This is a genomic window from Novosphingobium sp. LASN5T, assembly GCF_003856955.1.
GTDB lineage: Bacteria > Pseudomonadota > Alphaproteobacteria > Sphingomonadales > Sphingomonadaceae > Novosphingobium.
This window is the reverse complement of sequence record NZ_RQSI01000027.1, coordinates 1-54,639: the sequence shown is the minus strand read 5'-3', so window position 1 is coordinate 54,639 and position 54,639 is coordinate 1. Positions and strand designations below refer to the sequence as shown.

58 protein-coding genes (1 of these 58 only partly in view) are annotated in these 54,639 nt (G+C 67.3%); 27 read left to right on the top strand and 31 right to left on the bottom strand.

Annotation, left to right across the window (positions count from 1 at the left end; genetic code table 11):
- Together EH199_RS16665 and EH199_RS16660 are read left to right on the top strand one after the other, a co-directional pair.
- A protein-coding gene (locus EH199_RS16665) for a CarD family transcriptional regulator (protein WP_124810388.1) crosses the window boundary here: on the top strand, nt 1-516 show its 3' portion. Its footprint begins 9 nt before the window's first position; the window shows 516 of its 525 coding nt (coding positions 10-525); its start codon lies beyond the left edge, outside the window; its stop codon occupies nt 514-516.
- A gap of 199 nt (nt 517-715) precedes the next feature.
- Entirely contained in the window at nt 716-1,459 is a 744-nt protein-coding gene (locus tag EH199_RS16660) for a head GIN domain-containing protein (RefSeq protein ID WP_190287308.1), read from the top strand.
- Between the two features lie 21 nt (nt 1,460-1,480).
- On the opposite strand, the gene EH199_RS16655 is transcribed toward EH199_RS16660, so the two are convergent.
- Nucleotides 1,481-2,449, bottom strand: a complete 969-nt coding sequence (locus EH199_RS16655) for an L-threonylcarbamoyladenylate synthase (protein ID WP_124810386.1) — start codon at nt 2,447-2,449, stop codon at nt 1,481-1,483.
- 60 nt (nt 2,450-2,509) lie between these two features.
- Here EH199_RS16655 and EH199_RS16650 point away from each other — a divergent pair, with 60 nt between their 5' ends.
- A complete protein-coding gene (locus EH199_RS16650; RefSeq protein ID WP_124810385.1) occupies nt 2,510-4,228 on the top strand; it encodes an acyl-CoA dehydrogenase in 1,719 nt (572 codons plus the stop codon).
- Nucleotides 4,225-5,046 (top strand): DUF815 domain-containing protein, encoded by an 822-nt coding sequence (locus EH199_RS16645; protein ID WP_124810384.1) that lies wholly within the window; start codon nt 4,225-4,227, stop codon nt 5,044-5,046. The genes EH199_RS16650 and EH199_RS16645 overlap by 4 nt, the downstream gene beginning before the upstream one ends.
- 28 nt (nt 5,047-5,074) lie before the next feature.
- Here the strand turns inward: EH199_RS16645 and EH199_RS16640 are convergent, their stop codons facing one another.
- Nucleotides 5,075-6,538, bottom strand: coding sequence for a sorbosone dehydrogenase family protein (locus EH199_RS16640; RefSeq protein ID WP_124810383.1), 1,464 nt, complete (start codon nt 6,536-6,538; stop codon nt 5,075-5,077).
- An 87-nt stretch (nt 6,539-6,625) separates the two neighbouring features.
- On the opposite strand from EH199_RS16640, the gene EH199_RS16635 reads away from it, so the two are divergent.
- Both EH199_RS16635 and EH199_RS16630 read left to right on the top strand, forming a co-directional pair.
- Nucleotides 6,626-7,108, top strand: coding sequence for a GAF domain-containing protein (locus EH199_RS16635; RefSeq protein WP_124810382.1), 483 nt, complete (start codon nt 6,626-6,628; stop codon nt 7,106-7,108).
- 141 nt (nt 7,109-7,249) lie between these two features.
- Nucleotides 7,250-7,936: a glycine zipper 2TM domain-containing protein gene (locus EH199_RS16630; protein ID WP_223806734.1), complete on the top strand. Its 687-nt coding sequence runs from the start codon at nt 7,250-7,252 to the stop codon at nt 7,934-7,936.
- A gap of 154 nt (nt 7,937-8,090) precedes the next feature.
- Here EH199_RS16630 and EH199_RS16625 read toward each other — a convergent pair whose 3' ends face one another.
- The 7 genes from EH199_RS16625 to EH199_RS16595 all read right to left on the bottom strand — a co-directional run bounded on the left by EH199_RS16625 (nt 8,091) and on the right by EH199_RS16595 (nt 15,340).
- A complete protein-coding gene (locus EH199_RS16625) occupies nt 8,091-9,245 on the bottom strand; it encodes an acyl-CoA dehydrogenase family protein (RefSeq protein WP_124810381.1) in 1,155 nt (384 codons plus the stop codon).
- Nucleotides 9,246-9,365: 120 nt separating this feature from the next.
- Entirely contained in the window at nt 9,366-10,328 is a 963-nt protein-coding gene (locus EH199_RS16620) for a ParB/RepB/Spo0J family partition protein (RefSeq protein WP_370449694.1), read from the bottom strand.
- Complete coding sequence (locus EH199_RS16615; RefSeq protein WP_124810380.1) at nt 10,325-11,104, bottom strand: ParA family protein; 780 nt, start codon at nt 11,102-11,104, stop codon at nt 10,325-10,327. Before EH199_RS16615 ends, EH199_RS16620 begins: the two co-directional genes overlap by 4 nt.
- Nucleotides 11,101-11,784: a 16S rRNA (guanine(527)-N(7))-methyltransferase RsmG gene (gene rsmG, locus EH199_RS16610; protein ID WP_124810379.1), complete on the bottom strand. Its 684-nt coding sequence runs from the start codon at nt 11,782-11,784 to the stop codon at nt 11,101-11,103. The genes EH199_RS16615 and rsmG overlap by 4 nt, the downstream gene beginning before the upstream one ends.
- Nucleotides 11,781-13,625 carry a tRNA uridine-5-carboxymethylaminomethyl(34) synthesis enzyme MnmG gene (gene mnmG, locus EH199_RS16605; RefSeq protein WP_124810378.1) on the bottom strand — a complete coding sequence of 615 codons (1,845 nt, stop codon included), beginning with the start codon at nt 13,623-13,625 and terminating at the stop codon, nt 11,781-11,783. Before mnmG ends, rsmG begins: the two co-directional genes overlap by 4 nt.
- 69 nt (nt 13,626-13,694) lie before the next feature.
- Nucleotides 13,695-14,984 (bottom strand): tRNA uridine-5-carboxymethylaminomethyl(34) synthesis GTPase MnmE, encoded by a 1,290-nt coding sequence (gene mnmE / locus EH199_RS16600; protein WP_124810377.1) that lies wholly within the window; start codon nt 14,982-14,984, stop codon nt 13,695-13,697.
- A 77-nt stretch (nt 14,985-15,061) separates the two neighbouring features.
- Nucleotides 15,062-15,340, bottom strand: coding sequence for a DUF6489 family protein (locus tag EH199_RS16595; protein ID WP_124810376.1), 279 nt, complete (start codon nt 15,338-15,340; stop codon nt 15,062-15,064).
- A gap of 128 nt (nt 15,341-15,468) precedes the next feature.
- Here EH199_RS16595 and EH199_RS16590 point away from each other — a divergent pair, with 128 nt between their 5' ends.
- Together EH199_RS16590 and EH199_RS16585 are read left to right on the top strand one after the other, a co-directional pair.
- Nucleotides 15,469-16,167 carry a dienelactone hydrolase family protein gene (locus EH199_RS16590; RefSeq protein WP_124810375.1) on the top strand — a complete coding sequence of 233 codons (699 nt, stop codon included), beginning with the start codon at nt 15,469-15,471 and terminating at the stop codon, nt 16,165-16,167.
- Nucleotides 16,168-16,255: 88 nt separating this feature from the next.
- A complete protein-coding gene (locus EH199_RS16585) occupies nt 16,256-16,639 on the top strand; it encodes a nuclear transport factor 2 family protein (protein ID WP_124810374.1) in 384 nt (127 codons plus the stop codon).
- Nucleotides 16,640-16,705: 66 nt separating this feature from the next.
- On the opposite strand, the gene rho is transcribed toward EH199_RS16585, so the two are convergent.
- From rho to hemE, 4 genes are all read right to left on the bottom strand, one after another.
- Nucleotides 16,706-17,962: a transcription termination factor Rho gene (gene rho / locus EH199_RS16580; RefSeq protein ID WP_124810373.1), complete on the bottom strand. Its 1,257-nt coding sequence runs from the start codon at nt 17,960-17,962 to the stop codon at nt 16,706-16,708.
- Nucleotides 17,963-18,125: 163 nt separating this feature from the next.
- Nucleotides 18,126-18,569, bottom strand: a complete 444-nt coding sequence (locus EH199_RS16575) for a CopD family protein (protein ID WP_124810372.1) — start codon at nt 18,567-18,569, stop codon at nt 18,126-18,128.
- Between the two features lie 132 nt (nt 18,570-18,701).
- On the bottom strand, nt 18,702-19,028 hold the full coding sequence (locus EH199_RS16570; protein WP_124810371.1) for a YnfA family protein: 327 nt from the start codon (nt 19,026-19,028) through the stop codon (nt 18,702-18,704).
- A 34-nt stretch (nt 19,029-19,062) separates the two neighbouring features.
- On the bottom strand, nt 19,063-20,100 hold the full coding sequence (gene hemE / locus EH199_RS16565; protein ID WP_124810370.1) for a uroporphyrinogen decarboxylase: 1,038 nt from the start codon (nt 20,098-20,100) through the stop codon (nt 19,063-19,065).
- 341 nt (nt 20,101-20,441) lie between these two features.
- Between hemE and EH199_RS16560 the strand changes: the two genes are divergently transcribed.
- The 10 genes from EH199_RS16560 (at nt 20,442) to EH199_RS16515 (ending at nt 27,036) form a co-directional block, all read left to right on the top strand.
- On the top strand, nt 20,442-21,287 hold the full coding sequence (locus tag EH199_RS16560; RefSeq protein WP_124810369.1) for a pyruvate, water dikinase regulatory protein: 846 nt from the start codon (nt 20,442-20,444) through the stop codon (nt 21,285-21,287).
- Nucleotides 21,288-21,335: 48 nt separating this feature from the next.
- Complete coding sequence (locus EH199_RS16555; protein ID WP_124810368.1) at nt 21,336-21,920, top strand: nucleoside triphosphate pyrophosphatase; 585 nt, start codon at nt 21,336-21,338, stop codon at nt 21,918-21,920.
- A 20-nt stretch (nt 21,921-21,940) separates the two neighbouring features.
- Nucleotides 21,941-22,795, top strand: coding sequence for a shikimate dehydrogenase (locus tag EH199_RS16550; RefSeq protein WP_124810394.1), 855 nt, complete (start codon nt 21,941-21,943; stop codon nt 22,793-22,795).
- On the top strand, nt 22,792-23,406 hold the full coding sequence (gene coaE / locus EH199_RS16545) for a dephospho-CoA kinase (protein WP_124810367.1): 615 nt from the start codon (nt 22,792-22,794) through the stop codon (nt 23,404-23,406). Before EH199_RS16550 ends, coaE begins: the two co-directional genes overlap by 4 nt.
- Before the next feature lie 40 nt (nt 23,407-23,446).
- Entirely contained in the window at nt 23,447-24,133 is a 687-nt protein-coding gene (gene dnaQ, locus EH199_RS16540; protein ID WP_124810366.1) for a DNA polymerase III subunit epsilon, read from the top strand.
- 40 nt (nt 24,134-24,173) lie between these two features.
- Nucleotides 24,174-24,743 carry a ribosome hibernation-promoting factor, HPF/YfiA family gene (hpf, locus tag EH199_RS16535; protein ID WP_124810365.1) on the top strand — a complete coding sequence of 190 codons (570 nt, stop codon included), beginning with the start codon at nt 24,174-24,176 and terminating at the stop codon, nt 24,741-24,743.
- A gap of 132 nt (nt 24,744-24,875) precedes the next feature.
- On the top strand, nt 24,876-25,337 hold the full coding sequence (locus EH199_RS16530) for a PTS sugar transporter subunit IIA (protein ID WP_124810364.1): 462 nt from the start codon (nt 24,876-24,878) through the stop codon (nt 25,335-25,337).
- Complete coding sequence (locus EH199_RS16525) at nt 25,327-25,824, top strand: PaaI family thioesterase (RefSeq protein WP_124810363.1); 498 nt, start codon at nt 25,327-25,329, stop codon at nt 25,822-25,824. Before EH199_RS16530 ends, EH199_RS16525 begins: the two co-directional genes overlap by 11 nt.
- A 20-nt stretch (nt 25,825-25,844) precedes the next feature.
- The gene (locus EH199_RS16520) at nt 25,845-26,171 is read left to right on the top strand and encodes a DUF1491 family protein (protein WP_124810362.1); all 327 of its coding nucleotides are present in this window, start codon (nt 25,845-25,847) and stop codon (nt 26,169-26,171) included.
- A gap of 208 nt (nt 26,172-26,379) precedes the next feature.
- The gene (locus EH199_RS16515; protein WP_124810361.1) at nt 26,380-27,036 is read left to right on the top strand and encodes a cell wall hydrolase; all 657 of its coding nucleotides are present in this window, start codon (nt 26,380-26,382) and stop codon (nt 27,034-27,036) included.
- Between the two features lie 81 nt (nt 27,037-27,117).
- Here EH199_RS16515 and EH199_RS16510 read toward each other — a convergent pair whose 3' ends face one another.
- From EH199_RS16510 to rpe, 4 genes are all read right to left on the bottom strand, one after another.
- On the bottom strand, nt 27,118-27,963 hold the full coding sequence (locus EH199_RS16510) for an acyl-CoA thioesterase domain-containing protein (protein WP_190287307.1): 846 nt from the start codon (nt 27,961-27,963) through the stop codon (nt 27,118-27,120).
- Between the two features lie 98 nt (nt 27,964-28,061).
- Nucleotides 28,062-29,651, bottom strand: coding sequence for a bifunctional phosphoribosylaminoimidazolecarboxamide formyltransferase/IMP cyclohydrolase (purH, locus tag EH199_RS16505; RefSeq protein WP_124810359.1), 1,590 nt, complete (start codon nt 29,649-29,651; stop codon nt 28,062-28,064).
- Between the two features lie 9 nt (nt 29,652-29,660).
- On the bottom strand, nt 29,661-31,520 hold the full coding sequence (locus EH199_RS16500; RefSeq protein ID WP_124810393.1) for a heparinase II/III family protein: 1,860 nt from the start codon (nt 31,518-31,520) through the stop codon (nt 29,661-29,663).
- Nucleotides 31,521-31,725: 205 nt separating this feature from the next.
- A complete protein-coding gene (gene rpe, locus EH199_RS16495) occupies nt 31,726-32,388 on the bottom strand; it encodes a ribulose-phosphate 3-epimerase (RefSeq protein WP_124810358.1) in 663 nt (220 codons plus the stop codon).
- A gap of 374 nt (nt 32,389-32,762) precedes the next feature.
- Here rpe and EH199_RS16490 point away from each other — a divergent pair, with 374 nt between their 5' ends.
- Nucleotides 32,763-33,251, top strand: coding sequence for a DUF2141 domain-containing protein (locus EH199_RS16490; RefSeq protein ID WP_124810357.1), 489 nt, complete (start codon nt 32,763-32,765; stop codon nt 33,249-33,251).
- A gap of 52 nt (nt 33,252-33,303) precedes the next feature.
- Here EH199_RS16490 and EH199_RS16485 read toward each other — a convergent pair whose 3' ends face one another.
- The 3 genes from EH199_RS16485 to EH199_RS16475 form a co-directional block, all read right to left on the bottom strand.
- Complete coding sequence (locus tag EH199_RS16485; RefSeq protein ID WP_124810356.1) at nt 33,304-34,050, bottom strand: NTP transferase domain-containing protein; 747 nt, start codon at nt 34,048-34,050, stop codon at nt 33,304-33,306.
- Nucleotides 34,051-34,144: 94 nt separating this feature from the next.
- The gene (locus tag EH199_RS16480; RefSeq protein ID WP_124810355.1) at nt 34,145-35,245 is read right to left on the bottom strand and encodes an inositol-3-phosphate synthase; all 1,101 of its coding nucleotides are present in this window, start codon (nt 35,243-35,245) and stop codon (nt 34,145-34,147) included.
- A gap of 96 nt (nt 35,246-35,341) precedes the next feature.
- Nucleotides 35,342-36,469 carry a CDP-alcohol phosphatidyltransferase family protein gene (locus tag EH199_RS16475; protein WP_124810354.1) on the bottom strand — a complete coding sequence of 376 codons (1,128 nt, stop codon included), beginning with the start codon at nt 36,467-36,469 and terminating at the stop codon, nt 35,342-35,344.
- A gap of 165 nt (nt 36,470-36,634) precedes the next feature.
- Here EH199_RS16475 and EH199_RS16470 point away from each other — a divergent pair, with 165 nt between their 5' ends.
- Entirely contained in the window at nt 36,635-37,504 is an 870-nt protein-coding gene (locus tag EH199_RS16470) for a CDP-alcohol phosphatidyltransferase family protein (RefSeq protein ID WP_223806732.1), read from the top strand.
- Between the two features lie 14 nt (nt 37,505-37,518).
- Here EH199_RS16470 and EH199_RS16465 read toward each other — a convergent pair whose 3' ends face one another.
- Nucleotides 37,519-39,021, bottom strand: a complete 1,503-nt coding sequence (locus EH199_RS16465) for a lipopolysaccharide biosynthesis protein (protein ID WP_124810352.1) — start codon at nt 39,019-39,021, stop codon at nt 37,519-37,521.
- A 60-nt stretch (nt 39,022-39,081) separates the two neighbouring features.
- Nucleotides 39,082-40,419 carry an MFS transporter gene (locus EH199_RS16460; protein ID WP_223806731.1) on the bottom strand — a complete coding sequence of 446 codons (1,338 nt, stop codon included), beginning with the start codon at nt 40,417-40,419 and terminating at the stop codon, nt 39,082-39,084.
- A gap of 213 nt (nt 40,420-40,632) precedes the next feature.
- Between EH199_RS16460 and EH199_RS16455 the strand changes: the two genes are divergently transcribed.
- Nucleotides 40,633-41,259, top strand: coding sequence for a class I SAM-dependent methyltransferase (locus tag EH199_RS16455; protein ID WP_124810351.1), 627 nt, complete (start codon nt 40,633-40,635; stop codon nt 41,257-41,259).
- Here the strand turns inward: EH199_RS16455 and EH199_RS16450 are convergent, their stop codons facing one another.
- On the bottom strand, nt 41,260-42,078 hold the full coding sequence (locus EH199_RS16450; protein WP_124810350.1) for a hypothetical protein: 819 nt from the start codon (nt 42,076-42,078) through the stop codon (nt 41,260-41,262).
- 149 nt (nt 42,079-42,227) lie between these two features.
- Here EH199_RS16450 and lipB point away from each other — a divergent pair, with 149 nt between their 5' ends.
- Both lipB and EH199_RS25030 read left to right on the top strand, forming a co-directional pair.
- Complete coding sequence (lipB, locus tag EH199_RS16445) at nt 42,228-42,914, top strand: lipoyl(octanoyl) transferase LipB (RefSeq protein WP_124810349.1); 687 nt, start codon at nt 42,228-42,230, stop codon at nt 42,912-42,914.
- On the top strand, nt 42,911-43,348 hold the full coding sequence (locus tag EH199_RS25030) for a hypothetical protein (protein ID WP_124810348.1): 438 nt from the start codon (nt 42,911-42,913) through the stop codon (nt 43,346-43,348). Before lipB ends, EH199_RS25030 begins: the two co-directional genes overlap by 4 nt.
- A 15-nt stretch (nt 43,349-43,363) precedes the next feature.
- On the opposite strand, the gene EH199_RS16435 is transcribed toward EH199_RS25030, so the two are convergent.
- Nucleotides 43,364-44,251, bottom strand: coding sequence for a CoA ester lyase (locus EH199_RS16435; RefSeq protein ID WP_124810347.1), 888 nt, complete (start codon nt 44,249-44,251; stop codon nt 43,364-43,366).
- Nucleotides 44,252-44,263: 12 nt separating this feature from the next.
- Nucleotides 44,264-45,373: an alkene reductase gene (locus tag EH199_RS16430; RefSeq protein ID WP_124810346.1), complete on the bottom strand. Its 1,110-nt coding sequence runs from the start codon at nt 45,371-45,373 to the stop codon at nt 44,264-44,266.
- A gap of 85 nt (nt 45,374-45,458) precedes the next feature.
- On the opposite strand from EH199_RS16430, the gene EH199_RS16425 reads away from it, so the two are divergent.
- Entirely contained in the window at nt 45,459-46,361 is a 903-nt protein-coding gene (locus EH199_RS16425) for a DMT family transporter (protein WP_124810345.1), read from the top strand.
- An 18-nt stretch (nt 46,362-46,379) separates the two neighbouring features.
- On the opposite strand, the gene nadA is transcribed toward EH199_RS16425, so the two are convergent.
- The 6 genes from nadA to EH199_RS16395 all read right to left on the bottom strand — a co-directional run bounded on the left by nadA (nt 46,380) and on the right by EH199_RS16395 (nt 50,751).
- Complete coding sequence (gene nadA / locus EH199_RS16420; protein ID WP_124810344.1) at nt 46,380-47,366, bottom strand: quinolinate synthase NadA; 987 nt, start codon at nt 47,364-47,366, stop codon at nt 46,380-46,382.
- Nucleotides 47,367-47,421: 55 nt separating this feature from the next.
- Nucleotides 47,422-48,171, bottom strand: coding sequence for an adenylate cyclase (locus EH199_RS16415; protein ID WP_124810343.1), 750 nt, complete (start codon nt 48,169-48,171; stop codon nt 47,422-47,424).
- 68 nt (nt 48,172-48,239) lie between these two features.
- Entirely contained in the window at nt 48,240-48,944 is a 705-nt protein-coding gene (locus EH199_RS16410) for a DUF4230 domain-containing protein (RefSeq protein WP_124810342.1), read from the bottom strand.
- On the bottom strand, nt 48,926-49,876 hold the full coding sequence (locus tag EH199_RS16405) for an MBL fold metallo-hydrolase (RefSeq protein WP_124810341.1): 951 nt from the start codon (nt 49,874-49,876) through the stop codon (nt 48,926-48,928). The genes EH199_RS16410 and EH199_RS16405 overlap by 19 nt, the downstream gene beginning before the upstream one ends.
- 50 nt (nt 49,877-49,926) lie before the next feature.
- Nucleotides 49,927-50,478 (bottom strand): DUF1465 family protein, encoded by a 552-nt coding sequence (locus EH199_RS16400; RefSeq protein WP_223806730.1) that lies wholly within the window; start codon nt 50,476-50,478, stop codon nt 49,927-49,929.
- Nucleotides 50,479-50,553: 75 nt separating this feature from the next.
- A complete protein-coding gene (locus tag EH199_RS16395; RefSeq protein WP_124810340.1) occupies nt 50,554-50,751 on the bottom strand; it encodes a YdcH family protein in 198 nt (65 codons plus the stop codon).
- Between the two features lie 245 nt (nt 50,752-50,996).
- On the opposite strand from EH199_RS16395, the gene EH199_RS16390 reads away from it, so the two are divergent.
- From EH199_RS16390 to EH199_RS16380, 3 genes are all read left to right on the top strand, one after another.
- Nucleotides 50,997-51,155 carry a YdcH family protein gene (locus tag EH199_RS16390; RefSeq protein WP_124810339.1) on the top strand — a complete coding sequence of 53 codons (159 nt, stop codon included), beginning with the start codon at nt 50,997-50,999 and terminating at the stop codon, nt 51,153-51,155.
- Between the two features lie 141 nt (nt 51,156-51,296).
- Nucleotides 51,297-53,576, top strand: coding sequence for a phosphoenolpyruvate--protein phosphotransferase (ptsP, locus tag EH199_RS16385; protein ID WP_124810338.1), 2,280 nt, complete (start codon nt 51,297-51,299; stop codon nt 53,574-53,576).
- 123 nt (nt 53,577-53,699) lie between these two features.
- Nucleotides 53,700-54,639, top strand: a 940-nt coding sequence (locus EH199_RS16380; RefSeq protein ID WP_223806729.1) for a helix-turn-helix domain-containing protein, incomplete at its 3' end; no start/stop codon positions are given.

Below are 54,639 nucleotides of genomic sequence, written 5' to 3'. Positions count from 1 at the left end.
AAGGCTCTTGCCTTCGATGTTGGGGATTACGTCGTCTATCCGAAGCACGGCGTCGGCCGGGTGGTCGAATTGCAGAACGAAGAAATCGCCGGAATGACGCTGGAGCTTTACGTGCTCCGTTTCGAGAAGGAACGCATGACGCTGCGCGTTCCTGTGAACAAGGTCGAAGCCATCGGCATGCGCAAGCTGTCTTCGGACAAGACGCTGCGCGAAGCGCTGGATACGCTGAAGGGCAAGCCCAAGGTCAAGCGCACCATGTGGTCGCGCCGCGCACAGGAATACGAAGCCAAGATCAATTCGGGCGACCTCGTTTCGATCGCGGAAGTCACGCGCGACCTGTTCCGCGCCGACGACCAGCCGGAACAGAGCTATTCCGAACGCCAGATCTTCGAAGCGGCCTCTTCACGCCTCGCCCGCGAACTGGCGGCGATGGAAAAGACCGACGAACCGGCCGCGCTCAAGAAGATCCTCGCGATCTTGAACGAATACGCGCCGAAGTACTACGAAACCGCCTGACGCCAAGGCCGGGCCAGACGGTCCGGCCGGGTTTCACGCCCGTTTCCACAAAAGGGGTCGCCGGGAAGCCGGCGGCCCCTTTTGCGTTGCCGCGCTCGCGTCGTCCAGATGCCGATGCGCGCCGACGAGCGACATGGCCCTGGGCGGCGAAGCTGTAGTATATGGGCAATACACATTCCCTCCCGGTGGAGACCATCGCATGTTCGCCAATCTTGCCCGTGCCCTGGCGGGCGTAGCCGCCGTCGGTCTCGGCGCCGCGCTGGCCGGCTGTTCGTCCGACGCGCACGTCACCATCGACGGTGTCAGCGGCGTGCCGCTGGCGCAGCTGGATACCTCGGGCAAGGCGCCGGACACGATCACCCTGCTCGGCCCCGATACCGTCCATGTTACCGGCGGGGACCGGCTGGCGATTACCGTCGATGGCGATCCGGCGATCAAGGACCAGCTCCGCTTCACCCTGAAGGACGGCAACCTCGGCATCACACGCGAAAAGCACGGGTTCGGCCAAGGCGGCACCGTGACCATCAACGTGGTCGTTCCGCCGTTGCAGGGGATCGTGCTGATGGGCTCGGGCACTGTCCACAGCGACGCGCTGCATGGAGAAGACGCCAGGGTGGTGATCGCCGGCTCCGGAAGCGTGGATAGCACCCGCGTCGATGTCGGCACGCTCAAGGTCGACGTACTGGGTCCGGGAACCGTGCGGGCCGCCGGCCATGCCAGGAACCTGGCGCTGACCATCGGCGGATCGGGCAATGCCGATCTTTCCGGCCTCTCGGTCGATGCGGCGAAGGCCGACGTCGCCGGGTCGGGCAGCGGCCGGTTCGCGTCGGACGGTACCGTGGATGCCTCGATCCTGGGCAGCGGCGACATCCACGTGCGCGGGCGCGCGACCTGCACGGTCAAGACGCTGGGCTCGGGCAAGCTGGTTTGCCAACCCGCCTGAAACTGGCCCGCCTAAAGCCGTTCAGGCGGCGGCGCGGCGCAACCTGTCGTTGATGGCGACGCCGATGCCCCGGTCCGGGATCGGCGCCACGGCGATCCGGGGCCGCGCATCGTCCGCCGCCAGATGCAGGCAGGCGTAGAGCCGGGCCGCCGCTTCCGCGAGATCGCCCGTGCGCGACAGCGAGACATCGCCGGCAACCGCGCCGAAGCCGATCAGGAATTCGTCCGGCTCCGCGTCCGGCGCGTCGAGGCGGACGGGCTTTCCCGGCGCATAGTGGCTGGCCAATTGCCCCGGCGCCTCGATCCCGCCGCGATCCTGCGCGCGGCCGGCGTGGGCTTCCCCCAGCACCGCGGCGATCCGCGCCTCCTCGATCGGGCCGGGCCGCAGGATCGCCCACGATCCATCCGCGCGCAGGCCGACGATGGTCGATTCGATCCCCTGCGCCGTCTCTCCCCCATCGAGAATCAGGCCGACCCTGTCGCCCAGCGACGCGCGCACGTGCGCGGCGCTGGTGGGGCTAATCGCGCCGCTGCGATTCGCCGAGGGCGCGGCCAGCGGCAGCCCGCTTTCGCGCAGCAGCGCCTGCATCACCGGATGCGCGGGGCAGCGCAGCGCCACCGTGGGCAGGCCCGCGCTGACCGCCATGGCAAGCGGCGCACCGGGCAGGCGCGGCAACACCATCGTCAGCGCGCCCGGCCAGAACGCGGTGGCGAGCGCCTCGGCCCGGTCGTCGAACGCGGCGAGCGCCCTTGCCGCTACGGCATCGGGAACATGGACGATCAGCGGATTGAAATCGGGGCGGCCCTTGGCACGGTAGATGCCCGCCACCGCGGCATCGTCGTCGGCCCGGGCAGCAAGGCCATAGACGGTTTCGGTGGGCACGGCGACCGTCCCCCCGGCGGCCAGCAGCCGCGCCGCCGCGGCAATGCCGGCGGCATCGGCGGCGCGCAGGTTGCCCGGTCCGCCGTGGGAAATCTTTGTACCGTCCATGCCTTGCCGCTATAGCGCGCGCCACGCTCTGCCAAGGAAAACCAAGCGAGGGGAACTGCGATGGATTTCACGCCACCAACCACCGACCAGGTGCTTGCCCTGCGCGTCAGCGCCGGGATCGACGAACTGGCGGCGCACGAACGCTTCGAGGCTGCCAGCCCCGATCTGGTGGAAGCCATCGTGGAAGGCATCGGAGCGCTGGCCGCCGGCGAATGGGCGCCGCTCAACCGGCTGGGCGATACCGAGGGCGCGAAATGGAGCGATGGCACGGTAACGCTGCCCGCCGGCTTCGCCGACGCCTACCGCGCGTTCGTCGAGCAGGGCTGGAACGCGATCGCCGGGCCGGTCGATCACGGCGGACAGGGTCTGCCCTTCGCGCTGGCGACGTGCGTGCTCGAGACGCTGGGCGCGGCCAACATGGGCTTCGCCCTGCTGCCGATGCTCACCGTCGGCGCGATCGAGGCGCTGGATCACCACGGCAGCGAAGCCCAGAAGGCGCTCTATCTTCCCAAGCTGGTCAGCGGCGAATGGTCGGGCACGATGAACCTGACCGAGCCGCAGGCCGGGTCCGACGTGGGCGCGCTGCGCAGCACCGCCGTGCCGATCACCGAAGGCCCGCACGCCGGCAAGTACCGCATCGCCGGCACCAAGATCTTCATCACCTTCGGCGAGCACGACCTGGCCGAGAACATCATCCACCTGGTTCTCGCCCGCACTCCCGGCGCCCCGACCGGCACGCGCGGCATCTCGCTGTTCATCGTGCCCAAGTTCCACGTCAACGCGGACGGCACCCCCGGCGCACGCAACGACGTGCGCTGCGTCTCGATCGAGCACAAGCTGGGCATCCACGCCTCGCCCACCTGCGTCATGTCCTATGGCGACCACGGCGAATGCATCGGCGAACTGGTAGGCCACGAGAACGAGGGCCTGAAGGCCATGTTCACGATGATGAACTCCGCCCGCATCAACGTGGGCAGCCAGGGTGTGCAAATCGCCGAACGCGCCTATCAGCAGGCGCGGGCCTATGCGCGCGACCGCGTCCAGTCCGCGCGGGCCGGCGCGGCGGACAAGACGCCGGTGGCGATCATCGAACACCCCGACGTGCGCCGGATGCTGCTGCGGATGCGCGCGCTGACCGAAGGCGCGCGGGCGCTGCTCTATTACACCGCCGGCCAGATCGATCGCGGGACGCTGGGCGACGCGGCCGCGCAGAAGCGGGCGGAAGTGCTGGTGCCCATGCTCAAGGCCTGGGGCACCGATGTCGGCTGCGAGGTGACCAGTCTGGGCGTGCAGGTCCACGGCGGCATGGGCTTCATCGAGGAAACCGGCGCCGCGCAACACTATCGCGACGCGCGCATCGCGCCGATCTACGAGGGGACCAACGGCATCCAGGCCGCCGACCTCGTCACCCGCAAGCTGGGTTACGACAACGGCGGCGTGCTGCAGGCGCTGATGGCCGACATCATCGCGGAAATGGAAGACGTACCCGAAGTCGCCGCGCTGGCGAGGGACGTGGCCGCGATCGCCACCTGGATGACCACCAGCGCCACGCTGGACGACCGGCTGGCCGGCAGCGTGCCGTTCACCACGATGTGTGCAGCGGCGGTGGCCGGCTGGCAGCTTGCCCGCCAGGCGCGGGCCACGGGCGATGACGCCAAGACGGCGGTCACGATGTTCTTCAACCGCACGATCGTGCCCGAAATGCGCGGCCTTGGCTCGGCGGCCATGGCGGGCGCGGCGCTGGTCTATCAGCTGGATACCGACGCGCTGCTGGCATGAGTGACCATACCCCCTTGCTGACCCGTATCGCCGAGGCGCTGGAACGGCTTGCGCCGCCCCCGCCGCCGCCCGTCGACTGGCTGGCGCACCCCGCCTACGTCTGGCTGGGGCGTACGGCCCGGCCGGTCGCCCGGCTGGAAGCGCCCGCGCTGGACCTGATGCACGGCATCGACTTCCAGAAGGGTGCGGTGGTCGAAAACGTGGCGCGCCTGGCCCAAGGCGCGGCCGCACACGACATGCTGCTGTGGGGGTCGCGCGGCATGGGCAAGTCGGCACTGCTGCGCGCCGCCACGCTGGCCGCGCAGACAGAACGGCCGGGCAGCATCGCGCTGGTGCAGGCTACGCCCGAGGCCGGCCTGGCCGACCTGTTCGCGCTGCTGCGGGGGATCGAGCGCCGCTTCCTGGTGTTCCTCGACGATCTCGGCTTCGACGCGGGCGACGCCGATGGCGCGCGCCGGCTGCGCAGCTGGCTGGAAGGCGGCGTGGAAGCGCGCCCCGCCAACGTGCGCCTTGCCGTCACCTCCAACCGCCGCGCCATCGTGGAACGCCATCTCAGCGAACAGGACGATCCGATCAACCCGCGCGACGTGGTCGACGACCGGCTGGCGCTGGCCGACCGGTTCGGGCTGTCACTGGGGTTCCACAATTGCTCGCAGGACGATTTCCTGGCGATCATTGGCGGATATGCCGCGCATTACGGGCTGGAATGGGAGCCGGCCGATGCGCTGGAGTGGTCACGCCGGCGCGGTGGCCGCTCCGGGCGCGTGGCCTGGCAATACGTGACCGAACTGGCCGGGCGGACCGGGCGCGCGCTGTAAGCCACACGCCCGGTGCCTTTCCCGCGCCTTACGGCTGCGGCTTGAGCAGGTCCGAATCTTCGTTCGGCTTGGCGATGAACTTGGCATCCGCCGGCGGCGGGGGCGGCATCGGCGTGGCCTTGATCGGCACGATCTCCGCCGCCGGCTTCGCGCCAGGGGCCACCACGCGCCAGATCACGCCGCCCACGTCGTCGCTGACCAGCAGCGCGCCGTCCTTCGCGAAGGCGACCCAGGTCGGTCGGCCATGCGCGCGGCCTTCGGCCGTGAGGAACCCGCTGAGAATCGGGGTCGGCGGGGTGGGCTTCACGTTGCCGCGATCGTCGAAGCCGACGAAGACGACGTCATAGCCCGAAAGCGGGCGGCGGTTCCACGAACCGTGGCGCGCGATGAATGCGCCCTGCGCGAAGCGTTCTCCCATCACGTTGCCACCGCGCGCAAACGCAAGGCCCAGCGGGGCGACGTGCGAACCCAGCGCGTATTCCGGCTTGCGCGTGTATTCGAGCATGTATTCGGGCATCGGCGCCTTCACGCGCCAGTCGATGTTCTTTTTCCAGTAGGCCCACGGCCAGCCGTACTGCGCGCCCAGCGGCACGTTGGTGAGGTAATCGGGCACGAGATCGGACCCGAGCATGTCGCGCTCGTTGACCACGGTCCACAGCTCGCCGCTGTGCGGATTCCAGTCGAGGCCATTGGGATTGCGCAGGCCGCCGGCGAATTCGCGGCTGCGGTGCTTGGCGAAATCGTACTCGTGGATCGCGGCGCGGCCCTTTTCCTGGTCGATGCCGTTCTCCGCGATGTTCGACGAGGAGCCGACGGTCACGTAGAGCTTGCCGCCATCGGCGCTGAGCAGCAGGTTGCGCGCCCAGTGGTTGCCGCCGCCGGGCAGGTCCATCAGCTTCTCGGGCTTGCCGGCAAGGTTGGTCTGGCCCAGCGCATAGGGGTACGACAGCACCGCGTTATGGTTGGCGATGATCAGGCGGCCGTCGCGGAACACCATGCCGAACGGCGAATCGAGCGCGGGATTGTCCATCACGAACTTCTGGTCGGCCTTGCCATCGCCATTGGTATCGCGCAGCAGCACGATCTTGTTGGGCGAAGGCCCGCCGGCGCCGACCTTGCGGAACAGCCAGTTCATCACCAGGCCCGTGATCCCGCCGGGGCCGCGGCCGGGAGGCGCGTTGGTTTCCGCCACCAGCACATCGCCATTGGATAGCACGGTCACCGCACGGGGATGATCCAGCCCGTCGGCGAAGCGGCCGACCGCCAGCCCCTGCGCCGCCACGGGCGCCTCGTTGGCTTTCCAGCCCACGGGTTCCGCCACCACGACCGTGGGTATGGTCTGCGCGCTGGGCTCGGCCAGCTTGGGCTTCGGCCCGGAAAGCTGGTCCAGCGTGTACTGTGCGGGATCACCCCGCATGGCCCAGGCGATGAAAAGGCCGCCCGCGACGACAACGACGAGCAGGCCGATGAGGATCTTGCGCAAAAGAGTCATGCGCACGAATCTAGGCGGCAAACGCCGTCCTGTCACCTGACAGCTTGCCCTCATTCCATTCCGCCCCGGCCGCCCTATATCAGGGGTATGTACGCCTTTGCCCCCAACGCCGGCGCTTCGACCGCCGAGATCCAAGCCGAGCTGCGCGAAGCGGCGGTGGCCATCACCGATAACGAGCCCGACGGCATCGCCAACATGGCCAATGTCGCCGCGCTGCTGGCGGAATTCCTGCCCGATCTCAACTGGGCCGGCTTCTACCGCATGGTGGAAGGCGAATTGGTGCTCGGCCCGTTCATCGGCAAGCCCGCCTGCATCCGCATCCCGCTGGATCGCGGCGTCTGCGGCGCGGCCGCGCGCTCCGGAACCACGCAGCGGGTGGAGGACGTCCACGCCTTTCCCGGCCATATCGCCTGCGATGCCGCCAGCCGGTCCGAACTGGTCGTACCCGTGATTCGCGGTGGCGCGGTCATCGCCGTGATCGACCTCGACAGCCCCCTGCCCGGACGGTTCAGCGCAGAGGACGCCGCCGGCATAGAAGCGCTGGCAGAGGCGATCGCGGAACGGATCTGAGAGAAAGAACCACCCGCCAATCTATCCCGTTTCGGCACAGCGCCGGGAGCGGCCTTGGTGCCCCCTGCCCGGCGATGATACGGTTCCGGAAACGTCCGGAATCCGGCCAGTCGCGCCGGCGCGCCGCAACAGGGGATCACGATGGCCCGAATCTACCAAGCACTTGCCGTTTCGCTCGCACTGGCAGGCGCCATGCCGGCCGTGGCCCACGAAGCGCCGCCCCCGCCGCCGCCCGCACCGCCCGGCGGCTGGTATGCTCCGGCGCCTTACGGCGCCGCGCCCGCCTGGCAGGGCGGCTATCCGGCAGCGCAGATGCCTGCCCCGCCGCCGGTGGACCCGGAATACCAGCGGATGCTGGATCGCTGCCGCGTCAACAATCCGGATAAGCACGTCGGCGGCACGCTGATCGGCGGCGCGGTGGGCGGATTGATCGGCAACCGTGTGGCCTCGGGCGATCGCGTGCTCGGCACCGTGGCCGGCGCCGCGGTTGGCGCGGTGGCCGGCAACGTGATCGACAAGGCCGAGGACAAGGGGCGGGACCGCGAATGCGAGGAATTCTTCCGTCGCTACGGCCCGCCGCAAGCCGCAGGCTATCCGGGCGGCTATGGCGCGGGATACCCCGGCTACGGCGGCGCCTATCCGGGATACGCGCCCTACGGCTACGTCATGGTGCCGGTGGTGATCCAGAACCAGCAGAAGCCCTGCGTCGAGACCACGACCGTGACCGAGGAATGGGTCAACGTTCCGGTCCGCCGCCGCGCGGTGCACCACCGCCCGGTCGTGCGCGACAAGCGCGTCAAGGAAAAGCGGGTCTACACCGGCAGCTAAGCGCCCAGTGCCATCGTCCCAGCGAAAGCTGGGACCTCAGGCCGTTGCAGCGCATTTCCGGCAGGACCGGCCCCGCCCCACGAGATCCCAGCTTTTGCTGGGATGACGCGCGACGTGGGCCGTGTTCCACGTGGAACGTGCTAGGGTCCTGACCCTACAGCTTGCGGCCGATCAGTTCCTTCATGATCTCGTTGGTGCCGCCGAAAATCCGCGTCACACGCGCGCTGCGCCAGGCGCGGGCAATCGCGTACTCGTTCATGTAGCCCGCGCCGCCGTGGAGCTGCAGGCACTTGTCCATCACTTCCCACTGCAGCTCGGTATGCCACAGCTTGGCCGCCGCGCCCTCTTCCGGGGTCAGTTCGCGCTTCAGGTGGCGCGCCAGCGCCCAGTCGAGGTGCGCCCAGCCTACCTGCAGCTTGGCCTTGATGTCGGCCAGGGTGAAGCGGGTGTTCTGGAAATCGAGGATCGGCTTGCCGAACGCCTTGCGATCGCGGGTAAATTCCACGGTATCATCGAAGGCGCGCTGGGCCGACGCCTGCGCGCTGACCGCGATCGACAGGCGCTCCTGCGGCAATTCGCTCATCAGGTAGATGAAGCCCTTGCCTTCCTCGCCCAGGCAGTTGGTGATCGGCACGCGCACGTCGTTGAAGAACAGTTCCGAGGTATCGGCTTCGTCCTGCCCGATCTTGTCGAGGTTGCGGCCGCGTTCGAAGCCTTCGCGATCGGCTTCGACCAGCACGATCGACACGCCCTTCCACGCCGGCTGGACCTCGGTATCGGTCTTGCAGCAGACCAGGATAAGGTCGGCGTTCTGGCCGTTGGTGATGTAGGTCTTCGATCCGTTGATGACGTAGTGGTTGCCGTCCTTCTTGGCCGTGGTGCGCATGCCCTGAAGGTCGGACCCGGTGCCGGGTTCGGTCATCGCGATCGCCGTGATCGTCTCGCCAGAGACCATGCGCGGCAGCCACTTCTTCTTCTGCTCTTCCGAACCGTAGGAGATGAGGTAGTTGGCGACGATGTCTGACTGGAGCGAAAAGCCCGTGGTCACGCGGCCATAGTAGGCGCTTTCCTCGTCGACGATGGCGTTGTAGCCGAAATCGAGGCCCAACCCGCCGTATTCCTCGGGAACCGTGGGGCACAGCATGCCCAGTTCGCCGGCCTTGGGCCAGACTTCCTTGGGCACGATGCCGGCCTCCGCCCATTCGGCGGCGTGCGGCGCGATCTCGTCCTCCAGAAAGCGGCGGACGGTCTGGCGGAAGGCTTCGTGATCCTCGTTGTACGCGGTGCGTGAAAGCGCATCGAGCGACATGACATCTCTCCGGTTAGTCGTGGCCTTTCCCACAGGGATAAGCGCCGCCGCCAAGCCGGGTCAATCGCTATTTAATCGATCAGTTAAACTTTATGCGCTGCCCTCCCGGGCAAGTCCGCGTCAGATGCCGCCGCCGGTAAGCCGCTGGCAGATCAGGTCGAGCTGGTCGAGCGTCTTGTAGCGGATCGTCACCGAACCCGAGCTGGGGTCGGCATCGGCGTTGATCATGACCTTGAGGCCCAGGAACTCCTCCAGATGCGCCTGCACCGCCGCAATATCGGCGCTTTGCGACGGATCGCGCACCGCGCGCGCCTTGCGCTGCGCGCTTTCCGGGCGCCCGGCGCGCTTAGCCATGCGTTCCGCATCGCGCACCGAAAGCCCCTTCGCCACCACTTCGCGCGCGATGGGCAGTGGATCGGGCAGGGTTGCCAGCGCGCGCGCATGGCCCATCGAGATCTCGTCGCGCTGGACCATGTCCAGCACTTCCTCGGGCAAGCTGAGCAGGCGCATGAGATTGGCGACATGGCTGCGCGACTTGTCGACGAAGGTCGCGATTTCCTGCTGCGTCAGTCCATCCTGCTCGGACAGGCGCTGATAGGCACGCGCTTCCTCAACGGGATTCAGATCCTCGCGCTGCAGATTCTCGATCAGTGCCAGCGCGACGACTTCGCGTTCATCGAGCTTGCGCACGATCGCCGGAATCTCGTGGACGCGCGCACGCTGCGCCGCGCGCCAGCGGCGCTCGCCAGCCACGAGCTGGTAGCGGCCCGCGCTCACAGGCCGCACGATCACCGGCTGGATCACACCCCGTTGCGCGATCGAGCGGGCCAGTTCCTCCAGCGCGTCTTCGTCGAAATGGCGACGCGGCTGATTGGGATCGGGTTCGATGTCCGACACGGAAAGCAGCGAAACTCCGCCTTCGCGCGGCAGTGCGGCCCCTTCCGGCGCGCCCGCCGAAACGCGGATCAGCGATTCCTCGCGCCGGGTTTCGCCGAGCAGCGCGCCCAGCCCCCGCCCCAGCGCTGCGCGCCGCACCGGCGCCGCTTTCACGCCATCACCGGTCATGCCGTCTTCGCTGCTCATGCAGCCTTCCTCCGTTCGGGCAGCCGGCCGATCAGTTCGCGCGCCAGCTTCATGTAAGCCTGCGATCCGGGGCAGGCATGATCGTAGATCAGCGCGGGCAAGCCATGGCTCGGCGCCTCGGACAAACGGACGTTGCGCGGGATCACCGCTTCGAACACCAGATCGTGCAGGCAGGATCGCACGTCGTCCGCCACCTGATCGGTCAGGCGATTGCGTCGATCAAACATGGTGAGGACCACGCCCAGGATGCCGAGATCGGCGTTGAAGCGCTCCTGGACGCGCTCGACCGTCTGCAGCAGCTGACTCAGACCTTCGAGCGCGAAGAATTCGCACTGCAGCGGCACCAGCAGCGTATCCGCCGCGGTCAGCGCATTGAGCGTGAGCAGGCCGAGCGACGGCGGGCAATCGATCAGGCAGATATCATGCCCCGCCCCGCCCTGGGAAAGTGCGCCGCGCAACTTTCCGGTCCGGTCCTCGACGCTGACCAGCTCCACTTCCGCGCCCGAAAGATCGACCGTGGCGGGCACCAGATCGAGCCCCGGAATGCGCGTAGGGATCAGGCATTCGGCAACGGTCGCCTGATCGATCAGCAGGTCATACGACGAACGTTCCCGCTCGTGCGAAGCGACGCCGATCCCGGTTGAGGCATTGCCCTGCGGATCGAGATCGACCAGCAGCACTTTCCAGCCGGTGGCGGCCAGCGCGGTGGCGATGTTGATCGCGGTGGTGGTCTTGCCCACTCCGCCCTTCTGGTTGGCGACAGCGATGGTAATCATCGGCGAGTTTCCTTCCGGCGTTTGGCCTTTTGGACAACCGGGGGCTGGCCACCAAGCAGGCGACCAGCGATGACGCCCGCGTCGGGGTCTGTCAGCGATTGTTCCACGTGGAACATATGGCGCCAGGATTTCGGGAGCATGTCCAATTCATGCTTCGCCTTGGCCCCTTTGGGCAACAGCCAAAGCGTGTCTGGTGTGGAAAAGCGCGCAGAAAGAAGCAGCAGCTTGTCCAGCGGCGCAAACGCGCGGGCTGAAATCACGCTGGCGATCCGTGCCGGCACATCTTCCACCCGCGCCAGAATGACTTCCACATTGGCCAGATCAAGCGCCGCCGCCGCGCGTTCGAGCCATTCGGTGCGCAAGCGACGGGAATCGACCAGCGTGACGTGCCGTTCAGGCTGCAACGCCGCCACGACCAGCCCTGGAAAGCCAGCTCCGGTCCCCAGATCGAGCCACGGCCCCGCCGGCAATGTTTCACGTGGAACATCGAGCAGCTGCGCGCTGTCGACGATATGCCGCTGCCAGACGTGCGCCAGCGTGCCGCGCGCGACCAGATTCTGCCGCTCGTTCTCGGCGATGAGCAGATCCACCAGCCGGGCCAGCCGGGCCATGCCGGCGGCATCGACGCCGAGCCGGTCGCGCAGCCAGGCTTGGGCATCCGCTTCGCTGGTGATCGTCATGCCGCGCGCCGCCGCGCGTGGACCAGCAGGCTGGCAAGCGCGGCCGGGGTGATCCCCGCGATCCGGCCCGCCGCCGCCAGCGTATCCGGCCGGGCACGCTGCAACCGTTCCACCATCTCGTTCGAAAGGCCCGGCACCTCGGCGAAGGGGAAATCATCGCCGAGCGCGACCGCGTCGCTCGACCGCAATTCGCGCAGTTCCGCGTCCTGCCGCGCGAGATAGGGCGCATAGGCCGCGTCCTCCTCCACTTCCTCCACCAGCAGCGGATCGAACGCCCCGTCCCCCACCCATGGCTCCAACGCCGCGAGCGTGACTTCGGGGAAACGCAGCCACTCCATCAGGGATCGCCGGGTGCCGTCAGCCCGTACCGCCATCCCCGCGCGCACCAGCTCCGTCGGGGTGACATCGGCGGCCAGCGCGCGCTCCAGCCGTTCCCGCTGTTTCCTGCGCGCTTCGAACCAGACCGCGCGTTCCTCCCCCACACAGCCGGCAGCAATGGCCAGCGGCGTCAGCCGGGTCGAGGCGTTGTTGGCGCGCAAACGCAGGCGGTACTCCGCCCGCGCGGTCAACATGCGGTAGGGCTCGCTGACGCCATGAAGCGTGAGGTCGTCGATCATCACGGCCATGTAGCTCGACGCCCGGTCCAATGCGGCCGGCGCGCCGCCCAGCACGGCCGCCGCCGCGTGCATGCCCGCCACCAGCCCCTGCGCCGCCGCCTCCTCGTATCCGGTCGTCCCGTTGATCTGCCCGGCGCAATAGAGCCCCGGAATGGCCTTCACTTCCAGGCTACGGCGCAGCGCGCGCGGATCGATGTGATCGTATTCCACCGCATAGCCGGGCACGGTGATCTCCACCCGCTCCAGCCCTTCGATGCTGCGCATCATCGCCACCTGCACATCCGTAGGCAGCGAGGTGCTGACCCCGTTGGGATAGACCGTGCGGTCGTCCAGCCCCTCCGGTTCGAGAAAGACCTGGTGTCCGTCGCGATCGCCGAAGCGGTGGATCTTGTCCTCGATCGACGGGCAATAGCGCGGCCCCTGCGCGCCGATCGCGCCCGTGAACAGCGGCGAACGGTCCAGTCCGCTGCGGATGATATCGTGCGTGCGCGCATTGGTGCGCGCGATCGCGCAGAACACCTGTGGCACCGTGCGCGCCGGCGTCAGCGGAGACATCGTCCACGGCTCGGCGTCGCTGGGCTGCTCCGGCAACCGCGCCCAGTCGATCGTGCGGCCGTCCAGCCGGGGCGGTGTGCCCGTCTTCAGCCGCGCCATCGGCAGGTCGGCATCGCGCAGCTGCGTGGCCAGCCGGTGCGCCGCGCTTTCGCCGATGCGGCCACCGTCCATCCGCTCCTCGCCGCGAAACAGCCGCCCTCCGAGGAAGGTGCCCGTGCACAACACGACGGCGGCGGCGGCAAGCGCATCGCCGTTGCCCAGATCGATGCCCTCCACCCGGCCGCCCTGCATCCGCAAGGCCGCCGCTTCGCCCGCAACCACGGTGAGGTTCGGTTGAGCCGCAATCATGCGCTGGATCGCGGCACGGAACAGCTTGCGGTCCGCCTGGACACGCGGCCCCTGCACCGCGCTGCCCTTGGAACGGTTGAGCATCCGGTAGTGAATCGCCGCCGCATCGGCCGCGCGTGCGATCAATCCGTCAAAGGCATCGACCTCGCGCACGAGATGGCCCTTGCCCAGTCCGCCGATCGCCGGGTTGCAGCTCATCGCGCCGATCGTCTCCGGATCGAAACTCACCAGCGCCGTGCGCGCGCCCATCCGCGCCGAAACGGCGGCCGCCTCGACGCCGGCATGACCGCCGCCGACCACGATCACATCGAATTGCTGCATGGGATGCCCGTTACAGGAGAGCGGGACTCACGTCAAAGTGCATCGATGTTCCACGTGGAACATTGCGCTTCATTTGCCGATGCAGAACCGGCCAAACAGCGCGTCCAGCATGTCCTCGGTGCCGACACGCCCCACGAGCCGGTCGAGCGCCTGCCGGGCGAGGCGCAGCTCTTCCGCTGCCAGCAAGGGGTCCGGCATGGCCGCCGCCGCACCGAGAGCGGTCATCACCTCCCCCAGCAACCCCGCCTGGCGCGCATTCAGCGCCGCTTCGCCCGGAGCCGGCAACGCCGCGCGCGCATGATCCACCAACCCGGCGCGAAACGCCGACACGCCCTCCCCCGTCCGCGCCGAAAGCGCGAACCGCGCGCCGTGCTTGATCGCCCGGTCCGGACGGTCGATCCGTGTTTCGATTTCCCACAGCGAACGACCGGCAGGCCCGGCGCCCTCCGGGCCCAGCCACAACACCAGATCCGCGCGCTCGGCTTCCGCCAGCGCACGGGCGATGCCGATCCGTTCGATCTCGCCGGCGCCGTCTTCGCGCAGGCCGGCCGTATCGATGAACGTGAAGGGCACGCCTTCAATCGCCACCGCGCGGACCAGAACATCGCGCGTGGTCCCCGGCTCGGCCGCCGTGATCGCCGCCTCGTCGTCGACCAAGGCGTTGAACAACGTGGACTTTCCGGCATTGGGCGGACCGGCGAGGACGACCCTGTAGCCCTCGCGCAAAGGCTCCGCGCGCGGCCGGGCGAGCCACGCGCCAAGATCGTCGGCCAGGGCACCCGCGCCCGCCGCGAAGCCGGCCGGAAGATCGGCTCCGACATCGTCCTCGTCCGAAAAATCGAGCGCGGCTTCCAGACGGGCGGAGAGCGCCAGCACCTTGTCGCGCCATCCAGCGACCAGACGCGACAACGCACCGTCCGCCATGGCCAGCGCGGCCCGCCGCTGCAACTCGGTCTCGGCGGTCAACAGATCGGCCAGCCCTTCCGCCTCGGCCAGATCGATACGGCCGTTGGCGAAGGCGCGACGGGTGAATTCGCCGGGCAATGCCTGGCGGAATCCGGGCAGTGCCGCCAGCGCGGCCAGAACGGCGGCGACCACCGCGCGGCCGCCGTGGAGATGAAGCTCCGCGCTGTCCTCGCCCGTCGCCGTGCGGGGACCGGGCAGCCACAGCACCATGGTATGATCGAGTTCGGTACCGTCGCGCGGATCGATCAGCCGCGCCAGCGCGGCGCGGCGCGGTGCCGGGAGCTTGCCGGCAAGCTCCCGCAAGCATTCCCCGGCGTGCGGTCCACTGATCCGGACAACCGCGATGCCGGCGGGCGGTTGACCGGAAGACAGGGCGAAGATCGTGTCGGACATGCCGGCGTCTCTAAACACCCACGCGCGCGCTGTCGAACGCCGCAATGTTCCACGTGGAACATTCGGAACACGCGCGATCAGTCGTCCTTCTTCTTGGAACCCGAAACCCCGGCCTTGAACCCGGCCATCGCCGCACCGGCGCCCTGCTCCACGAACTGCTGGAACAGTTTGAGCCCCATCTCGCCCATTGGCGCGATCTGCTTGGCGTAGCCCTGGAGCTGATCGAGATTCGACACGCCCTGCATCGCCTTGGCGATGGCATCGATATAAACGTCGTTCGCCTTGGAGACATCGGGCAACCCCAGAAAGCGGCGCGCTTCTTCCGGCGTGCAGTCGATCTCGACCTGAACTTTCATGGAACTCTCCCGATCAACGATGCTTCAGAGTGTCACCGGAGCTTGGCAAAGTCCACTCGCGGGGCCAAGCTCGGTATCGACCAACGCATGATATCCGCATGACAAACCAGTGAACAGGACGAACCACCATGGGTGAGATGACGAGAATTCCAGCTTATGACGGACAGGACGCGATCCCCGTCTATGTCGCCACGCCCGCGACCGGGGCGAAGGCCGCCATCGTCGTTATTCCGGAAATCTTCGGTATCAACGCCGGCATCCGCAAGAAGTGCGATGACTGGGCCGCGCTCGGCTATGTCGCACTGGCGCCGGACATCTTCTGGCGTTTCGCGCCCGGCGTCGAACTCGATCCCGATGTTCCGGAACAGCTGCAGGAAGCCTTCGGCTATTTCGGCCAGTACGATGCCGATCTGGGCGTGCAGGACATCGAAGCGGCGATCCGCTGGCTGCGCAAGGAGCGCGGCGTGGCCAAGGTGGGGCTGGTCGGGTTCTGCCTGGGTGGCCGCATGGCTTATATGGCCGCCGCGCGCACCGATATCGACGCTTCGGTCGGCTATTACGGCGTGATGATCGACCAGATGCTTGGCGAAGCCCATGCCATCGCCAATCCGCTGCTGCTGCACATCCCCACGGCGGATCACCTCGTCTCGCCCGAAGTGCAGGCAACGATCCACGCCGGGCTCGATCCACATCCCAAAGTGACGCTCTACGACTACGAGGGGCTCGATCACGGTTTTGCCGCCGAAATGGGCAACCGCCGCGACGAGGAGGGTGCGCAACTGGCCGATGGCCGCACCCGCGCGTTCTTGGCGGAACACCTCGCCTAACCGCACTTCGCACCGGTTGCGCTCCATCAATGCGAGCGCAACCGGAAAGGGCAAAACCGGATCGGCAACCAAAGGGGAGACGACGCCAATGCAACTGGGACTGGCCGCCTGGCACCGCTACATGCTGGACAGCGATCCGGCGCTGCTGGAAGAGTTGATCGCGCCCGACGCGGTATTCCACTCCCCTGTGGTCCACACGCCCCAGGAAGGGCGCGAGAAAGTGCTGATGTACCTGACGGCGGCGGCCGGCGTCTTCGGCAACGGCACCTTCGCCTATGTCCGCGAACTGGTGGACGGACCGGAAGCCTGTCTTGAATTCACCGCGGAGATCGACGGGATCAAGGTCAACGGCATCGACCTGATCCGCTTCGATCTTGAAGGCCGGATCATCGATTTCAAGGTCATGGTCCGCCCGCTCAAGGCGATCAACGCCGTGTGGCAGAAGATGGCCGAGCAGCTCGAGAACACGTGATACGAAAAAGGGGGCTGCGCCCGATGGCGAAGCCCCCTTCGTTTCCTGTCCGCGTTGCGAACCGTTTTACTGGTTCATCGTCGCGAAGAAGTCCTCGTTGGTCTTGGAATCCTTCATCTTGTCGAGGAGGAATTCCATCGCGTCGACCGTGCCCATCTGCATGAGGATGCGGCGCAGCACCCACATCTTGGTGAGCTGATCCTTCGCCACCAGCAGCTCTTCCTTGCGCGTGCCGGACTTGCCGACATCCAGCGCCGGGAAGATGCGCTTGTCCGCCACCTTGCGGTCGAGCACGATTTCCGAGTTGCCGGTGCCCTTGAATTCCTCGAAGATCACTTCGTCCATGCGGCTGCCGGTATCGATCAGCGCGGTGGCGATGATCGACAGCGAGCCGCCTTCCTCGATGTTGCGCGCGGCACCGAAGAAGCGCTTCGGCCGCTGCAGCGCGTTGGCGTCGACACCGCCGGTCAGCACCTTGCCCGAGCTGGGGACGACGGTGTTGTAGGCACGGCCAAGGCGCGTGATCGAATCCAGCAGGATCACCACGTCGCGCTTGTGCTCGACCAGGCGCTTGGCCTTCTCGATCACCATTTCGGCCACCTGGACGTGGCGGCTGGCGGGTTCGTCGAACGTCGAGGAAATGACCTCGCCGTTCACCGAACGCTGCATGTCGGTCACTTCCTCGGGCCGTTCGTCGACGAGCAGCACGATCAGGAAGACTTCCGGATGGTTGTCGGTGATGGCCTTGGCCATGTTCTGCAGCAGCACGGTCTTGCCGGTGCGCGGCGGCGCCACGATCAGCGCGCGCTGGCCCTTGCCCTGCGGGCTGACGAGATCGATCACGCGGGCCGACTTGTCCTTGACCGTGGGATCGAGCGTATCGAGCTTCAGGCGCTCGTTGGGATAGAGCGGCGTCAGGTTATCGAAGTTCACGCGGTGGCGGACTGCTTCGGGATCGTCGAAGTTGACCTTGATCAGCCGGGTGATCGCGAAATAGCGCTCGCCGTCCTTGGGTGCGCGGACTTCGCCTTCCACGGTATCGCCGGTGCGCAGGCCCCATTTGCGGACCTGGTTGGGCGAAACGTAGATGTCGTCGGGGCCGGCCAGGTAGTTCGCTTCGGGCGAACGGAGAAAGCCGAAGCCATCGGGCAGGACCTCGATCGTGCCGATGCCGAGGATTTCCTCGCCATCTTCCGCCATCTCCTTGAGGATGGCGAACATCAGGTCCTGGCGGCGCATGGTCGATGCGCCTTCGACGCCAAGCTCTTCGGCCATTTCGACCAGCTCGGCGGGGGTTTTCTTCTTGAGTTCCTTGAGATGCATATTCTTGGGTTCCGGATGGAATACTGGGAATGGCCGGCGGACCTGGGGGCTTGGAGAAAGCGGGTCCGGTCGCTTCCATGGTGGCGCGACCTCCGATGCCGGACGCACAGCGCGATATGCCTTGCCTCGCAGCAAGTCAATCAGGACCGCAGCGCATCGAGGCTTAGAACGGCTTGAGAATCACCAGAATGACGATCAGCGCGGCGGTCACGCCCGGCACTTCGTTGATCATCCGCAGGCGCCTGCCCGAAAGCCGGCGTTCGCCCGCCGCCAGCGCGCGGGCGTAGCCCGCCAGCCAGAAATGGTAAGCCGTCAGCGCCAGCACAAGGGCCAGCTTGGCGTGGAACCAGCCCTGCTGGAACGCGCCGGTCGTCATCGCCAGCGCCAGACCAAGCACCCACACGACGACAAGCGACGGCCACAGGATGATTTTCAGCAGCTTGCGCTCGCGATCGATCCACACCGCGTTCTCGGGCGATCCAGGCGCCGCTTCCTGATGATAGACGAAGTAGCGCGGCAGCATGAACAGCCCGGCCATCCAGAATATCACGAAGATGATGTGGCCGGCCTTGAGCCAGAGATAGATCATCGCGAACACCTGCACCATGCGATCAAGGATAGCGCGTCAGCACGCATCCCGGAACGGGAGAATTGATCGGGAAAGCCTTTTGCCGCCGCTTGTCGGTAATGCAAGCCTCGAAAACCGCACCGTTATCCGGCCGGGATCGGCATCCCGCGCTCAGGCGCGGTGCGGACCGAACAGGATCACCGCGGCACCGGCAAGGCACAGCACGGCGCCGCCCAGGTCCCAGCGATCCGGCCGCACGCCTTCGACGATCCACAGCCACAGCAAGGCGGACGTGATGTAGATCCCGCCATAGGCCGCATAGGCGCGCCCGGCGGCATCGCTGTCCACCAGCGTCAGCAACCACGCGAACAGGACCAGCGACGCGCAGCCGGGCACCAGCCACCACGCCGGCTTGCCCAGCCTGAGCCACGCCCAGAACGCGAAGCATCCCGTGATTTCGGTCAACGCCGCGCCCACAAAGACAAGCGGTGCCGGCATTGCCCGATGCTCCTTACTGTGCCCTATCGCGCCATCACCGCGATTGCCCCCGCCGCCAGCCGCGCACCACCGTTAGCAGGTGCTCGACATGTTCGATCGGCGTGAACTGGCCGATACCGTGGCCCAGGTTGAACACGTGCGGCCGGTCGGCGAACGCTTCGAGAATGCGGAACGTCTGCCGTTCCAGCTCGACCCCGCCCGCCAACAGCAGCAGCGGATCGAGATTGCCCTGCACCGGCAGGTTTGCCGGCAGGTTCTTCGCTGCCCACAGCGGATCGTTCGTTTCGTCGATACCGATGGCGTCCACTTTCGTGCCCTGCGCATAGGCCACGAGCTTTTCGCCGGCGCCCTTGGGAAAGCCGATCAGCGGCACGTGCCGGTAGCGTTTGCGGATCGCGGCGGCGATGCGGGCATTGGGTTCGATCACCCAGCGTTCGAACTGCGCCGGGGAAAGGCTGCCAGCCCAGCTGTCGAACAGCTGGAGCCCTTCTGCGCCCGCTTCGACCTGTCCGGCGAGATATTCCACGGTCACGTCCACAATCGCGTCTATGATCGCCTGGAAGGCCACAGGATCGCGATAGGCGTAGGCGCGTGTGTCGTGCTGGTCGCGGCTGCCCTCGCCCGCCACCATATACGTGGCGATCGTCCAGGGCGATCCGGCAAAGCCCAGCAGGGTCTTGTCGCCCGACAGCTGGCTGCGCACCCGGCGCACGGTATCGTAGATCGGGGTGAGGCGTTCGGGCACGGCCCGCAGCGCGGAAAGCTGGGCATCGATCAGGCGCGGCGACAGGCGTGGCCCCTCACCCGCCAGAAACTCCAGGTTCTGCCCCATGGCGTAGGGCACGATCAGGATGTCCGAGAACAGGATCGCGCCATCGAAACCGAAGCGCCGGATCGGCTGGAGCGTGATTTCCGCCGCCGCCTCGGCATCGTACACCAGCTCGAGGAATCCCCCCTTGGCAGCCCGCAAGGCCCGGTATTCGGGCAGATAGCGGCCGGCCTGGCGCATCAGCCAGACCGGGCGGGAATCAAGGTTTTCACCGGAGAGCGAGCGGAGCAGCGGGCCGGGCATCGGTTCGGTCCAATCCTAAAAAATAGATTCTTTTAAAAAGGATGATGGAATCTGTTGTGCTGTGGATAGCGGGGATGAGCGCGCTCTGCCCGATTTGTGCCGGGGCCTCCACAAAAAAGCGTGGCCCGACTCTGCGCGCTCGGTGGTCAAGGCGAAGTTATCCCCGCAGTCCCCCGCCTGTGGGGAAGGCTTTCCACCTGTCGGCAAACCGCTTGTGGATCGGCCAGTTGCGGGGGTGAAATGGCAGGCCGAACTTGTCGTCGCATTCCTCCCGTGGTTTATCCTAGCGCTGTCCACAGCCTCATCCCGGGGCGCTGGAAAAGACGGGGAAACGGGCCACGATGACGCGGCTGCATCTGCACCTCCTGTCGGATTCCACCGGCGAAACGCTCGAGATGATCGCCAAGGCGGCGCTCGCGCAGTTCGACGATGCCGATATCGTCCGCCACTTCTGGCCGATGGTCCGCTCGCAGCAGCATCTCGACCGCATCATGGGGGAAATCGCCGCCAATCCGGGGCTTGTCCTGTTCACGCTGGTCAACGCGGAAACGCGCGAGCGGCTGGAGCAGCGCTGCGCCGCGCTCGGTCTGCCCAGCGTAGCCGCGCTCGATGCGGTGACCGACGCGCTGGAGGAGCAGCTTGGCCAGGAAGCGAAGGCACGGCCCGGTCGTCAGCATATGATGGACGAAGCCTATTTTGCCCGGGTCGATGCCATTCAGTTCACGATCGCGCATGATGACGGGGTGGGCTGGGAAAACTGGGAACAGGCCGACATCCTTCTGGCCGGCGTTTCGCGCTCGTCCAAGACGCCGACGTCAATTTACCTCGCCAATCGGGGATACAAGGTGGCGAACATTCCGATTGTCGTGGAAAGTCCGCCCCCTTCTTCGCTGTTCAATCTGCGCCGGCCGCTGGTGGTGGGGCTGACGACATCGCCCGAACGGCTGATCCAGGTGCGGCGCAACCGGCTGCTTTCGCTCAACCAGTCGCCCGAAACGGCCTATGTGAACAGCGATCAGGTCGCGCGTGAAGTCCAGTACGCCCGGCGGATGTTCGCGGACAACGGCTGGCCGGTGATTGACGTTTCGCGCCGCTCGATCGAGGAGACGGCGGCGGCGGTGATCAACCTCTACAACGAACGCCAGGCCGCCGGCGGTTCGGAAACGCCCGGATCCAAGCCGATCTGACCGGGAATTGCACGCGGATCCCGCCGATCCGCACGGGAGAAGCCTGCCATGATAGTCCTCGCCTCGCAAAGCGCCTCGCGCAAGGCCATGCTCGATGCCGCCGGTATCGCTTACGAGGCGCGATCGTCCGATGTCGACGAAGGCGCGATCAAGCGCGAGCTGATCGGGGTGCCGGGCGGCGATGTCGCGACGATCCTGGCCGAAGCCAAGGCCCTGCCCGTTTCCGTCGGCGTACCCGGCAAGCTCGTGCTCGGCGGCGATTCGCTGGTCGAAGTGGGTGGTCGGCAGTTCGACAAGCCGGTGAGCCGCGAGCAGGCGGCCGAACACCTGCGGTTCTTTTCCGGCCAGCGGATGAACCTGCACAGCGCCGCCGTGCTGGTGCGCGACGGGATGACGGTGTGGCGTCACTGCGAGACCGCCCGGCTTGACGTTCGACAGCTTTCGGACAGCTTTATCGACAGCTATCTCAACAGGGAATGGCCCGCCGTTTCGGGCTGTGTCGGCGTGTTCCGGATCGAGGCGCTGGGCGTGCAGCTGTTCGAACGGATCGAAGGAAGCCACTTCACCGTGCTGGGAATGCCGCTATTGGCCGTTCTGGCTGCGTTGCGCGCGCAGGGAGAGCTGGAAGCCTGAGAAAGGGCCGTAACGTGGCGATCAGACCCTATGCAGAGGTAATTGGCGATCCCATAACGCAATCGAAGTCGCCCGTTATTCACAATTTCTGGCTGAAGCAGCTGAAAATCGACGCTGTGTATAACGCCTGTCACGTAACGGAGGGCGATTTGGCGGCCTATTTGGCCGATCGCCGTAACGACGAGGCCTGGTGTGGCTGTAACGTTACGATGCCGCACAAGCAAACGGTGATTCCGTTACTCGATCGGCTCGATTCCGGGGCCGAAAGGATCGGCGCGGTCAACACGATCGTGCGTGAACGTAACGGGATTCTGGTTGGCCGTAACACCGATGCACCCGGATTCCTCGAACCGTTACGCCCGTTACTCGACAAAACGCACCTTTTCCGGATGGCGCGCGTGCTGGGCACCGGCGGAGCGGCGCGCGCGATCGTTACGGCATTGGCGGACGAACACATGGTAATCGTGCTGGCCGGCAGAAATCCGGCAAAAGCGCGGGCGTTACTCGATGAACTGGACCCCGGCGGCGACCACCACGCGGTCGATATCGCGCACTTCGAATCTGTAACGGATTTTGCCTTCGACGACCGTGCCGGGTGCCTCGATCTGGTGGTCAACGCCTCTTCGCTGGGGATGAGCGGCCAACCACCCCTGCTTTTCGACATGAGCCACGCGCCGCCGGGCAGCGTGTTCTACGATATCGTTACGTCACCGCTCGAAACGGACTTCCTCAAGGCAGCAAAGGCCGCCGGGTTCCGCACGGTGGACGGCCTGTCGATGCTGATCGGGCAGGCGGACCATGCCTTCGCCCATTTTTTCGGCACGCGGCCGCCGCGTGATGGCGATGCTCTGTTGCGCCAGGAGATTGCAGGATGAGCCGGCCTTTCATTCTCGGCCTGACCGGCTCGATCGGGATGGGCAAGTCCGCCGTGGCGCTGATGTTGCGCGAACTGGGCGTGCCGGTGTTCGATGCGGACGCGGCGGTTCATGCGCTGCAAGGGCCGGGCGGTGCGCTCGTCCCGGCGATCGAGGCGGCCTTCCCCGGGACCACCGGTCCCGAGGGGGTGTTGCGGCAGGAACTGGGCGCGCGTGTGTTCGGCAATCCCGGGGCGCTCGCCCGGCTGGAAGCGATCGTCCACCCCGCCGTGGGCCGGATGCGCGAAGCGTTCCTGATCGAACATGCCGGGCAGCCGATCGTGGTGTTCGACATTCCGCTGCTGTTCGAAAAGGAGCATGGTGCCGGGCTCGACGCGGTGATGGTCGTGTCGGCTCCCGCCGCGGCGCAACGCGCGCGCGTGCTGGCGCGACCGGGCATGACGCCAGACAAGTTCGCCCATATTCTCGACCTGCAAGTACCGGATGCGGAAAAGCGCGCCCGCGCTGATTTCATCGTCGATACCGGCGTGACGCTGGAGGAAACGCGCGCGCAGGTTGCCGCGCTGATCGAGCGCATCCGTAGCGGCGCGTGGCAAAAAAACCCGCGTTGAAGCCTTGCCAGTGCCCGGCGACGGGTCAATATACCTAGTGATGCGTGAGATCGTCTTCGACACGGAAACGACCGGTCTCGATCCCCGGAGCGGTGATCGGCTGGTGGAGATCGGCTGCATCGAAATGGTCAACCGGGTGCCTACCGGGGCCGTGTTTCATGCCTATTTCAATCCCGAGCGCGGCATGCCGGCCGAGGCGGAAGCCGTCCACGGCCTGTCCGAGGCGTTCCTGTCCGACAAGCCCAAGTTCGGGGAACGGGCGGAGGAACTGATCGCCTTCCTGGGCGACAGTCCTCTGGTGGCGCACAACGCCGGTTTCGATTTCGGCTTCCTCAATCACGAACTGGCGGCCTGCGGGCTGGAAGCGGTGGACCGCGATCGCATGGTCGATACGGTCGCCATCGCCCGGCGCAAGCATCCCGGCGCCAAGCTTTCACTGGATGCGCTGTGCACGCGCTATGGCATCGACCGGAGCCATCGCACCAAGCACGGCGCCTTGCTGGACGCGGAACTGCTGGCGCAGCTCTACGTCGAACTCATGGGTGGGCGGCAGATCGGCCTGGAACTGGCCGCAGAGGCGGCCGCTTCCGTGCAGACGGAAGAACTGGCCATCGCCGCTGTAACCCGCGTCTTCCGCACGCCCCGGCCCCATGCCGCGAGCGAGGCGGAACTGGCCCGCCATGCCGAATTCATGGCGGGTTTTAGCGATCCCCTCTGGTCGCGCTAGCGGCCGGCGCGGGATCGCCTCAAGCGAGGAGAAGGTTTTTATGGATATTCGCGTTTCGGGCCATCAGGTCGAGACCGGCGCCGCGCTCCAGGCTCATGCCGAGGAGCGGCTGACGGGCGTCGTCGGCAAGTACTTTTCCCGCGCGCTTTCCTCGCAAGTCACGCTTGGCAAGGGGCCGCACGGTGGTTTCCGATGCGATATCGTGACGCATGTGACGCAGGGACTGATCCTGAAGGGCAGCGCGATCGCCCAGGATGCCCACGCGGCGGTCGATCAGTCGGCCGAAAAGATCGACAAGCAGCTGCGCCGCTACAAGCGGCGGATCAACGCCCGGCAGGACCAGGCCGACCACGCCCGTCGCGCGGAAGAAGCGGCCTACACCGTGTTCGTGGTCGAAGAGACCGAGGAAGAGCCAGAAGTCGCCGATGCGCCGCTGGTGATTGCCGAAACGCGCGTTGACGTGCCCACCGCAACCGTTTCCGACGCGGTGATGATGCTCGATCTGCGCAATACCAACGCGCTGCTGTTCAAGAACGCGGGCACCGGCGTTCACAACATGGTCTATCGCCGTGGCGATGGGTCGATCGGCTGGGTCGAACCCGCCAAGTAGAGGCTATCGGTCATGGCTTCCCGCCATTTTAGGCGGGAAGCCATGATTCGGCACTTGCATGCCGGGGCTTTCCGGCGCATGGCCCGCCCGATTGATCGTGCCCCTGAGGCATGCTGACGGCATTTCCAGTCCATGACGGCTCTTTTTACCATTGATCCCTTGGCGGTCCGTATTGTCCGCGCCGAAACCAAGCAGCAGATTCTGAGCGAACTCGCCGATTGCTTCGCCACGGTCTATGCGCTGGATCGTGCCTCCGTGCTCGAACGGGTGGAAGAGCGCGAACGGCTGGGCAGCACCGGCTTCGGCCGTGGCGTTGCCATTCCGCATGCCCGGCTGGACAATTTGCCGCGACCCGTGGCCACGTTCTTCCGCCTGGAAAATCCGGTCGAATTCGAAGCGGCCGACGGCATGCCGGTGGATTGCGTGTTCGGCCTGCTTTCGCCCGAACAGGCCGGGGCCACGCATTTGCAGGCGCTGGCGGCGATCTCGCGGCTGATGCGGGACGAGCGGATGCACGAACGCTTGCTCGCCGCGCCCGATGCCGACGCGATCTACGCCCTGCTCGTCAACGTCATCGACCGCGATGCCGCCTGAAGATGGCGCGGCCGGCGCGGCCAGCGAAGGCGCCCGGCTGCACTGGCGCGCGCTGGAAGGTCTCTATACTTCGGCGCCGGTCAACCACCTGTTCTCGTCGCGCCTGGAAATCATGGGCGAAGGGCGCTCGCGTATCGTTTTCGATGTCGACCCGAGCTGCTTTCACGCAGCGGGCGCGGCGCATGGCACGATCTATTTCAAGATGCTGGATGATGCCGCGTTCTATGCCGCGAATACGCTGGTGACGGATCGCTTCCTGCTGACGACCTCGTTCAACCTGTTCTTCAGCCGGCCCATCCACGGCGGCCGGGTCATCGCCGAAGGGCGCTGGGTTTCCGGCCGGCGCCGCGTGCTGGTGGCGGAATCGCGGCTGGTGGACGAGGAAGGCGAGGAAGTGGGCCGGGGCACCGGCACGTTCCAGCGCTCGCGCATCGCGCTGGGCAGCCTGGAAGGCTACAACGCCGGCTTGCGCGGCACGGCCGCCTGAGCAGATCGGCCGCCGGGCTCATGGCAACGCGCCTTCCCGCCCATCTCGAAGTCAGCGGACTGATCCGCCGCGCGCAGGCGCAGGGCGGCTTCGCGATGGTGCTGCACAAGGGCGAGCCGGACTCCGGCACCATCCTGATTGTTATGGTGGATAATCAGGGACTTGGAGCGCTCTATGAGCGGATGCCGCAGCGCGACGGCACGCGGGATTGGGCTAAGTCAAAGGTTCAAGATACTGATAATAAACAGGAATTTGAGGATTACCTGGCCCGCCGCCAGCGCCAGGACCCGGACGTGTGGATTATCGAACTGACTGTCGCAGACGGGGAACGCCTGATCCGGGGATGACCTGTGCGGGGTTGACTCTGCCGCTTCGCCAAATAAAGGCACCCTACCGCAATGCGAAGGCGGCGTGGTTCTGCGGGAGGCAGGACGCGCTAGCACGCAGACGGGGGGCAACCGTCATGGCTCTCCGGATCAGGCCCGCGAGATGAAAGTCTCGGATGGGGCTTGCTTCCGCCATGCCCGGGTGCTCACCGCCGAATGACGATGATGGATGAGTAAGCAGTTAAAGTTTGCCAGCGCGATCAGCATCTGCCTGACACTGGCAACAACGATCTTTACCGCCGCCGGTTCCCGCGCGGCCGTGCAGGACCCCCAGGTTCCTGTGATCGAGGCCCAAGGCGCCTCTCCCGTGATTTTCCCTAGCCGGTCCGCCGCGTCTGTCCAGCAGACTGCTGCGCAACAGGCCGCCGCGCATTCCGCGTCGAGCATCGCTGATGCCCCGGAATCGGACGCCGCGGAATCGCTGGCCGAGCTGGTCGATGAAACCGCCGTCCCCACCGAGCTGTCGAGCGAGCTGAACTGCCTTGCCGGCGCGATCTATTTCGAAGCCAAGAGCGAAACGTTGGACGGTCAGCTTGCCGTGGGTCGTGTGGTGGTTCAGCGTTCGAAGTCGGGCCGGTTCCCGGCGAGCTATTGTGGTGTGGTCTACCAGCCCTCGCAGTTCTCGTTCGTGCGCGGACACGCCATGCCGCCGATCAACAAGGGCAGCCGCGACTGGGCGGAAGCCGTCAAGATCGCGCAGATCGCCGACAAGGGCGCGTGGAAGAGCCCGGCCGAAGGCGCGATGTATTTCCATGCCGCGCGCGTTTCGCCGCGCTGGGGCAAGGTTCGCCTCGCCCGCGTGGACAATCATATCTTCTACCGCTGACGCGCCAGCGGCTTCCGGGCCGCGCGGAATAGCGAAAGGGCCGCCCGTGGGATGCCACGGGCGGCCCTTTCCGCATCGGGTTCAGCTTTTCCGCGAAAGGCTCATGGCGCTGACGGAAATCGTGCCCAGCGGGCCTGCCGGATCGTGCAGCGCGCACTGGCCCACGGCGATTCCTTGGTGCGAGAGGTGCCCGGTCAGTTCATAGCCCAGCCATTCGCCCACCGGCAGGCGGTGCAGATGCACGGTGAAGTCGGTATTGACGAAATCGATGCCGTGTTCGCTGCTATGCGCCAGCGGGCTGGCGAAGTCCGCCGTCAGCGCGACATGGCCGAACGGGGTGAGCGGATGGCCGGCGACGATCTCGACTCCGGCCCGCAACCACGCCTGGCGTGCGGGCGGCGGCCCCATCGTGCCGAGCACGGTGGGATTGCCCTGCTCCGGGGTACCGCGCTCCTGGTCGATCCCGTTGCTTTCGCGCCGGAAGCGGGGGTGCGTGGCCGCGGGGACGGGGCGCACCTCCCAGTTGCCGAAACGGCGCAGCGGCTCCAACCCTTCCGGCGGTGGCGCGGGCCACGGCGGGCTTTGCCAGACGGGATTGTCCGGCTGCCGCGATAGCCGGGCGAGCTGGCAGGTGGCGCGGGCGCAAAGCTTGCCTTCGGCGGAAAGGCTGGCTTCCACCAGCTTCAGCCGGCCGCCGTCGTGCAGCACGCGCAAGTCCACGCCGAGCGGCCGCGCCGGGGCCATGCGCAGCATGTCGACGCCGAAGCGCACGGGGATCAGCCCCGGCTCCATGACGTCGCGTTCGATGACGAAGCCCAGCAGCGATGCCATCGCGGCGCCGCTCAGCGTGCCCGGTTGCCAGTATCCCCGACCGAGCCTGGTCGGCACGAACAGATCGCCATCGGTTTCGAAAACGCTATCCGGCACGGCTTTCGTGCTCTCCCCCTCCATTGAAGGGGTTTAATTGCACGATTAAATGGCGAAGGGAAGACGCCCCCTCCCTTCGCGCGCCTGGCTGGGAGGGATCAGTGGCGGAAGTGGCGCATTCCGGTGAAGATCATGGCGAGGCCGGCTTCGTCGGCCGCCTTGATCACGTCCTCGTCGCGGATCGATCCGCCCGGCTGGATCACCGCCGTGGCGCCGGCTTCTACCGCCGCCAGCAAGCCATCGGCAAAGGGGAAGAACGCGTCGGACGCGACCGCGGAGCCGACCGTGCGCGGCTCGTCCCAGCCGTGCGTTTCGGCGGCTTCCCGGGCCTTGGCGGCGGCAATGCGCGAGGAATCGCGCCGGTTCATCTGGCCCGCGCCGATACCGGCGGTCACGCCCTTGCTGGCATAGACGATCGCGTTCGACTTGACGTGCTTCGCCACGGTCCACGCGAACAGGCAGTCCTTCAGTTCCTGTTCGGTCGGCTGGCGCTTGGTCACCACCTTCAGCGCGTCGTCGCCCAGCTCGCCGTTGTCGCGATCCTGCACCAGCAGGCCGCCGGCGATCGGCACCAGCGTCAGGCCGGGGCGATGCGCGGCGGGAAGGTCGTTCACCAGCAGCAGGCGCAGGTTCTTCTTGCGCGCGAAGGCCTCCTTCGCGGCCTCGTCAGCCCCGGGGGCCACGACCACTTCGGTGAAGATCTCGCAGATCGCGTTAGCGGTAGGGCCATCGAGCGGCTGGTTGACCGCGACGATGCCGCCGAACGCCGATACGGAATCGCAGGCGAGCGCCTGGTGCCAGGCTTCCAGCAGCGTGTCGGCGGTGGCGACGCCGCAGGGGTTGGCGTGCTTGACGATCACCACGGTTGGCTTGTCCGCCGCGAATTCGGCCACCAGTTCCAGCGCGGCGTTGGCATCGTTGTAATTGTTGTAGGACAGTTCCTTGCCCTGCACCTGCTGCGCCTGGGGCAGGCCGGTGGTGGCGGGCCGGTTCGGCACGTAGAGCGCCGCGTTCTGGTGCGGGTTCTCGCCATAGCGCAGCGTCGTGACCAGCTTGCTCGAAAGATTGAGCGTGTCGGGAAAGCGCTGCCCCTGGTCGGCGAAGGCGAACCAGCTCGAGATCGCGGCGTCATAGGCGGCGGTCGCGGCGAAGGCCTTAGCCGCCATCGCCCGGCGGAACGCCAGCGTGGTGGCCCCGCCGGACTGTTCCAGTTCGCCCAGCAGCGTGGCGTAATCGGCCGGATCGGTCACGATGGTGACGAAGGCGTGATTCTTCGCCGCCGAACGGACCATCGAAGGGCCGCCGATGTCGATGTTCTCGATCACTTCGTCGCGGTCGGCGCCCTTGGCCACGGTCGCTTCGAATGGATAGAGATTGACCACGACAAGGTCGATCGCGCCGATGGCGTGCGCTTCCATCGCGGCGGCGTGTTCGGGGTTGTCGCGCACCGCCAGCAGGCCGCCGTGGACCATCGGGTGCAGCGTCTTGACGCGCCCATCCATCATTTCGGGAAAGCCGGTCAGGTCCGACACGTCGCGCACGGTCAGCCCGGCGTCGCGCAGCGCCTTGGCGGTGCCGCCGGTGGAGACCAGTTCCACGCCGCGTGCCGCCAGCGCCTTGCCCAGATCCGCCAAACCGGATTTGTCGGACACCGAAAGCAGCGCCCGCTTGATCGTCACCTCACTCACAGGAATTTCCTATCTCATCTTCTTGAGCAGCCAGGAGAATGTCTCTCCGCTGCGGGGAATCTTGGCCTGGATGACAAGCTGGCGCGTGCCGATGGGGCGCCCCTGCCCGTCTGCCCACAGGCTTTCCTCGACCGACACGGGATCGCGGCCGGAGCGGAACTGCCAAAGGCTGCCGTCGGGCAGGGCCAGAGTCACCCCCAGACCGTCCTCGCCGGCGGCCAGCTCGATATTCGGCCCGAGATGGAAGCGCAAGGCGACACCGATGGTGCCACGCTTGCCCTTGCGGCCCGCGGGCACCAGCAGGTCTTCACCGCGCAGTTCGGTGCCGTCGTCGCGCAGGATCAGGATGCGCTGGTGCGACAGGCCATAGCGCGTGACATAGCCATTGTGGCTCGCCTCGATCCGGGTTGCGCCGCCACCCTTGTCGCCGCGCAAGGTGCGTCGGTCGATCTCGACCTCGGACACGCCCGAGCCGAGCTTGCCGTTGATGAGTACGGCGGTAGAGTTGAAATCGTCGATCGTCAGCGTGGAATGCGCCGCCGTGGCGCGCAGCCCCTGCGCCAGCCGCAGCGGGATGAGGCCGCCGGCAAAGGCTGCGCCGCCGCAGTTGACGATGATCCGTTCCGCGCCATGGCTCAGTTCGAACGCCAGCGTGGAGGCGCAGCCATCGCGGGTGTGGCGGGCCACGGGCGGGGGCGCCGCATCGACCTGAAGCACGGTCTTGCCGGCATTCACCCGCTGATAGCCCCACTGGCGGGCATCGCGCAGCGGCCGGGTACGGACGCCGCTGGCCTTGACCAGCGCCTCGATCCGCGCGGCCGGGACGGCGCCGGCCCCCTGCCAGCTCCCCAGCCCGCCATCGCCATGCAGCAGCGACAGCAGCGGCGGAACCAGCAGGTTGAGGATGGTATCGATCTGCGGCGGCGCATCACTGCGGACGGCGGCGTAGCAGGCCTTCAGCCGCACCAGCAGCTCGATCACCTCGATCTGGCCGAGCGGGCTGCGGGAAAGCACGCCGCCATCGTCGCCGATCAGATCGCCCACCGCGCGCATCAGGCCGGCTTCGCCGAACAGCCGGCGGGGATGGCCATCGGCCAGCAGCAGCCCGGCGGCGGTGATCGCGGTCCAGCCGGCGGTTTCGGCCAGCTTGTCGCCCGCCTTGCCGACGTTGCGGTCCAGCCAGCGCGCGGTTTCCTCGATCACCAGCAACATGCGCCCACGCGCCTTCTTGTCCGGGCCGGACAGCAGCAGCGGCGCGTGGATCAGCCAGGACAGCAGGCGGTGGCCGACGTTGCCCACGTCCCACGCCGGGGTGGCGTTGGGCTTGGGGTTGGCCGCCATCCAGATCTGCAGCACCCGTTCGGCAACCTGGGTGCATTGCTGGCGCGGCGCGCAGGCTTCAAGGTCAGACAGCCAGCCAAAGCCATGGATCAGCCGCTCGAACGGGGGCGACAGGCGCGGGCCGCTGAACTCGACATCCGCGATCGGCGCTTTCATCCCGTGGAGCAGGAAATGGCCGGCGCGCAACGCGGTGCCGGCGGCCGTGTCACCGGGCAGTGGATTGGCGACCGTTGCCGTCAGGCGAGGCCGCGCCCGCTTGCGGAACGGGTTGAGCGCGCCCGCCGGCAGCCCCATGCGATAGGCGAAGCGCACGAAGCGATCGCCCGCGCCCACTGCGGGAGGGGAGAAATCGGCGAGCGCCAGCGCGCGGCCGGGCTCGATCGTTTCGGGCGTGGGCGTCAGTTCGAGCTCGGCTTCGGCCAATGTCGCGCGCTCCGGCCCTGGCGCTTCCGTCAAAGGCGTTCCGATGGATGGCCCCGGAGAGGGGGTAGCGGCTGGCGTGGGTTCGGCCGGTGTTGTTCCGGGCATGGACAGCAGCGGTTCCTCTCCCGGACCCAGCGGAATGGCCGGGCCTTCGCCGTGGCGAGCACCGGGATGGAAGGAACCACGCTTGATCCGTCCGTTGCCTTCCGTTGCCGGCACAGCCTCACCCCGTCCAACGCGCGAACCGGCCTCATTGTTTCCGGCGGCGCCAAAGGCGCGGGCGAAGGAAAGGCCGTTTTCGTTCACGGCGTCAGCCCGCCCCTTTCAGCGCGGCGATATTGGCCGCATAATGGCTTGGCCCGCCCCGGAAGCTGGCGGTTCCGGCCACCAGCACGTCCGCGCCGGCACCGGTGCACAGCCTGGCGGTTTCGAGATCGACCCCGCCATCCACTTCGAGGTGAATCGGCCGGCCGGTCTTATCGATCATCTTGCGGACCGCCTCGATCTTGCGAAGCTGGCTGGAAATGAAACTTTGCCCGCCAAACCCGGGGTTGACGCTCATGATCAGCACCAGATCGATCTCGTCGATCAGGTAATCGAGCATCTTGGCCGGCGTGGCGGGGTTCAGCGAGATGCCGGCCTTCTTGCCCAGCGCCCGGATCGCCTGAACCGTGCGGTGGACGTGCGGGCCGGCTTCGGGATGGACGGTGATGATGTCGGCGCCGGCGTCGGCAAAGGCCTGCAGGTAGCCATCGACGGGCGAGATCATCAGGTGAACGTCGAACGGTTTCGCCGTGTGCGGGCGCAGCGCCTTCACCACGCCGGGGCCGATGGTGATATTGGGCACGAAATGGCCGTCCATCACATCGACATGAATCCAGTCCGCGCCGGCGGCATCGATAGCGCGAACTTCCTCGCCCAGACGGGCGAAGTCCGCGGAAAGGATCGAGGGCGAAATCAGCGGAACAGCCATGGACGGGAACGATCTTCGCTGCCTGCGGTCTTGCGAACCTGTTTCGGGATACCGTGAACTGTGGATGGCGGGTCGGAAAAGCCTGGTCCGGCGGGACCGGGCGATTTCCTCGCGCCGCATTCGGGCTTACCGGTGGCGAATCGCCCGAACAAGCGTGAATCCGCCGTTTTCCACACGGATTAGGCATGGTCGCACACTTTGCCGGCTCCCGCCCGGATTAAGCGCGCGTTCACGGCCCGAATTGGATATGGCGGGGGCGCGAAACCCGCATTACAGGGACATCGCGATAAAGGTCAGGTGGTTTCGGTGGTCGGCCGGCAAGGGCGGTCACGGGAAGCGATGCTGACGGGAACAGCAACTGGGATTGAAGCGATATGACCTTGCCGAGACGTATCCGCGCCGCGGCCGCAGCCGTCCTTGCGCTTGCCGGATCGGGCCTTTTCGCCAGTTCCGCGCAGGCGGCCCCGAATTGTGCCGGCCCGGCGAGCGACACCTGGATCAACATCGTGGTGGATGGCGTGCGCAACGGCAACGGCCTGATCGCGGTGACGCTGTACGAAGACGATTCCCGCAAGTTCCTCGTCAAGCACGGATCGCTCTATGTCGGGCGGGTCGATGCCGCCGCGCCCGAAACGCGCATGTGCCTGTTTGTGCCCCGCCCCGGCGTCTATGCCATCGCGGTCTATCACGACGAGGATGCGTCGGGGAAGATCAACCGCAGCGGCGTGCTCGGCATCCCGACCGAAGGCTTCGGTTTTTCCAACAATCCGCCGACCATCGCCAGCCTGCCCGCGTTCCGTTCGGTGCGGATCAGCATTCCGCGCAGCAACCTGTCCACGCGGATTCACCTGAAATACCCCTGACGGCCGGCCGGGGGCGTCAGCCCCGCTCCCTGGCCCTCGCGCCGGGGCGGCTTCAGCCCGGCACGCCGTTGAACATCGGCGCGAGATGCCACGGCGCCAGCTCCTCGGCCAGCGTGTGCGCGCGGGGATCGTCGACGTCCATCCACCAGGCATCGTCGATGTCCATCGTCGCCGCGCGGCCGCGATCGGCCAGCACCTGCATCCCGTCCGAAAGGCTTCCCGCCTTGCCGGCCGTGATCGCCTCGCGGATCGCCGTGGCCAGCTCCGGCGTAGCCAGGAACGCGCCGCAATCGACCGCGTCGTAAGGTTCGATGGTCTTGCCGATGGCGGTGATGAAGCCGCGTTCGTCCAGCCGCACCCAGGTGGCGTCGTCGGGATCGACCAGCGGATTGTCGAGCCGGCGGTCGATCGCCAGGGTCACGCCCCGGTCGGGCGCGTCCTGCGCCAGCAGGCTGGCCAGGATCTCGGCCTCGAACATGTGGTCGGCCATCATCAGCAGGTAGTTGCCTTCGCACCGCGTGGCGCCGGCCATCACCGAATGGCCGTTGGGCGTTGACCAGTCCGCCAGGCGCACGGGCACGATTTCCACCGCCAGCCGCTGCGAAAGGTCGGCCAGAAACGCCTCGACCATCTCGGCGCGGTGGCCGGTAACCACCACCACGCGGGTAACCCCCGCGATCATCGCCTGGCGCACGCCGATCTCGATCAGCGGCACGCCGGCGATCGGCGTCAGCGGCTTGGAAGGGGAAAGGTCGGCAAGTCGGCTGCCATAGCCGGCGGCGATGATGAGCGCGTCCATGATCTTCGGGATTCCTGCCGGGCTGAAAAAGCAGCGGGCCGGCCGAACGCCCAAACGTCCGGCCGGCCCGCCCTGTCCTGTCGCGTCGGTCCGCTTACTCGGCGGCAAGCGCCTGGTCGGAAACGTATTCCTCGACCATCTGCGCGGCGACGTCGTCGTTGAACTGCTGCGGCGGGTGCTTGCAGAAATAGGCCGACGGGCCGATCAGCGCACCGCCCTCGCCACGCTCCAGCGCGACCTTGCAGCAACGGATCGCGTCCATCACGCAAGCGGCCGAGTTCGGGCTGTCTTCCACCGAAAGGCGGAGTTCCAGGTTCATCGGCACGTTGCCCCACTGCGCGCCTTCCAGGCGCAGGAAGCACAGCTTGTTGTCCTTCTGCCAGGGAACATAGTCCGACGGGCCGACGTGGATGTTCTCGTCCTCAAGGCGCTGGGCCAGCATGGCCTGCACCGCCTCGGTCTTCGATTCCTTCTTGCTGCCCAGACGCTGGCGGTCGAGCATGTTCATGAAATCGGTGTTGCCGCCGGTGTTGAGCTGGTAGGTGCGCTCCACGGTCACGCCGCGCGCGCCGAACAGGCTGGACAGCACGCGGTGGACGATCGTGGCGCCGACCTGCGCCTTGATGTCGTCACCCACGATCGGGATGCGCTTGGCGCGGAACTTGGCTTCCCATTCGGGACGGCTGGCGATGAACACCGGCATGCAGTTGACCACCGCGACGCCGGCTTCGAGCGCGCATTCCATGTAGAATTCGGTGGCTTCCTGCGAACCGACCGGCAGGAAGTTCAGGAGAACCTCGGCGCCCGTTTCCTTGAGCGCGGCCACGATCGATTCCTTGGTGGCTTCGGGCGCGTCGGCCACGATGAAGCCCTTGTCGCCCATTCCGGTCATGTGATCGGCAACGCCATCGAGCTTCTTGCCCATGATGACCTTGGCGCCGGTGGCCGGAACGTCGGGGAAGAACACGGCGGTGCAGTTCGGACCGGCGAAGATGGCTTCGCTGATGTCCTTGCCTACCTTGCGCGCATCGACATCAATGCCGAGCACGAAATCAACGTCACCCGCGCCATAGCCACCGATCCGGTCATGGATGAGGCCCTGCGACGAGTTGTTGTTGCGGTAGTGATAGACCCCCTGGACCAGCGAGCTGGCGCAGTTGCCCACGCCGATCACGGCGACCTTGATTGGCTTCATGAATCTCGATCCCTTCACACAGGCGCCATACGGCGGCTGTAACTAATTTGCCTCATTTCCATTTCGCGCGGCAAATGCAAGCACATTTCCCTGATGTCATGCTTGCGTAGGCCGCAGGGCAAGGATGACAGCGACCAGCCATCCCCCGGCAGCAACCGCAAACAGGGCAAGCACCAGCGGAGCAAGCCCGAACGCAATGAGCAATGCGAAAGCCAGTGCGAAGAAATCCCGGCTAGTAAGGTAAGTGAGCCCCTGCATCAAGCGCGATGGCTCACCGTTCGCACCTTGCCGACGGTAATGGTCCTTCACCACGTCAAAACTGAACGGCGCCTGACTGCGCGCGGCGGCCCGGCCGATCATCACCAGTCCGCTGGCCAGCAGGACAAGGCCGGCATAGCCGAACGTCGCATAGACCACTTCGCCGCGCATCTGCAGGTTGATGGCCACGCCCAGCAGGAAAGCCAGATTCGTCGCGGCATCGACCAGGCTGTCCATCTTCGCGCCCGCCGGCGAGCTGCGAAACGTGGCGCGCGAGATTTCCCCGTCAACCCCGTCGAAGATCGATGCGGCCTGGAACAGGATAGCCCCTACCACCAGGCCGGCCGCTCCCCAGAACAGCAGGCTGGCGAACATCGCGGCGGCGATCAGCCCGGTGCCGATAGTCGCGTGAACCGGGCGGATTCCCGGAAAATGCAGCAACAGCGCGGAAATCGCCTGCGAGATCGGCCGGTTGAGGTGGCGCGAGACGATTCCGTCGGTCGGCTTGGCCGTGGAGCGCACGACGGCGCGGGCGGCGGCGCCCAGCCGGCGCGGCGATTCCGCACCCTGGGCGGTCATCCGCCCGGCGACCTGGTTGGCTTCCTCCTGCGGCACGACCTGAACCAGATCGGCCTGCGTGATGCCGCCGGGTTCGGCAATCGCGCGCAGGATCGCATCGGCGGTCGGCTGCCGATCGCCGGGAATCATCGCCACCCGGTCAAACCCGCCTTCGACCGCAAGGGCCGATCCGTTACCGAAATGCACGTCCATGCCATCGGCGAGGCGGTCGATCTCGGCGCGCGTTGCCGCCGAAGGTTCCCATCCCGCGCCGGCGGTGACCCAGCATACCGAAAGGCCCGCGCGCCGCGCCTCGCGCACCGAACGCGCGGCGGCGGGAACGCCCGCGACCAGCCGCTCGGCATCGCGTCCCGATGCGAAAACGATGACTCCCAGCGGCAATTTCATCTATTCGATCCCCAGGGCAGGCCCAATGAACGCATCCACCCTGTTCAGTAAGTGGCGCGGCTTATATAGCCGCCATCGGCGGTCGCCAAGGTGGCGAAACGTCGGGAGGTATTTCGGATGATTACGCGCGCAGTGGAACCTCGTCGGCCGCAACGGCCGCGCGAAATGCAGGATCCGCTGAACCTGTACCTCTATCATCCGCTGTCCTGGCAGCTGGCGCGCCGGCTCGCGCATACGCCGGTAACGCCCAACATGGTTTCGGTGGCCGGGGGCCTGTTCGTGGTGGCGGCGGGCTTCTGCTACTGGGGCGTGCCCTGGCCGCTCGGTGCGGCGCTGGGCATGGCGCTGCACATGACCTGGCATATCGTCGATGGCGCGGACGGCGATCTGGCGCGGGTTACCGGCAAGTCCAGCCCGCTCGGCGAAATGGTCGACGGCATCTGCGACTATACCAGTCACATCGTGCTCTACGTGCTGCTGGCCTTCGTGCTCACGCGCACGATGGGGGCGGGCTGGGCCTGGTTCTGGACGCTGGCGGCCGGCGCCAGCCACATTGTGCAGTCGAACCACGTCGAAGTGCAGCGGCGCTTTTACCAGTACTGGATGTACGGCGTGCCCTGGCTGCACAACGCCAAGGGCGATCAGCCGGGCCTGTTCGAGGAGAAGCGCGGGGCCTGGCGCATCTTTCTGCAGACCATCGTGCGGCTTTATCTGCGGCTGGCGGCGGGCATGTCGCCCCATGCGCTGGTGATAGACGGCGCGGTCAAGGCGGCGCGCGATGATCCCGCGCGGCTGGGGGCGATCCGGGTCGAAGTGCGGCGCGAGCAGCAGCCGCTGCTGCGCGTGCTCAAGCTGCTTGGCCCGAACCCGCGCGCGATCGTGCTGGGCCTGGCGATGTTTGCCGGCAGCCCCCTTTACTATTTCCTGTACCAGACGGTGGTGCTGAACCTGCTGATGGCGGTTTCCGTCAAGCTGCACAATGCGGCGGCGATGCGGACCGCGCAGCGGCTGGAGGCCGAAGGGCTGACGGCGTAAGGGTCTGACGGCGGTTACAACACCCGGAAGCGCGCCATCGAGAGCACGCCGGGGCGCAGCTTCGTCCACAGGCGGATCGTCAGGCCATAGACGGCGAGCGCCAGCAGCGGCGTGGCGATCGCATCGACCCGCGCCGGCGCCCGGAACACATCGGCCAGCGCTTCATAGAGCAGCAGCCCCGCCGCGCCGCCGGCCAGCGCGCCGATCACGGGGGCGGCGGCGTGGAGCGGGGGTTGCCGCACGCCCAGTTGCTTGAGCCAGTGCCGGCGCAGCAGCGTGGCGACGATCGCCGCCAACAGCATCGCGGCCGACGCGCCGAGGATTCCGAACGCCGGCGCCAGCACGGGCACCAGGATGGCGGCGATCGCGATCAGCACCACGTTGATCAGCAGTGCCAGCGCGGGCCGGCGATAGTAGAGGATCAGTTCCCCCACGCCGAACGCGCCGTTGACGGTTTCGGCCAGCACCATGACGATCAGCGCGTGATAGCCGACGACGTAGTGCGGTCCGAACAGGGCCAGCAGCGGTTCGCCGGCCGCGGCCATCAGCAACACGATCGCCAGCTGGATCGTCAGGATCAGGCGCGTCGCGGCGGCGGTGGCTTCGCCGGTCACGATATCGCCGGCGGCGCGCATCGTGCGCGCGATCAGCGGGGTCAGGATGCCGTCGAACGATTGGCGCACTTGGGTGATCGGCGTGCGCAGCTGGCGCAGCACGCCATAGACGCCGGCGGGCGCGTCCCCCAGCAGGAAGCCCACGAGATAGAGGTCGATGCGCTGCGCCAGCGAGGTCAGCAGGTCGCTGCCGCTGGCGGGCAGCAGCGAACGGGCGCGCTGCGTCAGCGCGCCGGCATGGGGGCGCCACCGGGCAAGACGCAACGGACCCAGCGAATGGCGCGCGCTCCACAGCGCGGTGCCCGCCAGCGCCAGGCTGCCGGCCCAGTAGCCGAACAGCAGGCCGGTTTCGGTAAAGCCGGCATACCAGGCGGCGAACGTCACTGCCGTGGCGACATAGGGTTCGATCACGCCGCGCGCCATGACTTCATAGCGCATCATATGGGTCCAGCGCGTGGCGGCCAGGGCGACATCGCCCGCGGCCTGTCCCAGCACCGCCGGCGCCAGCACGGCCAGTGCGAAGCGAAGATGGTCGGACACCATGGCTGCGGGCAGCACTTGCGCGCCGAGCGCCACCACGCCCGCGATGCCAAGGCCGGACAGAACGGTCAGCAGCAGCGCATCGAGCAGGACATGCGTGGCCGGCCGCGCATCGGCGGCGCCGGTATTGGCTTCCTCCTCCAGCCACGGGAAGATCATCCGCTTCAGCCCGAGGCTGGCGACCGGGACCATCAGTTCGACCACCGCCACCGCCAGGCTGAACACGCCATAGGCCGCCGCGCCATAGAGCCGCGCCCCGATATAGAGGAACGAGGCCCGTGCCGCGAAACGGATGATGAAGCTGAAGGCATTGGAGCCCACGCCCCTGGCAATAACCTTCTGGGGCGTCCCTTCTGCCGTCATGACGGCGCGATAGGACGGCCCATCGGCACTGGCAAGCTCCCCCGTGAGTATGGGGTGGGGTCAGGCGTGGTGCGAAGGCGTGCGTAGCGGCGTGCGCATCAGCAGCACGCACAGCACCACGGCCCCGATCGCCAGCGCTTCCACCACGATCCACGCCAGCCAGTGCGAATGGTTGTAGAGCCACACCCCGATCGCCGGCGCGACGATATAGGCCGAACCGTTGACCGCCGCGACGATCCCCGCCGCCTGCCCCTGTTCGGCGCGGCCAACGGCCAGGCTCGCGCCCGAGGTGAAGCCGGGCCGGAACAGGCCGAAACCCAGCGAGCAGATCGCGAAGCCGACGGTGATGGTGTGCAGGTCCAGCCCGGTCGCCAGCGGCACGGTGCCGATGCAGCACAGCCCCATGCCCCACAGCGTGGAGGCGCGCGGCCCCAGGCGCAGCATCGGGATCAGCCCCCATTGCGCCAGCAGCGTGGCGATCGCGCCGCACATGAGCACCAGCCCGATCGATCCGGCGGCGGCGTCCGGCTGGTGGCGCAGGCCCAGCCGGTCGAGCAGGAGAAAGCCGATCACGCCGAGCAGGATCGACTGCGCGTGGCCGCCCAGTACGCCGGCGGCAAGCCAGCCGCGCAGGCGCGGGTCGCTCCAGCGCAGCCGGTCGCCGCCCGCGTGCTGTGGCTCGGCCTCGGGCAGTTCCTCGGGCGATCCGTCGGGATGATCTTCCACCATGCGGGGATTGGACGAGGCGCTGAACGGCGCCGCCATGACTTCACCGCGCCCGGCGAAGCGCGGATCGTCATCGGGCAGGCGCAGGCGCAGCGTGACCAGCACGAGCAGGGCGAACACCGAAAAGGCCGCGAAAGGACCGATCAGGCCCAGGCCGGGAACGATCAGCAGCGGCGCCAGCGCCGGCCCCAGCACCGTGCCCAGGCCGAAGCTCGATGCCACCAGCGACAGCGCCTGCGTGCGCTCTTCCGGGCCGGTGCGGCTGGCGACGTAGGCCTGCACCGCCGGCGGGGAGGCCGATCCGAACATGCCGTAGAGCGAACGGGCGGCGGCGAAGATCAGGATGGTGGCGGTGCCGCCGAACACGCCGTGCAGGCCGGCGAACAGCGTCAGCCCGCACAGCGAGAACGACAGCGCGAAGGCCGCCATGCCCAGCGCCATCATCGCCTTGCGGCCGCGCCGGTCCGAGCGGCGCGCCCAGTAGGGCGCCATCAGCATCCACAGCAGCGCGGACCAGGAATAGGCGAGGCTGACCCACACGTCGGCGATGCCCAGGTGCGTGCCGATCGACGGCATCACCGATTGCATCGCGGTGTTGCCCGCCGCGGTGACCAGCATGACCGCGAACAGCAGCGCCATGCGTTCCGGCGGCAAGTGGTCTTTCTCGTGCATCGCGTCTCCGCTCCCTCGCCCTCTCGGCCTCCGACCCGGCCCCAGGCCCGATTCCGGCCATTTTTGCGCCCCAGCGACCGGTGTTTTCCCCCGATCTCGCCGTATCTGGTTCGTTCGTTTGCGGTAAGGTGCTTGTCGCGCCCTTGCAATGACAAGACAAATTTGCGACGCGCGGCTTACAGGCCAGTTCAGGAAAAGGGACCCCGCCTCAATATGACTTCCACGCAGGCAGCGCGCGAGCCCCTGTTGCAGAGGGCGAAGCGCAAGGCGGAACGGTTGCTCGGCCCCTTCGGCATCTTCTTCAAGGGCTTTCTCAAGCATCCCGTGATGGTGGGCGCGATCGTGCCGTCGTCGGGGCGCACGATCAGCCGTGTGCTGTCGAAGGTCGACTGGGACGAATGCCGCCTGTTCGTGGAATATGGCCCCGGCGTGGGCACGTTCTGCCGCCCGGTGCTGGAGCGGCTACGCCGCGACGGGCGCCTGATCGTGATCGACACGAATCCCGATTTCATCGAATACCTGTCGAAGACCATCGGCGACAGCCGGTTCATCGCGATCAACGGCTCGGCTGCCGATGTGGAGGATATCGTCCGCGCCCACGGTTTCGAAAATGCCGATTACGTGCTTTCGGGCCTGCCGTTCTCGACGCTGCCCGAAGGCGTCGGACCCGCGATCATGGCCGCGACGCAGCGGGTGCTGCGCCCCGGCGGCGCATTCCTGGTCTATCAGTACACGGCGCGCGCGCGGGATCTGATGGGGCGCTATTTCCGCCGTATCGACAAGGGCTTCGAGCTGTGGAACGTGCCGCCCTGCGTGATTTCGTGGGGCTGGAAGGAATAACTACTCGAACGTCGCGATGATTTCCGGTCCGGTCGGGCCGGACAGCAGATGATGCATCGCGGCCAGCATCGCCGTCAGATAGACCATCGCCCCCGACGTGATCGCGCTGGATACGGCCGCACCCAGCGCGCGCTGCAGCTCGCCGCCCGTGGTCAGCACCAGCACCACGCCCACCAGCATCATGATCAGGCCATAGATCACGAAGAACACCAGCCCCGCCAGCGTCAGGAACACCCCGATGCGCGCGGTGTTGCCGCGCGTGAGCGCCCAGCTCCGGCGAATCGCGGCCACGGGATTGCGCAGGTTCTCGGTGGCGATGACGGGCGCGATCAGCATCACCCGCAGTCCGCAATAGACCATGACCGCGAAGATCATCAGCACGGCGGCGGCGGCCAGAGCCTGGATGCCGGTCAGCGACATCAGCGAAACGAACAGCACGAACGCCCCGCCCAGAGTCAGCCCGATCAGGAGCTGGGCCAGGAGATAGGGACCGGTCATGACGAAGCCGCGCCGGATTGCCTGCGCCACGGTCGGCCGGTCGTGCGCGGTCATCACCACCAGCACGGTCAGCGTGCCGGTGATCTGAAGCACGGACACCAGCAGCAGGAAGGGCATGGCCCGGCCATAGGCATCGCCCAGCAGCGTCATCATCTCGCGCGGGGGGAGTCCTGCGGGAATCTGCGGTTCGGGCACCAGGATGGCGAAGGCCAGCGTCGGCAGCAGGAAGAACACTCCGGCGATGGCGGCAAGCACGTCGCGGTTGGCGGAGACCAGCCGGGTGGCCAATGCCCACGCGGCGCTGCTGTCCAGTCTGATCACGATGCGTCCCTTTCGATGGACGCTCTCCGTAAGCCGCGCGGACAAATTCCACAATGCCGCGGTTTCCCTGCAAACAGGTCCGGCGCGTATGCCCGCTCGAAGGCGTTTGGCACTTGCCAGAGCGCCCTGCCGGGGCCACCTGACGCACCATGAACGGCTTGCAGGATATCGAAGTGCGCGTGGAGAGCGCGCCTGTGCCCTATCGCGTGGCGCTGGAGGCAATGGCGGCGCGCAACGCCGCGATCGCCGAAGGCACGGCGTCGGAACTGATCTGGCTGCTGGAGCATCCGCCGGTCTATACCGCCGGCACCAGCGCCGATCCGGCGGAACTGCTCGATCCGCGGTTCGAAGTGGTCGAGGCCGGGCGGGGCGGGCGCTATACCTACCACGGGCCGGGGCAGCGCGTGGGCTATATCCTGCTCGACCTGCGCAAGCGCGCGCGCGACGTGCGCGGGTTCGTCCATGCCGTCGAAGGCTGGGTGATCGATACGCTGGCCGATTTCGGCGTGGCCGGCCGCCGCGCCGAAGGGCGCATCGGCATCTGGGTGGACGGGCCGGAGCGGAATGGCCTGCCCGGCGGCGAAGCCAAGATCGGCGCGATTGGCGTGCGCATCCGCCGCTGGGTGACGATGCATGGCTTTTCCGTCAATCTGTCCCCCGATCTCGCGCATTTCGGCGGCATCGTGCCTTGCGGGATCGAGGAATTCGGCGTCACCAGCATGAAGGATCTGGGGCTGGAGGTTGCGCCGGAGGCATGGGATCGGGCATTGCTCGCCCGCGCCGGAGATTTCCTTGCCCGGCTTGACGTGCCATGCCCGCCGGAGACCGCCCGATGAAGCGCAGAGTACCGACCATTTCCGTAGCCCTGGCACTGGTTGCCTGCGCCACGCTGGCGGGGTGCGGCAAGAAGGCGGGGAACGACAACGGCAAGGCCCAGGCCGCGGGGGGCGAAGTGCTGCCCGGCACGGTCAGCGACGCGATGATCGATCTCGACCGGTCGCAGGCCGAAGCGCCGCTTCAGGCCCCGAAGCCCGGCGAGGCGGCCAAGGCCGGCGCTGCCGCGCCGGTGGCGGATGCGAGCGCGGCCGCGGATGAGTCTGTCCCCGATGCGGCACCGGGCGTGCCGACTCCTGCGGCCGGGGCCGCGGCCTCCGCGCCAAAGCCCGCCGCCTCCGCCACGCCCAAGCCGGCCAGTACGGCGAAACCGGCGGTCAAGCCGACCCCGAAGCCTTCGCCCAAGCCGTCACCCACCCGCTCCGGCGGAAACTGACCGGAAACGCAACGGTCAGGCGATGCCCAGCAGCTGCCGCGCCTGTTTGAGGTGCGGCTGGTCGATCATCCGCCCGTCGATCTGCAGCGTTCCCGCACCGGGATTGGCGGCGAAGGCGTCGACGATGGCGCGGGCGTGGGCCAGTTCCGCGTCGGTGGGCGCGAAGGCGGCGTTGATTACCGGCACCTGCGCCGGGTGAATCGCCAGCATTCCCGCGAAGCCGTCTGCCCGCGCGGTTTCGGCGGCGGTGCGCAGGCCGGCTTCGTCGCGGAAATCGGCATGCAGCGTATCGACCGGCCAGACCTCCAGCGCATGCGCGGCAAGTAGCGTCTGCGCCCGCACGAAGCGGAAGGTATCGGTCCAGCGGCCGGCGGCATCGCGCTTGCGCGTGGCGCCGAGCACCGCGGAAAGGTCTTCCGCGCCCCAGGTCAACCCGGCGAGGCGCGGCAGCGATTGCCCGACATAAGCGGGAATGGTCAGCGCGGCGCCGGCGGTCTCGCTCACCAGCGGCAGCAGGCGCGTGGAACCGGGGGCAAGGCCATGACGCTGCTCCAGCGCATCGAGTTCGGCGGAAACCAGCCGGACCTGGTCCGGTCCTTCGGTCTTGGGCAGCACGATGCCATCGGGCGCGCCGGCCATGATCGCGGCCAGGTCTTCGCGCCACAGGCCGGTATCGATGGCGTTGATCCGCAGCCACCGCGCCTGGCGGGTGCCGGCATGTCCGGGGTCGGCGGCGCGGCGCGCTTCCAGCCAGCCGTGCGCTACCTCGCGCGCGGCGGCCTTGGCGGCGGGCGCGACCGCGTCCTCCAGATCGACGATGATCGCGTGCGCCCCCGTTTCAGGCGCCTTGGACAGCTTCTTCTCGCTGTCGCCGGGCACGAACAGCCATGAACGGGGGGGCATCGCTTTCTCCTGTCAGACGGTTTCCCGCGCCGTCTGCTGCGCCAGCGTGGGGTAGTCAATATAACCTTCGGGACCGGGGAAGTACCAGCTACGCGGCGCGTTGACGTTGGGCGCCAGTTCCGCGCCGATGCGGAAGCGTTCGACCAGATCGGGGTTGGAGATGAACGGCCGGCCAAAGCTGACCGCGTCGCACCGGCCCGAAGCGATGTCGGCGGCGGCCTGCTCGGCGGTATAGTCGCTGTTCAGCACCAGCGGGCCGGTGAACAGGCTGCGGATCAGTGCGTCCTGCTGGGGCACGTCGGTGGAGCCGAACGTGCCGTTCGGGCCGGGCTGGCGCAGTTCCAGGAAGCCGAGGCCCAGCGCCTCGATCGTGCGCGCCGCCTCGCTGAAGATCGCGGCGGGATTGCTGTCGTCCACGCCCTGCGTATCACCGTTGGGCGAAAGCCGGATCGACACGCGGCCCTTGCCCCAGACCGCGATCAGCCGTTCCAGCACTTCGCGCATCAGCCGCACGCGGTTTTCGGGCGAACCGCCGTAATCGTCATCGCGCAGGTTGGCCTTGTCGCGCAGGAACTGGTCGATCAGGTAGCCGTTGGCGCCGTGAAGCTGCACGCCGTCAAAGCCGGCGCGCTTCGCGTTTTCCGCGGCGTGGCCGTAATCGTCGACGATGCGCGGCAGTTCGTCCAGCCGCAGCGGGCGGGCGACCACGAAATCCTTGGTGCCGGAGGGCGTGTGGGCGTGGCCCGGCGCGCGCGTGGCGGAGGAGGATACCGGCAGTTCGCCGTCCAGGAAATCGGGATGGACGATGCGGCCCATGTGCCAGAGCTGGCAGACGATGCGGCCGCCGGCGGCGTGGACCGCTTCGGTCACCGGCTTCCAGCCTTCGACCTGCGCGTCGGTCCAGATGCCCGGTGCGCTGGGCCAGCCCAGTCCCTCGCGGCTGATCCCGGTCGCCTCGCTGATGATCAGCCCGGCGCCTGCGCGCTGGCGGTAGTATTCGGCCATCATCGCGTTGGGCACAAAGCCCGGATCGGCGCGGCCGCGTGTCAGCGGGGCCATCAGGATGCGGTTCGGCGCCTCGATGGCACCGAGGTTGATCGGCTGGAACAGGGAATCAGGCATGGACAGGACATCTCCGGAATGGGAAGGAAACCAATAAAGGGGCCTCCGTTTCCTTTTGCAACTTAATTGGGCTTTAACGACCCCCATGAAAACTTCCCGGCCCCGCAATCACCGGCCCGAAGCCGGGGAGCAGACCAGCCCGAAGCCGCTGCACTATGCCGCGCTCCTGCTGGGCAACGTCGCCCTGGCGCTGGGGCCGCTGTTCGTGCGCGTGGCGGATTCGGGGGCGGTTTCGGCCGGCTTCTGGCGCCTGTTCCTGGCGTTGCCGCTGCTGGCCCTGTTCGCGCGGTGGAATCGCCAGCCGCTGTTCGGCTACAGCCGCCGCGAACTGGGACTGGTGACGATCGCGGGCGTCTTCTTCGCGCTCGATCTGGCCAGCTGGCACATCGGGATCGAGCGCACGCGATTGGGCAATGCCACGCTGTTCGGCAATTCGGGCAGCGTGATTCTGATGATCTGGGGCCTTGTGGCGATCCGCCGGCGCCCCCGCGTGATCGAGGTGCTGGCCGTGGTCATGGCCACGGTGGGCGCGGTGGTGCTGCTGGGCCGGTCGCTGGAGATCGGCGCGCGCACGCTGGCGGGCGACCTGTTCTGCATCGTCGCCGGCCTGCTCTATGTGGTCTATATCCTGGTGATCCAGCAGGCGCGGGGCCGGTTCGGCAGCTGGTCGCTGCTGTTCCTGTCGAGCCTTGCCGGAAGCCCGGTGGTGGCCGGCATCGCCCTGGCGATGGGCGAACCGTTCTGGCCGCACGACTGGGGACCGCTGATCGGCCTGATGCTGGCCAGCCAGATCGTGGGGCAGGGCCTGCTCGTCTATGCGCTGCGCCATTTCCCGCCGCTGGTGGTGGGGCTGGCGCTGCTGACGCAGCCGATCGTTTCGGTGCTGGTCGGCTGGCTGGCGTTCCACGAAGTGCTGTCTGGACCGGACGCGCTGGGCATGGCGCTGGTCGGCGCCGCGCTGGTGCTGGCCCGGCTGGCGGATCGCTAGGCCCGCCGCCTCAGGCGCTCAGGCCCGGCCCAGATCGCCCTTGCCCACCGTCCCCGCCGCCATCTCGAGCATCGCGTCGAGGCTCTTCTTGGCGGCAAGGCGCAGGTCTTCCTCGATCTCGATGCGCGGCGTCAGGTCGCGCAGCGCGAGGTAGAGCTTCTCCAGCGTGTTGAGCGCCATGTAGGGGCAGATGTTGCAGTTGCAGTTGCCGTCCGCCCCGGGCGCGCCGATGAAGGTCTTGCCCGGCATCGCCAGTTCCATCTGGTGGATGATGTGCGGCTCGGTCGCCACGATCAGCGTGTCGCCGGTCATCGCCTTGGCGTAATTCAGGATGCCGCTGGTCGATCCGACATAGTCGGCATGGTCCACGATGTGCGGCGGGCATTCCGGATGCGCGGCGATCGGCGCGCCGGGGTGCTGCGCCTTCAGCTTGAGCAGCTCGGTCTCGCTGAACGCCTCGTGGACGATGCACACCCCCGGCCACAGCAGCATGTCGCGCCCGAACTTGCGGTTGAGATAGCCGCCCAGGTGCCGGTCCGGGCCGAAGATGATCTTCTGTTCGGGCGGGATCTTCGACAGGATCGTTTCCGCGCTGGACGAGGTGACGATCACGTCCGACAGCGCCTTCACCTCGGTCGAACAGTTGATGTAGGTCAGCGCGATGTGATCGGGATGCGCCTCGCGAAACGCCTTGAACTTGTCGGGCGGGCACGAATCCTCAAGGCTGCACCCGGCGTCGAGATCGGGCAGGACCACGATCTTTTGGGGCGAGAGAATCTTCGCCGTATCGGCCATGAACTTCACGCCGCAGAACGCGATCACGTCCGCGTCGGTTGCCGCCGCCTTGCGCGAAAGCTCCAGCGAATCGCCGACGAAATCGGCCAGATCCTGGATTTCCGGCCGCTGGTAATAGTGCGCGAGGATGACGGCGTTGCGCTCCTTGCGCAGGCGGTCGATCTCGGCGCGCAGGTCGAGGCCGGACAGGTTGGTGGGCTGGGCGGTCATCGGCGTGGGTTCCCTTTCGCGGCCGGTGGAAAGGCGCCCGGCCCGCGAGGGGGACTTAGGCGGCGTACCCGCCCGCCGCAATACCCTCCGCCCAGCCGACGAACGGCGCGAAGCCCGCCAGCGCCATGATCGCCAGGTGGACCGCGACCAGCGCGGCGGCGCTCCACCACGTTGCCGGATGGACCTTGCCCAGAACCTTGCGGTCATGCCGGGCGAGAATGGCCAGCACGCCCAGTTGCACGGAAAGTTCGGCCCAGGGGGCGAAACCGCCGAGCAGCGGCATCGGCAGGATGCGGCCGATCCCCGGCTCCATCACGATCACCGTGGCGCCCAGCATCAGCCGCCGGTGCCAGTCCGTGCGCCGGCGCAGCGCGATCGCCGCCGCGAACAGGCCCGCGAACGTGAAGACTTCGCCGAGGCTGAGTGCCAGCATGTAGGCATTGGTGAAGAACGGCGGAACGCGGTGCAGTTCCACCGCCTTGACCACGGTGAGCGGCCCCAGCACCGCGATCGCGCCGACCAGCAGCAGGCTGGACCAGCCCAGGCGGCGATGCAGCGCGGCGTTGCCGCCCGCCGCCAGCAGGTTCTGCGTGACCATCAGGCCCAGCCAGCCGACCATGGCCGCGCCGTGCAGGTGGACCCAGAGCGGCACGCGCGCCGGCTGCACGAAGCCGCGCGCGAACCATTGCAGGAAGCCGAACACGACCAGCGCGGCGATGCCTGCCGCCATGCGGACGAAGAACGCCTGATCGGCGCGATAGGGAAGGGGGCGGGATTCAGAAAGAGACGGAAACGCGGTAGCCATCGGGGGATCTCCGATCAGTCCAGGCGCGTCCCGATATTATAAGGGTGCGCGCGGACCAATGACGCCCGTCACCCCGGATTCGGTTCTCCGTCGAAAAGTACCACGACCTTGACTTCGCCGTAACCGGCAACCTGCAACGGAATAGCCAGATTCTGCCGGATGGCTTCTTTCGCCGCACCCCGCGCCAGGTTCATCAGCACCGGGTTGCCGGCCTGTTCCACCGCGATCTGTTCGGCCAGCCGGGTGTTGTCGCGCGTCAGCTTGTCCTGCGCGTCGCGCGTGATCCACACTCCTTCGCGCAGGTATTGCGCGCGCGCCTCGTCGAGGTTTGGGCGGCTGACGGTAAGCGGCGGCAGGCGCACCGACAGCGTCTTGTTCGCGGCGTCCCACTTCATCCGGTCGCGCCCCACCTGATCCAGCGCGATCGTATAGTCGACGCGCGCCGGAATCACCGCGACCTGTTTCGATTTCACCAGCCCGAACAGCCGTGCGTCGTCGCTCGATACCACGGGCGCGAGCTGCGCGCTGAACACGGTGAGCTTGTCCTGCTTCTCGAACGCGATCAGCGAAGTGGCGAGCGGATCGCCGATGTCCGCCGGGCGGAACTGCCGCCACGCCAGCCAGGCCGCGATTACCGTGACCACCAGAAACAGCAGCCAGGGCAGGGCGGAAACACGCGCCAGCGCCGGTGCGCGCGGCGAAGACGCAGTCAGGGGCGGTGCGCCGCTTCCGGAGACGGTCGGTCGGTCGGTGGTCAGGAAAGGCTCGTCCATACGTCCCCCGAACGCGCGACACGGCCCTGCCGTTCCAGATCGATCAGATGCGCCAGCACCGAACGGCCGGCGGCGCCGTGCAGCCGCGGGTCGAGCCCCTTGTACATCGCGGCGACCATGCCCTCGATCGTCCGTGGCGCGCTTTCCAGCAGGGTCACGATCTGGCGTTCGCGCTGGCGGCGGTGCCCCAGCATGCCGCGCACGAACTGGCGCGGGTTGGGGATGGCGGGGCCATGCGCGGGATAATACACCCGGTCTTCGCGGTCGTGCAGCTTCTGCAGGCTGGCCATGTAGGCGGCCATGTCGCCATCGGGCGGCGAGACGACCGAGGTCGACCAGCCCATCACGTGATCGCCGGTGAACAGCGCGCCGCTTTCGCGCAGGGCATAGCACAGGTGGTTGCTGGTGTGCCCTGGCGTAGCGACCGCTTGCAGCGTCCAGCCCGTGCCGGACAGCGTTTCGCCGTCCTCCAGCACCCGGTCGGGGCGATAGGTCGGATCGAAGGCCGCGTCCGCGCGCGGCCCCGTGTCCTCGATTACCAGCGGCGCGCAGCCGATCACCGGTGCTCCGGTCGCGGCGCGCAGGGGATGGGCGGCCGGGCTGTGATCGCGATGGGTGTGCGTGCACAGGATTGCGACAAGACGCGCATCGCCGATCGCGGACAGAATGGCCTCGACATGGCCATCGCCCTTCGTGTCGGCATGGCCCGCGACACCGGTACCGTTCGGACCCGGATCGATCACCGCCACCTCATCGCCGGCGCCGATGATGTAGGTCCCGGTGCCGGTGAAGGTGTAGGGGGAGGGATTGGGCGCCAGCACGCGCCGCACCAGTGGTTCAAGCGTTTCGGCCACGCCCGTGTTCCACGTGGAACTGTCGGCCAGATCGACGGCCGGATTGGCGGGCGCGCCCTGCTTTTCGGTACTGTTCATCCCCAAGCTATGGGGATTGCCGGACGGTGGCGCAACCTTTCGCGCGGGCGTCAGCCGGCGGTTCCGGCGGCGAACCGTTCGTCCAGGCGTTCCCGCAGGCGGTCGATGACGCTGACGTTCTGCCCGCCCCCATTCCGCCCGTCCTCGCTCCGCCATGCCCGTTCGAGCCGGGTAATCCGCTCGTACAGCCGCTCGCTTTCATGGACCAGCAGGCGCGCGTCGGCGGGCAGCATGTCCAGCGCGGCCGGATCGCTGGCGGGATAGTTGGCGATCAGCCGGCCGTGGCGGCGCAGTTGCAGCTCGGAAAGCTCGCCCGCGAAATAGGCGCGATGGTTGAGCAGCCAGGCCAGGCAATGCATCACGCGCGTGGTCGTGCGCAGCGCCTCGCAGGAAAACTGCACGCGCAGCAACTCGTCCTCGGTGGCCGAGGCATCGTTGCGCAGCCTTTCGAAGCGTTCGCGCAGCACATCGGCGAGGACGAGGGCCTCGCTGTAGAGCGCTTCGACGATGCGCGGGTGAATGCTGGGCATGAGCGGCATGAAGCCCGCATAATCCGCCGCGCCGGCACTCGCCAACAGGGCCTTGGCGAAGGACCTGTTCAAAGATGGTTCTGTGTCGTTCCGGTACAGGCGCGCGAACGGGAGCGGCACCGCTCCCCCGGCGCAGGGCATTGTTTTTCAGGCTATAATGTCGGGGATCAGGTAGTCTTCGAGAATTGCGATCTGATCGCGCAGCAACAATTTGCGCTTCTTCAGCCGGGCGATCTGCAACTGGTCGCGCACGCCGGCGTTGGTCAGCGCATCGATCGCCGCGTCAAGATCGCGGTGTTCCAGACGCAACGCTTCCAGCCGCTTGCGCATTTCCTCTTCGGTCACGCCCTAACACTCCGTGGCGCGGCGGGTGGTTCCTTTCCCGCGACGTACGGTCGATCCCGTATTCGCAGCATCCCGGCGCGGATTAACTTGCAAGATACGGGGAATGTGAAAGCATGACAACGCAGCCGCCGCAGAGTCGGCGATTGTATCACCGGCGGGGTGTCCCGCGGGACACGACAAAAGCGGGAAACGCCCGCCAGCAGGAAGCCACGTGCGGGGACAGGCCCCGCAAGGAGGACAAACGCATGGAAACGTCGCATATCAGCGCATTGCGGACGAAACACGCCGGTCTGGAACGCCAGATCGAGCAGGAAATGGCCCGTCCGGTGCCTGACGATACCCTCCTGCAGGACCTCAAGAGGCGAAAGTTGCGGATCAAGGAAGAGATCGCGCAAATCCACTGACGCCAAGCGCCGGCCGCCCTCGAAAGGGGCGGCCTTTCGCTTGGAGGAGCGGCAGACACCCGCTCCCTTTTCCCGTCGCATACGAATTATGCTAAACCGGCGGCGGTCGGCGTTTCCAAACCGGCCGTGCTGCGCTAGGCCATGGCCATGCAGTCCGCCGTTGCCGCCGCCCGCGCTATCCTGACATCGCTTCACGAGGTCATGGCCTCGCGCGCCGGCGCGCAGGCCAAACTCAACCAGGTCGTCGAAGTCATCGGCGAAAGCCTGAACAGCGAGGTCTGTTCGATCTACCTCCTGCGCGAAGGGATGCTCGAACTGTTCGCCACGCGCGGGCTGAACCAGTCGGCCGTCCACGTCACCCGGCTGGCGGTGGGCGAAGGTCTGGTCGGCACGATCGCGGAACGGTCGGAAACGCTGAACCTTGCCGAGGCGGCATCCCATCCGGACTTCGCCTTCCGCCCCGAAACGGGCGAGGAAAAGTTCCATTCCTTCGCCGGCGTGCCGATCGTGCGGCGCGAACGGGCGGTGGGGGTGCTGGGTGTCCAGCACGTCGACCCGCGCCGGTACGAGGAAGTCGAGATCGAGGCCCTGCAGACCGTGGCCATGGTGCTGTCGGAACTGATCGCCAATGCCGAACTGATCGACGAGGAGGAAACGCTGGGCGTGCCCGCGCACCTCACCGGTCCGGAACGGCTCAAGGGGCTGACGCTGGTCAAGGGGCTGGGCGCGGGCATGGCGGTGTTCCACCAGCCGCGCGTCACCATCGAACATATCGTGGCCGAGGATATCGAGGCCGAGCGCCAGCGCGTCTATCTGGCGTTCGACAAGATGCGCGAACAGATCGAGCGCATGGCCCAGCAGGCCGAATTCGGCGTGGGCGGAGAGCACGAGGAAGTGCTCGAGACCTACAAGATGTTCGCCTACGACGAAGGCTGGAGCCGCCGCATCAACGAGGCGATCGATTCCGGCCTGACCGCCGAAGCCGCGATCGAGCGCGTGCAGCAGCGCACCCGGATGCGGATGCGCCAGATCGACGACGCGCTGCTGGCGGACCGGATGCACGATCTGGAGGATCTGTCCAACCGGTTGCTGCGCATCGTGTCGGGCCAGCTGGGCACGGCGGCGTCGCACGGGTTGCGCGGGGACACGATCCTGATCGCGCGCAATCTTGGCCCCGCCGAACTGCTGGAATACGACCGGCGGCGCCTGAAGGGCGTGATCCTGGAGGAAGGCTCGCTCACCGCGCACGTGGTGATCGTGGCGCGGGCGATGGGCGTTCCGGTGATCGGCCGGGTGCGGGGCATGCGCGGCATGGTGCGCGAAGGCGATCCGCTGCTGCTCGATGCCGACCAGGGCGTGATCGACGTGCGGCCCACGCCGGCGATGGTCGAGGCGTTCGAGGGGCGCTTCGCCCGCAACCGCGAGCGCCAGCAGGCCTACGCCGCGATGCGCGATCTGGAGCCGGTGACGCGCGATGGCCGGCGGATCACGGTGATGATCAACGCCGGCCTGCGCGATGACACGCCGATGCTCAGCCTGACCGGGGCCGATGGCATCGGCCTGTTCCGCACCGAATTCCAGTTCCTCGTTTCTGCCACACTCCCCGCGCGCGAACGGCAGACGCGGCTCTACCGCGATGTGCTGGACGCGGCCGGCGATCGCCCGGTGGTGTTCCGCACGGTCGATATCGGCGGTGACAAGGTGCTGCCCTATCTGCGCCACAACGATGGCGAGAGCGAGGAAAACCCGGCGATGGGCTGGCGCGCGCTGCGCGTCGCGCTGGAGCGGGACGGGCTGCTCAAGGTGCAGGCGCGCGCGCTGCTGGAAGCGGCGGCAGGGCGCACGCTCAACGTCATGTTCCCGATGGTCACCGAACCGTGGGAGTTCGACGCGGCCAAGGCGGTGTTCGATGGCCAGATCGCCTTCCTGCGCCGGCAGAAGAAGGTGGTTCCCGAAGCGGTGCGCTATGGCGCGATGCTGGAAGTGCCGGCGCTGGCCGAATGCCTGGACGTGCTGGCGCCGCGGCTGGCGTTCCTGTCGATCGGCACCAACGATCTCACGCAGTTCCTGTTCGCGGCGGACCGCGCCAATCCCAAGCTGGCCGAACGCTATGACTGGCTGAGCCCGGCGATCCTGCGCTTCCTGCGCCGCGTGGTCACCACCGTCGCGCCGCATGGCACGCTGGTGACCGTGTGCGGCGAAATGGGCGGCCGGCGGCTGGAAGCGCTGGCCCTCCTGGGCCTTGGCATCGACCGGCTCTCGATCACGCCGGCGGCGGTCGGCCCGATCAAGGAACTGGTCCGCCAGATCGATACCAGCGAGATCCGCGCCGCGATGGACGGCTGGCTGGCCGCGCCGCCGCCATCGATGCGCGCCGCGCTGCAGGAATGGGCCGCCGCGCGGGGAATCGATTGCGAATAGAACTGGACCGGAGGGATTCGTCTCCAGAACCGCCGCAATGTGGCGCAAAACCGTTGACTTTCGCGCAATTGCAACGAAGCCCTGCGCATTGGGATAACCCTGCATAAATTTGGGAGTCGCACCGTGGCCGAAGCCGACGGTAACGAATTTGTCGCCACGGATGCCGAAGCGAATGCCGCCTCATCGAGGGCGGGGGAAACCGTGCCCGGCGGCATGGCGGGCAATTTGCCTGGCAACATGGCTGTCGGCGCTCGGCTGCGCGCGGCGCGCGAGGCCGCCGGGCTGAGCGTCGCCGATCTTTCCACGCGCACGCGGATTACCACACGCCATATCGAATCGCTGGAAGCCGGCGATTACGCGGCCCTGTCCGGCCGTCCCTATGCCCTGGGATTCGCGCGCAGTTACGCCCGCGCCGTGGGGCTGGACGACAAGACGATCCTGGCCGACCTGCGCGCCGAACTGGACCGGCAGGAACCGGCGGCTCCCCCGCGCGAAATTCACCAGTTCGAGGTGGGCGATCCGGCCAAGACTCCGTCGCGCCTGCTGAGCTGGCTGGCCGGCGTTCTGGTGCTGATCGTGATCGCGCTGGGGCTGGTGTTCTGGCGCAGTTCGTACTGGCCCGCGGCGGAACTGCCGCCGCTGGTCGGGCCGTCTCCCGAAGCTTCGGCGGTAGCGCCGGCGCCGACCGCCCCGGCGGCGGCCGCGCCCGCGGCCTCCGGGCCGGTCGTGTTCACCGCGCTGGACGATGGCATCTGGGTCAAGTTCTACGATGGTGCGGGCGTGCAGCTCCTGCAGAAGCAGCTGGCCAAGGGCGAAAGCTGGACCATTCCTGCCGGAGTGCAGGAACCCAGACTGTGGACCGCGCGGCCCGACGCGCTGGCGATTACGGTGGGCGGGAAACCGGTACCCCGCATCGCCGATACGCAACGCATCGTGAAGGACGTGCCGGTTTCCGCCGCCGCGCTGCTGGCCCGCACCGCGCCGCCGCCGGCGGCCGCGCAACAGGTTCAGGCCTCAGCATCGCCGCCGCGCCCTGCGGCGGGCAATGGCCGGGCGGAGCGCG

Excerpts from the sequence above, each read along its gene's own strand:
- EH199_RS16475 (WP_124810354.1), bottom strand. The coding sequence starts at position 36,469 with ATGAAATTGCCGCTGGGAGTCATCGTTTTCGCATCGGGACGCGATGCC.
- EH199_RS16615 (WP_124810380.1), bottom strand. The coding sequence starts at position 11,104 with ATGATTACCATCGCTGTCGCCAACCAGAAGGGCGGAGTGGGCAAGACC.
- rho (WP_124810373.1), bottom strand. The coding sequence starts at position 17,962 with ATGCATCTCAAGGAACTCAAGAAGAAAACCCCCGCCGAGCTGGTCGAA.
- EH199_RS16460 (WP_223806731.1), bottom strand. The coding sequence starts at position 40,419 with ATGCACGAGAAAGACCACTTGCCGCCGGAACGCATGGCGCTGCTGTTC.
- EH199_RS16415 (WP_124810343.1), bottom strand. The coding sequence starts at position 48,171 with ATGGCTACCGCGTTTCCGTCTCTTTCTGAATCCCGCCCCCTTCCCTAT.
- coaE (WP_124810367.1), top strand. The coding sequence starts at position 22,792 with ATGAGCCGGCCTTTCATTCTCGGCCTGACCGGCTCGATCGGGATGGGC.
- EH199_RS16645 (WP_124810384.1), top strand. The coding sequence starts at position 4,225 with ATGAGTGACCATACCCCCTTGCTGACCCGTATCGCCGAGGCGCTGGAA.
- EH199_RS16560 (WP_124810369.1), top strand. The coding sequence starts at position 20,442 with ATGACGCGGCTGCATCTGCACCTCCTGTCGGATTCCACCGGCGAAACG.
- EH199_RS16520 (WP_124810362.1), top strand. The coding sequence starts at position 25,845 with ATGGCAACGCGCCTTCCCGCCCATCTCGAAGTCAGCGGACTGATCCGC.
- mnmG (WP_124810378.1), bottom strand. The coding sequence starts at position 13,625 with ATGCAGCAATTCGATGTGATCGTGGTCGGCGGCGGTCATGCCGGCGTC.
- EH199_RS16480 (WP_124810355.1), bottom strand. The coding sequence starts at position 35,245 with ATGAAGCCAATCAAGGTCGCCGTGATCGGCGTGGGCAACTGCGCCAGC.
- EH199_RS16585 (WP_124810374.1), top strand. The coding sequence starts at position 16,256 with ATGCAACTGGGACTGGCCGCCTGGCACCGCTACATGCTGGACAGCGAT.
- EH199_RS16425 (WP_124810345.1), top strand. The coding sequence starts at position 45,459 with ATGAAAACTTCCCGGCCCCGCAATCACCGGCCCGAAGCCGGGGAGCAG.
- rsmG (WP_124810379.1), bottom strand. The coding sequence starts at position 11,784 with ATGACGATCACCAGCGAAGCGGATGCCCAAGCCTGGCTGCGCGACCGG.
- EH199_RS16635 (WP_124810382.1), top strand. The coding sequence starts at position 6,626 with ATGTACGCCTTTGCCCCCAACGCCGGCGCTTCGACCGCCGAGATCCAA.
- EH199_RS16430 (WP_124810346.1), bottom strand. The coding sequence starts at position 45,373 with ATGCCTGATTCCCTGTTCCAGCCGATCAACCTCGGTGCCATCGAGGCG.
- EH199_RS16490 (WP_124810357.1), top strand. The coding sequence starts at position 32,763 with ATGACCTTGCCGAGACGTATCCGCGCCGCGGCCGCAGCCGTCCTTGCG.
- EH199_RS16470 (WP_223806732.1), top strand. The coding sequence starts at position 36,635 with ATGCAGGATCCGCTGAACCTGTACCTCTATCATCCGCTGTCCTGGCAG.
- hemE (WP_124810370.1), bottom strand. The coding sequence starts at position 20,100 with ATGCCCGGCCCGCTGCTCCGCTCGCTCTCCGGTGAAAACCTTGATTCC.
- lipB (WP_124810349.1), top strand. The coding sequence starts at position 42,228 with ATGAACGGCTTGCAGGATATCGAAGTGCGCGTGGAGAGCGCGCCTGTG.
- EH199_RS16630 (WP_223806734.1), top strand. The coding sequence starts at position 7,250 with ATGGCCCGAATCTACCAAGCACTTGCCGTTTCGCTCGCACTGGCAGGC.
- EH199_RS16590 (WP_124810375.1), top strand. The coding sequence starts at position 15,469 with ATGGGTGAGATGACGAGAATTCCAGCTTATGACGGACAGGACGCGATC.
- EH199_RS16595 (WP_124810376.1), bottom strand. The coding sequence starts at position 15,340 with ATGAAAGTTCAGGTCGAGATCGACTGCACGCCGGAAGAAGCGCGCCGC.
- EH199_RS16410 (WP_124810342.1), bottom strand. The coding sequence starts at position 48,944 with ATGGACGAGCCTTTCCTGACCACCGACCGACCGACCGTCTCCGGAAGC.
- dnaQ (WP_124810366.1), top strand. The coding sequence starts at position 23,447 with ATGCGTGAGATCGTCTTCGACACGGAAACGACCGGTCTCGATCCCCGG.
- EH199_RS16555 (WP_124810368.1), top strand. The coding sequence starts at position 21,336 with ATGATAGTCCTCGCCTCGCAAAGCGCCTCGCGCAAGGCCATGCTCGAT.
- mnmE (WP_124810377.1), bottom strand. The coding sequence starts at position 14,984 with ATGTCCGACACGATCTTCGCCCTGTCTTCCGGTCAACCGCCCGCCGGC.
- EH199_RS16455 (WP_124810351.1), top strand. The coding sequence starts at position 40,633 with ATGACTTCCACGCAGGCAGCGCGCGAGCCCCTGTTGCAGAGGGCGAAG.
- EH199_RS16650 (WP_124810385.1), top strand. The coding sequence starts at position 2,510 with ATGGATTTCACGCCACCAACCACCGACCAGGTGCTTGCCCTGCGCGTC.
- EH199_RS16625 (WP_124810381.1), bottom strand. The coding sequence starts at position 9,245 with ATGTCGCTCGATGCGCTTTCACGCACCGCGTACAACGAGGATCACGAA.
- EH199_RS16515 (WP_124810361.1), top strand. The coding sequence starts at position 26,380 with ATGAGTAAGCAGTTAAAGTTTGCCAGCGCGATCAGCATCTGCCTGACA.
- EH199_RS16500 (WP_124810393.1), bottom strand. The coding sequence starts at position 31,520 with ATGCCCGGAACAACACCGGCCGAACCCACGCCAGCCGCTACCCCCTCT.
- EH199_RS16570 (WP_124810371.1), bottom strand. The coding sequence starts at position 19,028 with ATGCCGGCACCGCTTGTCTTTGTGGGCGCGGCGTTGACCGAAATCACG.
- EH199_RS16575 (WP_124810372.1), bottom strand. The coding sequence starts at position 18,569 with ATGGTGCAGGTGTTCGCGATGATCTATCTCTGGCTCAAGGCCGGCCAC.
- EH199_RS16485 (WP_124810356.1), bottom strand. The coding sequence starts at position 34,050 with ATGGACGCGCTCATCATCGCCGCCGGCTATGGCAGCCGACTTGCCGAC.
- EH199_RS16435 (WP_124810347.1), bottom strand. The coding sequence starts at position 44,251 with ATGCCCCCCCGTTCATGGCTGTTCGTGCCCGGCGACAGCGAGAAGAAG.
- nadA (WP_124810344.1), bottom strand. The coding sequence starts at position 47,366 with ATGACCGCCCAGCCCACCAACCTGTCCGGCCTCGACCTGCGCGCCGAG.
- EH199_RS25030 (WP_124810348.1), top strand. The coding sequence starts at position 42,911 with ATGAAGCGCAGAGTACCGACCATTTCCGTAGCCCTGGCACTGGTTGCC.
- hpf (WP_124810365.1), top strand. The coding sequence starts at position 24,174 with ATGGATATTCGCGTTTCGGGCCATCAGGTCGAGACCGGCGCCGCGCTC.
- EH199_RS16620 (WP_370449694.1), bottom strand. The coding sequence starts at position 10,328 with ATGAGCAGCGAAGACGGCATGACCGGTGATGGCGTGAAAGCGGCGCCG.
- ptsP (WP_124810338.1), top strand. The coding sequence starts at position 51,297 with ATGGCCATGCAGTCCGCCGTTGCCGCCGCCCGCGCTATCCTGACATCG.
- rpe (WP_124810358.1), bottom strand. The coding sequence starts at position 32,388 with ATGGCTGTTCCGCTGATTTCGCCCTCGATCCTTTCCGCGGACTTCGCC.
- EH199_RS16405 (WP_124810341.1), bottom strand. The coding sequence starts at position 49,876 with ATGAACAGTACCGAAAAGCAGGGCGCGCCCGCCAATCCGGCCGTCGAT.
- EH199_RS16525 (WP_124810363.1), top strand. The coding sequence starts at position 25,327 with ATGCCGCCTGAAGATGGCGCGGCCGGCGCGGCCAGCGAAGGCGCCCGG.
- EH199_RS16655 (WP_124810386.1), bottom strand. The coding sequence starts at position 2,449 with ATGGACGGTACAAAGATTTCCCACGGCGGACCGGGCAACCTGCGCGCC.
- EH199_RS16390 (WP_124810339.1), top strand. The coding sequence starts at position 50,997 with ATGGAAACGTCGCATATCAGCGCATTGCGGACGAAACACGCCGGTCTG.
- EH199_RS16530 (WP_124810364.1), top strand. The coding sequence starts at position 24,876 with ATGACGGCTCTTTTTACCATTGATCCCTTGGCGGTCCGTATTGTCCGC.
- EH199_RS16660 (WP_190287308.1), top strand. The coding sequence starts at position 716 with ATGTTCGCCAATCTTGCCCGTGCCCTGGCGGGCGTAGCCGCCGTCGGT.
- EH199_RS16640 (WP_124810383.1), bottom strand. The coding sequence starts at position 6,538 with ATGACTCTTTTGCGCAAGATCCTCATCGGCCTGCTCGTCGTTGTCGTC.
- EH199_RS16465 (WP_124810352.1), bottom strand. The coding sequence starts at position 39,021 with ATGACGGCAGAAGGGACGCCCCAGAAGGTTATTGCCAGGGGCGTGGGC.